Genomic DNA, 55,222 nt, shown 5'->3' on the forward strand with positions numbered 1-55,222 from the left:
TCAGGATCTTCCCGTTGCCGGACAGGATCTCCGTGGACGGCCCGATCACCAGCGCCGGGTCGACGCCGTCCATCGTGTCCGGGTTGCCCGCCTTGCCGATGCCGACGATCCGGCCGTCCCGCACGCCGACGTCGGCCTTGACGACACCCCAGTGGTCGAGGATCACCGCACCCGTGATGACCAGGTCGGGAGCACCCTCGGCGCGGGTCGCGACGCCCTGCCCCATCGACTCGCGGACGACCTTGCCGCCCCCGAAGATCACCTCGTCACCGGAACCCGCCCCGCGCGACCGGTCCTCGGTGACCTCGATGAACAGGTCGGTGTCGGCGAGCCGGATCCGGTCGCCGACCGTCGGCCCGAGCAGTTCGGCATAACGCTCACGATCGATCACCGCTGCAACCCCCGCACAATCCGCAGCCCTGCCAACGGAACCAGCGTGACCTCGCGTTCGACGCCGGGCTCGAACCGCACGGCCGTCCCGGCGGCGATGTCGAGCCGGTAGCCGAACGCGGCGTCCCGGTCGAACGACAGCCCCGTGTTCACCGAGGCGAAGTGGAAGTGCGAACCGACCTGCACAGGCCGGTCGGCGACGTTCGCCACGACCAGCGTCACCCGCGGCCGTCCGGGGTTGAGCTCGACCGGCTCCGGCCCGACGACCACCTCCCCCGGCGCGGGCCCGGCGGACGGCGCGATCGGGTGGTGCACGGTGACGAGCTTGGTGCCGTCCGGGAACGTCGCCTCGGCCTGCACCGAGTCGATCATCTCCGGCACACCCCGCATGACCTGCTCGGGAGCGAGCACGGCGCGGCCGCTCTCCATGAGTTCGCTGACCGTGCGGCCGTCCCGCGCGCCCTCCAGCACGTGGTCGGTGATCAACGCGACGGCCTCGGGGTAGTTGAGCAGCACCCCGCGTTCGAGGCGGCGACGTGCCACGTCGGCGGCGACGTGCACGAGGAGCTTGTCGCGTTCATGCGGCGTCAGATGCACCCCGCCGTTCTAACACGCGGAAGCGCGCTTTCCCGGAGTGGAAACACGGCCGAAACACGACCGCGTGTCCACCGACCGGTTGACAACCGGAGTCAGCGGTGCGGTCGTCCCGCGCGGACCCCTCGAAAACGCAGGATTCACGACATGAACGCGATCCGAGTGAGGGGCCTCGAGAAGGCCTACAAGGACCACCAGGCGGTGGCCGGGGTGGATCTCGACGTCGCCCGCGGGGAGGTCTTCGCGGTGCTCGGCCCGAACGGCGCCGGCAAGACCACCAGCGTCGAGATCATGGAGGGGCACCGCGACCGCGACGCCGGCGAGGTCAGCGTCCTCGGCGTCGACCCGGCCAAGGGCGGCCGCGAGTGGCGGTCGAAGCTCGGCATCGTCCTGCAGAGCGCGACCGACGCCGCGACGCTGTCCGTCCGCGAGGCCGTGCACCACTACGCGCGGTACTACGGCAACCCGCGCGACCCGGAGGAGGTCATCGACCTCGTCGGGCTCACCGAGAAGGCGAAGTCCCGCGCGGGCACGCTCTCCGGTGGTCAGCGGCGGCGCCTGGACGTGGCGCTCGGCATCATCGGACGCCCTGAGCTGGTGTTCCTGGACGAACCGACGACCGGATTCGACCCCGAGGCGCGGCGCCAGTTCTGGGGCCTCATCAAGCTGCTCGCCTCCGAGGGCACCACGATCCTGCTGACCACGCACTACCTCGACGAGGCCGAGGCGCTGGCCGACCGCGTCGCCGTGCTCGCCGGTGGCCGCGTCGTCGCCGAGGGCACGCCGCAGACGCTCGGGGGCCGTGCGCACGCCGAGGCCACCGTCCGCTGGCTGTCCGACACCGGCTACCGCGAGGTCCTGACCCACGAGCCCACCAAGGTGATCGCCGACCTCTCCCGGCACGGCGAACTGGCCGAGCTCACCGTCACCCGCCCGTCGCTGGAAGACATCTACCTGGAGCTGATCAAGTGACCACCCCTGTGTTTGCTACGGCGGCTCGATCCAAGACCGCCGCCCTGCCGTCCGCTCTGACCCTGGGGTTCGCCCGCGGCGGCACCGAACTGCGGGAGTTCTTCCGGCAGAAGGAAAATCTCATCTTCACGATCTCGTTGCCGGCGCTGTTAATGCTGCTGCTCGGCACCGTGTACGTGCAGGAACCCGCTGCCGCGCAGATGTTCGCGGCCAGCATGATCGGCGCCGGCATCATCTCGACGTCGTTCGTCGGACTCGGCATGAGCGTCGTCGCCGACCGCGAGGACGGCACGCTGAAGCGCCTGCGCGGCACACCGATGCCGTTCTCGTCCTACTTCCTCGGCAAGATCATCCTGGTCTTCGTGTCGAGCCTGTTCGAGGCCGTGCTGCTGCTGGCCGTGGGCATCCTGCGGTTCGACGTCGAACTGCCTTCGAGCGCGGAGAAGTGGCTCACGTTCGGCTGGGTGTTCGTGCTCGGCGTGATCTCGTGCTCGCTGATCGGCGTGGCATTGAGCTCGATCGCGAAGTCCACCCGCAACGCCGCCGGTGTGCTGAACCTGCCGTACATCGTGCTGCAGTTCCTCAGCGGTGTGTTCATCATGCAGTCGGTGCTGCCCGAGTCCCTGCGCACGGTGGGTTCGCTCTTCCCGCTCAAGTGGGTGTGCCAGGGTTTCCGCTCGGTGTTCGCACTGAACGACGACTACGCGGTCATGGAGGCGGCGGGATCATGGGAGCTCGGCAAGATCGCGCTGGTGCTGGGCGCTTGGACGATCGTGGGTCTGGTTCTCGTCAGCAGGACTTTCAAGTGGAGCAACACCAGTCGCTGATCACCTGGTACGTGCTCTTCGCGGTCACCCAGGTCACCGCGCTCGTGCTGATCCTGATCGACAACAACACCCTCGCCGACCGGCTCTCGGCGGCGGGGCTGTTGTGCTTGAACGCCCTGTGGTTCCTGTTCTACGGCATGAAGCTGGTGCGCCGCAGCCACGACGACTGGCAGGGCTTCGTCTACGCGGCGGGCTCGCTCCTGACGTTCGCGCCGGCGGTGTGGTTCAGCGGTAACGCGACCTTCGCCCTGTTCGGCCTGGTCCCGCAGATCTACATGGTGCTGCCGGTCGCGTGGGCGTTCGTGCCGATGGTGATCTTCGTGTTCACGCCGCAGGTGCTGACCTGGCTGGCGGGCGCCGTGCCCGCGCTGGAGTGGCCGGCCGCGATGCTGATCGCGGGCTTCTCGCAGGCGTTCGGCTGGGCCATCGGCCGCATGTCCGACCAGAGCAGGCAACGCGCCGAACTGCTCGACAAGATCGAGGCATTGACCCTGGAAGCCGAACGCGCCCGTTGGGCCGCCGAGATCCACGACACGCTCGCCCAGGGCTTCACGTCGATCATCACGTTGCTGCAGGGCGCGCAGCCGAACGTCGACCTGGCGTTGCAGACCGCCCGCGAGAACCTGCGCGAGGCCCGCGCGCTGGTCGCCGCGAACGCACCGTCGCCTTTGGACGGTTCGTCGTTGGAGGACGCGTTGCGGCGCTTGGTGTCCGGGGTCTCCCTGCCGTCGACGTTCCGGGTGATCGGGGACGTCGTGCCGCTGGCGACCTCGGTCGACGTGGTGCTGCTGCGGACCGCGCAGGAGGCTTTGCACAACGTGGCGCGGCACTCGGAGGCGACGCGCGTGGACGTGACGATGAGGTTCGACTCCGACGGCATCTCGCTGGAGGTGCGCGACGACGGCCGCGGCTTCGGCGACGCACCCGAAGGTTTCGGCCTGCGGGGCATGCGTGCGCGACTGGAACAGGTGGGTGGGACGCTCTCGTTGTCATCCGACGAGGGGGCGTCAGTGCTGGTGGAGGTACCGCTGTGATCAGGATTCTGCTGGTGGACGACCACCCCGTGGTGCGTCAGGGGCTGCGGGGGATGCTCGTCGGGGACGATCTCGAGGTCGTGGGGGACGCCGGGTCGGGGCAGGAGGGCATTGAGAAGGCCGCGCTGTTGAAGCCGGACGTCGTGCTGATGGACCTGCGAATGCCCGAAATGGACGGTGTGGCCGCTACCGCTCGGATCGTCGGGACCGGGCCTCGGGTGCTCGTGCTGACCACCTACGAGACCGATTCGGACATTCTTCGCGCTGTGGAGGCCGGGGCGTCGGGGTACCTGCTCAAGGACTCGACCACCGAGGACCTGATCGCGGCGATTCGGGCGGCGGCTCGCGGGGAGACGGTGCTGGCGCCGTCGATGGTCGCCAAGGTCGTGGGGCAGGTGCGGACGCCGCCGTTGTCGGCCCGGGAGGTGGAGGTCCTGAAACTGGTCGCCAAAGGGATGTCCAATGTTGAGATCGGGCGGAGTTTGTTCATTTCTGAGGCGACGGTGAAGACGCACTTGTTGCGGGTGTTCAACAAGCTCGGGGTGTCGGATCGCACAGCAGCGGTCACTACGGCGATGGATCGCGGCATGCTCCAGTAACTCTGCGGCGCGACGTGTACTGCACACAGGTGAAACACGCGCAGCCGTTCGAGCACCCCGAATAGATCGACCGAGGGTCGGCGCGACAATCTGCTCACTCGACGAGCAGCCGTCACCTCTGCTCGCGACATCGGCCGGAGGGCACGGATGCTGCGAGAGATGATTCTGTTCTTGGAGGAATTCCTCCGGGGCCATGGTCCACCTGCGGTCGCCAGGGCCGCCGTTGGCCTGATGACCTTCGCCGTCCTGCTCGGCGCGGTCCTCGGCAGCACCGCGGTCAAGGCAGGCGCCCTCGTCACCGCCATCCTCCTCATCGTCGTCACCGGCATCGCTCTGCTGACCCGCCGCAGGGCGGAGCGGCGCGAACTCGAAGATCACCGGGACCTGGTGTCCCAGTACTGCAAGTTCATCAACGACAGATGGCCCTCGTTCCAGGTCATCGACTGGGAGGAGACCGCCGTCATCGGCGAGCGGGGCGACACGCACAGCAAGTTGAAGATCAGGCTCAGGGCGATCCGCGACGACGTGCGCTTCATCCGGCTGCGGTTCAGTTGCGGATGGCCGCAGCCGTCGCGGTACCGGCGACGCGTCCGGATGACCGTGCGCAACCTGCTGGTCGACGGATCCCCGGGAACCACACTGCGCACGACGGTGTCGTGGCCGCGGGCGGGTTCAATGGCGGCGATCGTCCATTTCCACACGCCTCTGACCACGAACTCCGAAGTGTCTTTCACCATCGAGTTGACGTGGCCGAAGAAGTGCGCACCGCTGTTGGAAGGCGCACCGGATGAGTTCGGAATGATGTTCTGGGAGCGGGCCTGCCGAATCACGTACCGGGTTCAGCTGCCGAAAGGCGCAGAAGCGTACGTCGAACCGATCGGGAAGACGGAGGACTTCACCGGAGTCCGACTGCGCAGGAAAGTCGATGACGACGGCAGGGAAACGATCATCTGCCAGCTGTCCGATCTGCCGATCCGCCACCGCGCCGGCATGCGCTTGCAGCTCAAGGAAGCGCGTCGTGCTTAGCGCTTCTACGAGCAAGTCACCACTCGTCCTCGTCACAGGTGCCACCGTTGCCGCCTAGGGCCGCGCACAACCTCGTCACGAACGCCCTCCGCTCTCCTTGTGGGGTCGCGGAAAGGTAGTAGAAGGTCATGCCCGGCGCGACTCGGTTCACCGAGCGCTCCCAGTGACCCAGGACACCCGGCTGTCACCTCCGGTACACCGGCCTGCAACACTGTGAACTCCGGCAACGGCGCCGGTCAGGTCCCTGAAGCTCGTCAATCGCCCCGGAGGCGTGACCACATGACCCAGACCGCCGATCCGACCTCGTTGGTGCTTCCCGCCGAGCTCAAGCCGTCTGACGGCCGCTTCGGCTGTGGACCGTCCAAGGTGCGTCCCGAGGCCGTTGCGGCCCTCGCGTCCGAGGGTGCCGCGCTGCTCGGCACGTCGCACCGGCAGAAGCCCGTCAAGAACCTCGTCGGCCGCGTGCGGTCCGGTCTGCGCGACCTCTTCCAGTTGCCGGACGGGTACGAGGTCGTGCTCGGCAACGGTGGCACGACGGCGTTCTGGGACGCGGCCAGCTTCGGCCTCGTGCGCGAGACGGCCCAGCACTTCACGAACGGCGAGTTCTCGTCCAAGTTCGCGAAGGTCACGCAGACCGCGCCGTTCCTGAAGGACTCGCTGGTCACCAAGGCCGAGCCGGGCACCACTCCCGAGCTGTTCTACGCCGAGGGCGCCGACCTGGTCGGGTGGGCGCAGAACGAGACGTCGACCGGTGTGGCGATGCCCGTGACCCGCATCGAGGGTTCCGGTGACGCGCTGATCGCCATCGACGCCACGTCGGCCGCGGGTGGCCTGCCGGTCAAGGCCGAGGACTTCGACGTCTACTACTTCGCGCCGCAGAAGTCGTTCGCGTCCGACGGTGGCCTGTGGCTCGCGCTCATGTCGCCGGCCGCGCTGGCCCGCGTCGAGGAGCTCAAGGACCGCTGGGTACCGGAGTTCCTGTCGCTGCCGACCGCGCTCGACAACTCCACGAAGGACCAGACGTACAACACGCCGTCGGTCGCCACGCTCTTCCTGTTGGCGCACCAGATCGACTGGATCAACGGCAACGGTGGCCTCGACTGGTCGGTCGCGCGCACCAAGGACAGCAGCGACCGCCTGTACTCCTGGGCCGAGAAGACCGCGTACACCACGCCGTACGTCGAGAAGGCCGCTGACCGCTCGCAGGTCGTCGGCACGATCAACTTCTCCGACGACGTCGACGCGGCCGTGGTCGCGAAGGTGTTGCGCGCCAACGGCATCGTGGACGTCGAGCCGTACCGCAAGCTCGGCAAGAACCAGCTGCGCGTCGCGATGTTCCCGGCCATCGAGCCGAACGACGTCACGATCCTCACGCAGGCGATCGACTGGGTCGTCGGCCAGCTCTGACGCCACCCGCAGAACAGCAACCTGGGGCGCACCGACTTTCCGGTGCGCCCCAGGGCTTTTCAGGCAAGTGCTTCCGTGGGCGACTGCCGGGCCGCCCGCACCGCGGGATAGACGCCGGCGATGGCGCCGATGAGGATCGCCGAACCCACTCCCCCGAGCAGGGCCGGCCACGGCAGTGCCGCAGGCCATTGCTGGCTGATCGAATATCCGGCCGTGACCGCGATTCCCACGATCACGCCGACCAGCCCGCCCAGGCCTGACAGCAACACCGACTCGGTCAGGAACTGCCACCGGATCTGCCGGCGGGTCGCCCCGAGCGCCCGCCGCAGACCGATCTCCCTGCGGCGTTCCAGCACCGAGATCACCATCGTGTTCGCCACGCCGACGCCACCCACCAACAACGCGACTCCGCCCAAACCCAGGAACAGCGCGTTGTAGGAACTCTCGGCCAGCTGCTGCGCCTCCAGCGCCTCAGACGGCCGGGAAACCTTGACCTCGTTGGACTTCTGCGGGTTCAGCGTCGGGCCGAGCAGGTTGCGGACGTTGTCCACCTGGTCCGGCGACGTGCGCACGTAGACCGTGTTCGCGTGGCCCTCGAACCCGAACGCCTCCTTGGCCGCGTCCCAGCCGATCAGCGCCGACCTGTCGATCTCCGGCGAGAGCGGCAACGGCCCGAGGATGCCGACGACCGTGAACCACTGCCCGTCGATCCACAGCTGCACGCCGGGCTTGTCGATCCCCAGGCGCGACGCCGCGGTGCCCCCGAGCACCACCGACTTCTCGCCCTTCGACAGCCAGCGGCCCTCGCGGACCTCGGCGTTCAGCACCTTCAGCAGGTCCTGCTCGGCCGCCTGCACCTGCAACCCCAGCGTGTCGCTGGACGGCACGAGGTCGTTCTTGCGGACGCTCGCGCTCAGCTTGCCGGTGGCGCTCGCCGCCGACACCGCCCCGATCCGCTTGGCCATCGGCACCGCGGTCTCCGGCAGCTTCGCGTCCTGGCCGAAGAAGTCCTGACCGGGCGCGGCGGTGAGGAGGTTGGTGCCCAGCTTGGACATCTTCTCCTGCAACGCGGCCGCGCTCGACGCGGGAATGCCGACGACGGCGACCACGGCGGCGATGCCGATCGCGATGCCCAGGGCGGAGAGGATCGCGCGGATCGGCCGGGTCTTCATGCCGAAGAACCCGAGGCGTAGCAGGTCGATCACACGATCACCCCGTCGCGGACCTCGACCTTGCGAGGCGCCCACGCCGCGATGTCCCGGTCGTGGGTGATCATCACGATCGTCGTGCCGTCGGAGTTGAGGCTTTCCAGCAACTCCAGCACCCCGGCGCCGTTCTTCGTGTCCAGGTTCCCGGTCGGCTCGTCGGCCAGCAGGATGCCCGGCGTGTTCACCACGGCCCGCGCGATCGCGACCCGCTGGCGTTCACCACCGGACAGCTCGTGCGGCTTGTGCAGCGCCCGGTGGATCAGGCCCACTCTGTCCAAAGCGGACATCGCCATCGCGCGCCGCTTCGAGCGCGGCACACCGGCGTAGACGAGGCCCGAGGCCACGTTCTCGATCGCGGACAGTCCGTCGGTGAGGAAGAACTGCTGGAACACGAACCCGATCGTGCGCGCTCGCAGGGCCGACAGGGCGTTGTCCGACATCACCGAGACGTCGTTGCCGTCGATCTCGACCTTGCCGGCGGTCGGCTTGTCGAGCGTGCCCATCAGGTGCAGCAGCGTCGACTTCCCCGAGCCGGACGGTCCCACGATCGCGAGCATCTCCCCGCCCCCGACGGTCAGGGAGACGTCGCGCAACGCCTGCACACCGCCGGGATACGTCCGGCTCGCGTGGTCGACGGTGATCACTCGGTGGTCACCACCTTCATGCCTTCGCGCAGGCCCTCGCCCTGCACCTCGACCTGGCCCTTGGCGAAGATGCCGACGGTCACCGGGATGGTCTTGCCGTCGTCGGTGACGAGGCCGTAGCCGCCCTCGTTCAACGCGAGCAGCGCGCCGATCGGCACGGCCAGGACGTTCTGCTTCTTCGTCACGGTGAACAACGCGGTGACGTTGCCGGTCTCGACGCCCTCGGCGGCCTTGGGGTCGTCGACGGAGATCGTCAGCACGATCTTCGGCTTGGAGCCCTGGTTCGGGTCACCGGTGGTGCGGGTGATGCCGTTGATGGTGCCGGTGGCGGTCTTGCCGCCGGAGATCGACAGCTCGACCTTCTCACCCTGCTTGGCGAGGCGCTGCTTGGCCTGGTCGAGTTCGACGGTCACCGCTCGTTCGGTGCCGGTGACCTTCATCAGGTCGCCGCCGGCGGGTGCGCCGAGCTGGGCGGTCAGCGACGAGACGCGGATCGCTCCACTTTGGACGACCACGTCGCCGGCACCGAGCTTGCCGGTCTGCTCCAGGCCGTTCGCCTTCTGCCACTTCTTCAGCGCGGAGGCGGTGTACGAGGTGAACTTCTCGTCGGGGGCGCCGAAGTCCTTGAACCCCAGTGCGGCGAGGTTCTCCTCCACCACCTTGACGTCCGGTCCGTTCGACATGCCCGCTTCGAGGTCGCGGTAGAGCGGCATGTCGGCGTAGAACAGCGGCACCGGCTTGGCGTCCGAGTGGAACACCGGTTTGCCCCGCTCGATGACATCGCCCTGTTTCGGCAACGCGGTGACGGTGCCACTTTTCCGGCTGGCCAGCGCTCGTTCCGCGCCGTAGCCCAGCTGGCCCGTCACCGACTGCTGGTCGGCCAGGTTCACCTTCTTCACGGGGGCGGTCTTCGACGGGTCGTTCTGCAACGGGGCGGCGTTCGCCTGATTGGACGCGACTCTGGTGAGCACCACGACCCCGCCGGTGCCGAGCACCACGGCGGCCACGAGTGCGGCGATGAGGATCTTCCGGTTCACGTGGCGCTTCATCCGGCCGGCCTCACAGCGACCATGCCCTCGCCCATGCCGCAGTCCTTCATGTCCTGCTTGACCTTGTCGTCGGACATGTCGGGGAGTTCCTGGATCTGGCCCGATTCCACGCCACCGCCGTCGAAGTTCGGGTCGGGCCAGTCGTGTCCCTTGTCCCGCATGCACTTCGCCTGCTGACGCATCTTGTCCTGCTCCTCCGGTGACGGCGGCTTGAACTCGCCACCGTTGGGCAGGTGCTTCTTGCAGGTCTCGTGGGCCGCGTTCATCTTCTCCATGTCCGGGGCGCCGGCCTCGCCGCCGCCGTCGGCGGGCATGGCCTCGATCATCACGCCGCCGCTGCCGTCGTCCTTGGGATCCGGCATGTTCACGCCGTTGTCCCGCATGCACTTGGCGAACGCGAGCATGTCGCCTTTTTCGTCCTTCTTGCCGTTGTCGGCCGCCTGGTCCTTGGACCCGCAGGCGGTGAGCGCCAGCAGCAGGCCCAGCAGCACCGCGATGGTGGATTTCATGGCGACAGGTCTACGGAGGCGGCCATTCGGGTGCGTTAAGCGAAAGGCCTTATCCGGCGCTTATGCCCTTTGCGCGGAAAATAGGTGTCATGCGTGTGCTGGTGGTCGAGGACGAACAGCTGCTCGCGGACACGATCGCCGAGGGACTGCGCAGGTTCTCGATGGCGGTCGACGTCTGCTACGACGGCGAGGCGGCGCTGGAACGCGTCGGGGTGCACGCGTACGACGTCGTGGTGCTCGACCGCGACCTGCCGCTCGTGCACGGCGACGAGGTGTGCAAGGCGGTGCACGCGACCGGCGGCGAGGCTCGGGTGCTGATGCTGACGGCGGCCGCCGAGATCGACGACCGGGTGGCCGGGCTGGGGCTCGGCGCCGACGACTACCTGACCAAGCCGTTCGCGTTCGCCGAACTCGTGGCCCGCGTGCAGGCGCTGGGCCGGCGGGCCCGTCCCGCGTTGCCGCCGGTGCTCGAACGGGCAGGGGTCACGCTCGACCTGCCGCGGCACCAGGCGTCGCGGGACGGGACGTTCCTGCCGCTGTCCCCCAAGGAGTTCGCCGTGCTGGAGGTGCTGATGCGGGCGGAGGGCACCGTGGTGAGTCCCGAGGAACTGCTGGAGAAGGCCTGGGACGAGCACGCGGATCCGTTCACCAACGCCGTGCGGGTGGCGGTGATGACGCTGCGCCGCAAGCTGGGCGCGCCGCAGGTCATCCAGACCGTGCCCGGCGCAGGCTACCGGATCGGCTCGTGAAGCTCCGGACCAGGCTGACGGCCTGGTACGCCGGGGTGTTCCTGATCGCGGGCGTCGCGCTGATCGGCCTGAACTACTGGCTGCTGGAGAGGTTCGCGCCGGTGGACGCGGGCATCGCCGTCTCGCGCGCGATCCCCACCACGGAACTGGGCGAGGTGTACCCCACCTACTCGGACTTCACGGCGGTCGAGGCGGCCCAGCTGCCCGGCGACACGCTGGTGGTCTCCGGCGCGGAGGCCAAGGCCGAGGTGATGAGCACGGTCCTCTGGGGATCGGTCATCGCGTTGCTGGTGGCCGCCGTGTTCGCCGTCTGGCTCGGCTGGGTCGTGGCCGGGCGCGTGCTCGAGCCGTTGCACTCGATCACCTCGACCGCGCACCGGCTGGAGGCCGAACGCCTGGACCAGCGGATCGAGCTGGACGGCCCGCCGGACGAGCTCAAGGAGCTCGCGGACACCTTCGACGGCATGCTCGACCGGCTCGCGTCGTCGTTCGACAGCCAGAAGCGGTTCGTCGCGAACGCCTCGCACGAGCTGCGCACGCCGTTGGCCGTGCAGCGGACGCTGATCGAGGTGGCCGTCGGCGCGCCGGACGCGACCGAGGACATGCGCCGTCTCGGAGCGCACCTGCTCGACACGAACGAACGAAGCGAGAAGCTCATCGACGGGCTGTTGCTGCTCGCTCGCAGTGACCGGGGGCTCGCCACGCGTGAGCTCGTGTGGCTGGACGAGGTCGTCGAGGACGAAGTGGAGTCGTGTCGCGCGTTGGCCTCGGAGAAAAAGGTCACGTTTGAGGTTCGGACTCGCAGGTATCTGGTGGACGGTGATCCGGTCTTACTTGCCCAGCTCGTCGGCAACCTGTTGCGCAACGCTCTTCTGTACAACAAACCTGGCGGAACGGTGACCGTAGAACTTGATCAAGAACTGATCGTTTCCAACACCGGCCCCACCGTGCCTGCCCAGGCAGTACCCGGCTTGTTCGAACCCTTTCGACGTCTCCGCGATCGCACGGGAACCGCCGGATCGGGCCTCGGACTGTCGATCGTGCAGTCCGTCACGCGCGCTCATCAGGGCTCCGCGAAGGCTCGTCCGAACGGGGGAGGCGGGCTGGTGGTCCAGGTGAACCTTCCGGAAACGGGCGTGCGACAGGCCTCGTGAACTGGCAAGATCACGTAGAGATATCGGCGAGCCTCCCACTCGTGGACCGCTCGTTGTCCTAACGTTGTCTGCTGGCGAGGTGCGAATTCAGGGAGGCCACGATGCGAGCGCTGCGAGTCATCGGGCTCGACGAGGACGGTAAGTCCGTCATCCTCGAAGACCCCGAAAACCGCGGCGAGCGCTTCACGCTCCCCGCGGACGAGCGTCTTCGAGCGGCCCTGCGAGGTGACCTCGCGCGCCTCGGCCAGATGCAGATCGAGTCCGGCGAGGCCCAGATGCGGCCGCGCGAGATCCAGGCCCGCATCCGTGCCGGCGAGTCGATCGAACAGGTCGCCGCCGCGTCCGGGATGCAGACGCACCGCATCGAGCGCTTCGCCTACCCCGTTCTGCTGGAGCGTTCGCGCACCGCGGACCTCGCGCAGCGCGCACACCCGGTCCGTGAGGACGGCCCGGACGTGCAGACGCTCGGTGAGGTCGTCGCGCACTCGTTCGGCCTGCGCGGCCACGACCTGTCCGACACGAAGTGGGATTCGTGGAAGGGCGACGACGGCCGCTGGATCGTGCAGCTGCACTGGACGACCGGGCGTTCGGACAACCGGGCGCACTGGGCGTTCCACCCCGGTGTGCAGGGCGGCACGGTCACGGCGCTGGACGACGCGGCCGTCGACCTGATGGACCCGAACCCGAACCGCACGCTGCGCACGGTGCGGCCGGTGACGCAGCTGGCACGGCAGGCCCTGGAGGCGACTCCGGTCCTGCCCGCCATCCCCGTGGTCGAGGAGCCCATCCCGGTCCCGGCGCAGGCGCCCGCCCCCGTGGCGACGCCTGCTCCCGTGGTCGCGGAGAAGCCCGTCCAGGAGAAGCTGCCCGAACCCGAGCCCGCCCCTGCTCCGCCGCCGCCCCCGGTGAAGGAGCAGGAGCCCGCCGCGGAGAAGCCGGTCCGCAAGGACCCTCCTCCGAAGCGGGGGAAGAAGAACCACCCCATCGTGCCTTCGTGGGAAGACGTTTTACTGGGCGTGCGGTCGAACCGCTGAGTGAGAAGCTGACGCCGTGGGACGTCGTGTCGCGTTGGCTGCCGGAGTGGGTGCACTCCTCGGCCTGGCCTGGTGGGGACTGTTCGAGCTCCTCGCCTCGGGAGCGGTCTGCTCGAAGGACGAGTGGGGCTGTCTCGGGGCCTTCGTGACCTCGATACCGATCTTCGCCGTGGTGGGGTCGGTCGTGGGTGCGCTGGCATTGCGATCGTTGAAGGTGTCGCGGGCGTGGCTGATAGCCGTGCCCGCGACCCTCATGGCGGTGGTCGCGATGGTGTTGTTGATGGCTGTCACCTTCCTGGCGTTCGCGGTGTTCGCGGCGCTGTACGTGTTGATCGCGGTGCTGACCGGATCGGTCGAGGCCCGCCGTGACCAGTCGCTTTCGTGAGCTGACCGCCGCTGCGGCGGGGGCGTTGTGCGGTGCCGGGTGGTTCGCGTCGGTCGAACCCGCGGGCGACCTGCCCTGTTCGGAGAGCAGCCTCGGGTGCGCGCTCTTCGCCCTGTTCATCCTGCTGCCGGGGCTGGTGGTCGTCTGGGGTCTCGTGGGGTGGGGGCTGCTGCGGCTCGCGCGGTTCCCCTCCGCAGGACGGACCGCCGCGCTGGGAACGGCGGGGGCGGTGCTGCTGGTGATCGCCAGCTCGTTCGGGCTGAGGTTCGTGCAGGTCCAGCTGCCGGAGTGGAGCGGGATCCTGGTGGTGGCGATCGGGACCGCCTGCGGGTACGCCCTGGCTTCGATCGTGACCAGGCCGCGCGGTGAAGGTGCCGTGGAGGTTCCGTGAAGCCGGCTTCTCGTCGTCCTTGATCAGGTAGCTCTGGGCGCGTGGTGTGGTCGAGGACGTTGATCGGGGCGTTGGCGGGTGCCTTCGCCGGAGTCGCCGGATACCTGTGCTGGTGGTGGGTGTTACCGGAGGCGTGCGTCGGCGCAGTGGGCCGGACCTGCGACAGGTGGTCCCTTTCCGGACTGCTGTTCCTGCCTGCTCTCTGGGCCGTCGTCGGCGGACTGGTGCACCGCTGGGTGCTGCGGCTGCTGAAACTCCCCCGCACCGCGCTCGTTCCCTCGCTCGGGTGCGCGTTGTGGCCCGTCATCTGGCTCGCGGGCGGGTACGCCGGGTTGTGGTCGCACGGCGAGGTCGCGGTCATCTTCGTGCCGGTCGTGGCGTTCTCCTTGGCTGCCGCCGTGGGCGCTGGTTACGGTGGACGGCGTGACCGAGCAGAGCACCGCGGGCAGGACGGGTAGGGCAGGACGCCGGCTGTTGTTCCGGATCGTCCTGTCGATGGCCGTCGGGGCCGGGCTGGTGCTCGGGTGGACGTGGGCCTACGAGTCGGGCTTCCTGAAGTCGTGGCTCGACAACACGTCGATGTCGGAGTTCCTGCTGCTCGCGCTGATCGGGCTGCCGCTCGCGCTGGTGTCGTCGCTGGTGCTGGCCGGGCCGATCCTGTGGGTCTTCGGGGTGCGGCCGGTGTGGCCGATCATCCTGCTCGGGCCGATCGTGCTGGGCATCGGCCTCTACTTCAAGGTGCACGAGCCCTTGCTCGGGTGGTTCGCCAACAGGCACCACGCCGAGGCGTTGCTCGCGGCCGTCGCCTACGGGCTCGTCGGACTGGTCACGTTCAAGAGGTCGTAGGCACCTCGTCGAGCAGGTTCAGGTCCCAGCCCTCTCGTTCGCACCAGTCCTCGGCGTCCTCGCGGGACACGAGCATCGCGTGCCGGGGCCGCGGACCCGCCAGGTGGTCCCAGCCGTCGGGGGCGAGCACGAAGTTCGCCCCATCGCGTGACGCGATGAGCCGTCCGTGTGGAAACGCCATGGTCTGCTCGGTTCGCAGAAACCGCGTCATGGTGGTCATCGTGCCCTTGACCTCGACCTAAGTCGAGACAGGAGGCTCCGGTGGGGAGAAAACCGGATGCCGAGTGTCGGTCCTCCTTCGTACTTTGGAGAGGACCTGGAGGGGGCTCATCGCGTGAGCGATCAACGTAACTCGACAATTCAGACCTTGCGGAGGTTGTGGCCGTACGTGCGGCCGCACCGCGCACGGATGAGTGTCGTGCTGTCGGCGACGATGCTCGCGATGCTGTGCGGTCTTGGCATCCCGCTGCTCACGCAGCGCATCGTCGACGGTCCGATTCAACACAAGGAAACCGGTCCGCTGCCGTGGCTGATCCTGGGCGTGGCTGCGCTCGGGCTCGGCGAGGCTCTGCTGTTCTACATCCGGCGCAAGGTCGTGGCACGACCGGCCGCCGAGGTCGAGGCGCGCATGCGGTTCGACCTGTACAAACACCTGCAACGGCTCCCGGTCGCGTTCCACGACCGGTGGCAGTCGGGGCAGCTGCTCTCGCGCGCCACGAACGACCTCACCACGGTGCGGCGGTTCGTGGCGTTCGCCATCGTGTTCCTGATCGTCAACTCGCTGGTCGTCCTGATCGGCCTGGGCATCATCGCGTCGTTGTCGCCGTGGCTGCTCATCGTGTCGTTGTGCGGCGCCTTGCCGTTGATCGTCATCTCGTACTTCTTCGAGTCGAAGTTCAAGATCGTCGCGCGGAAGGCGCAGGACCAGGCGGGCGACCTGACCACGACGGTCGAGGAGTCGGTGCTCGGCATCCGGGTGCTCAAGGCGTTCGGGCGCGGGCCGGAGCTGTCGAAGCGGTTCCTGGCGCAGGCCCGTGAGCTGCGGTCGACGGAGCTGAACAAGATCTCGATCCTGGCGTCGCTGTGGTCGGTGCTGATCGTCCTGCCCGAGCTGTCGATCGCGGGCATGCTCGGCGTCGGCGCGATCGGCATCGTGCAGGGCTGGATGACGGTCGGCACGCTGGTCGCGGCCGTCGCGGTGAGCGCGTACCTGCGGTGGCCCATCGACTCCATCGGCTGGCTGCTGGCGGAGACGAACCAGACCGCCTCGGCGCTGGAACGCTACTGGGAGGTCATCGACTCCCCCGTGACGATCACCGGCCCCGCCACGCCCGCGCCGCTGCCCACGCCGCTGCGCGGGCACGTTCGGTTCGAGGGCGTGCGGTTCGCGTTCGAGGACGGCCGCGAGGTGCTGTCCGGCATCGACCTGGACCTGCGTCCCGGCGAGACGGTCGCGCTGGTCGGTGCGACGGGCTCGGGCAAGACGACGCTGACGGCGCTGGTGCCGCGGCTCGCGGACGTCACCGGCGGGCGGATCACGATCGACGGCGTCGACGTGCGGGACCTCTCGCTGGAGGACCTGCGGACCATCGTGGGCATGGCGTTCGAGGAACCGGTGCTGTTCTCGGCTTCCGTGACCGAGAACGTCGGCCTGGGCATACCGGACGTGACCGAGTCGCAGGTGCGCGAGGCGTTGCGGGTGGCGAAGGCCGAGGAGTTCGTGGACGCGCTCCCATGGGGTCTGGCGACCCGCATCGGCGAGCAGGGCCTGTCGCTGTCCGGCGGTCAGCGGCAACGGCTGGCGCTCGCCCGCGCGGTCGTCGGCAAGCCCGCCGTGCTGGTGCTGGACGACCCGCTGTCGGCGCTCGACGTCCACACCGAGGCCGAGGTGGAAGCCGCGCTGCGCCGCGTGCTGAGCGAGACCACGGCCCTGGTCGTGGCGCACCGCTCGTCGACGGTGCAGCTCGCGGACCGGGTGGCGTTGCTGGTGGACGGCAAGATCGCGGCCGTCGGCTCGCACCGGGAGTTGTTGGACACCAACGAGGAATACCGGCATCTGCTGTCCAGCATGGACGACGAACTGATCGAAGAGGAGGTGGCGTCGTGAGTGAAGTGACCGCACCCGTTGCGGCAGAAGAAGAATGGCGCGGCGTCGCCGCCGAGGAGATCGAGGAGATCTCGCACTCGACGGGCCTGCGCCTGCAAGCCCGGTCGCGCAGGCTGCTGGGCTCGTTGCTGCGCCCGCACATCGCCCTGACGTCGCTGGCGATCGCCGCCGTGGTCCTGGGCAACCTGGCCGCGCTGGCGGGCCCGCTGCTGATCGCCGTCGCGATCGACAACGGCATTCCGGCAGCGATCGGCGGCAGCGCGTCGATCCTGGTGTGGTGCGTCGTCGGCTACGCGGTCTCGGCCGGGCTGATGACGTTCCTGCGCTGGGCGTTCCTGCGGCTCTCGGGCCGGGTGGGCCAGGACATCCTGCTGGACCTGCGCGGCCGGATCTTCCGCCACTCGCAGGGCCTGTCCGTGGGCTTCCACGAGTCGTACACGTCGGGCAAGGTCATCTCCCGCCTGACGAGCGACGTGGACTCGTTGCAGGACCTCCTCGAAGAGGGCCTCGACAGCCTGTTCAACGCCGCCCTGTCGGTGACGGGCATCGCGATCATCCTGCTCTACCTGGACGCCCCGCTGGCCCTGGTCGTGATCGCCGGCTTCATCCCGATCTACTTCATCTGGCGCTGGTTCCGCCGCCGCTCGATGGACGCCTACCGAGGCACGCGCGGCGCCATCGCCAAGATCATCGTGCAGTTCGTCGAGTCGATGAACGGCATCCGCGCCGTCCAGACGTTCCGCCGCCAGCCCCGCAACGAACAGATCATGACGGGCTTCAACGGCAAGTTCCGCGACGCCAACACCGACGCCCTCGGCGTCATGGCGATGTTCGTCTCGACGGTCCGCGCCATCGGCAACGTGTCGCTGGCCGTGGTCCTGGCCTGGGGCGCCTACCGGGTGGCCGGCGGCTCCCTGGAACTCGGCGTCCTGACGGCGTTCACGGTCTACATCCGCCGCTTCTACGACCCGTTCGACGAACTGGCGATGTTCGCGAACTCCTACTCCTCGGCCACCGCGGCCCTGGAGAAGATCTCGGGCGTCCTGGAAGAGAAGCCCTCGGTCCCCGAGCCCACCACACCCGTGCCGCTGAACGAGCCGCGCGGCGCGGTCCGCTTCACCGACGTGGAGTTCCAGTACCCGGGCACCACCCGCCTGGTGCTGCCGCGCTTCACGCTGGACGTCCCAGCGGGCCAGACCGTGGCCCTGGTAGGCGCCACCGGCGCCGGCAAGACCACGGTCGCCAAGCTGGTGGCCCGCTTCTACGACCCGTCCACGGGTTCCGTCACGCTGGACGGCACCGACCTGCGTTCGGTGGCGGACACCGACCTACGTCGAGCAGTCGTCATGGTCACCCAGGAGAACTTCCTGTTCTCCGGCTCGGTGGCGGACAACATCGCCCTGGGCCGCCCCACCGCCACCCGCGAGGAGATCGAGGCGGCAGCCCGAGAGGTCGGCGCGCACGGCTTCATCAGCGCCCTCCCCGACGGCTACGACACGGACGTCCGCAAACGAGGCGGCCGCCTCTCCGCGGGCCAACGGCAAATGGTCGCATTCGCTCGCGCATTCCTCGCAGACCCAGCCGTACTGGTCCTCGATGAGGCAACATCGTCCTTGGACGTGCCCACAGAACGCGCCGTGCAGGCAGCGCTGGAAACGGTGCTGGCGGACCGGACCGCGTTCATCATCGCCCACCGCCTGTCGACGGTCCTGATCGCGGACCGCGTACTGGTGCTGGATGGTGGCATTGTGGTGGAAGACGGCTCCCCAGCGGAGCTGATCGGTGAGCGGGGCCGCTTCGCGGCCTTGCACACGGCCTGGCGCGACTCGCTCGCCTAGGCCGGCAGGTCGCGTTCGCGCCAATGGGGATCTGGCGCGAACGCGACCTCACGCTCACCCAGGGTGAGGCGGCAGAGCGCGTGGGCCTTGGGGAGGTGGCGGAGCTCGCCGGGTGTAGTGGCAGAGCTCTAGGTAGCCGAGAGCGAGGCCGAACGAGTCGCAAGCATCGCGATGGCGCAGCCGAGCCCACCCAAGGCACAAGCGCAATGCCGAAGACATCCCAGTTGCTGGGGTGTCAAGCGGCGGCGGTGTGGTGTGGCCAGGCGGTGGTTTCGTTGTAGTGGGTGCGGGTTTTGAGGCAGCCGTGCAGGATGCCGACCAGGCGGTTGGCGAGGTGGCGTAATGCGGCGTTGTGGCCGAGGCCGCGTGTGCGTTGTCGCTGGTAGTAGGCGCGGGCGCCAGGGCTGACGCGCATGGCGACGAAGGCTTGGGCGATCAGGGCGTCGATGAGCCGGTCGTTGTGGACGTGCCGGGCCGTGACGGTGCGTTTGCGGCCGGAGGCGATGGTGAGCGGGCTGGTGCCGGCGTAGTTCTTGCGGGCTTTCGCGCTGGCATAGCGGGCGGGGTCGTCTCCGAACTCGGCCAGCACCCGAGCACCGATCACCACGCCGATCCCTGGTTGGGACAGCACGATCTCAGCGTCCGGGTGCCGGCCAAAATGGGCCTCGACCTCGCCCTGCAGACCGGTGATCTGCTCGGCCAGCGTGGCGAGGATCGCGATGGTGGCGCGGGTGGTCGCCGCGTAGGCGGCGGTCACCACCGGCGGCTGGCCGAGGTGCTCTGTGCGCAGCGCGGCCTGGATCTCGGCGGCCTTGACGTCGGCGTCGCGACGACGGGCCCGATCGAGAGCGCCGCGGATCTGGTTGAACGACAGGCTTTTCGCGGTGTCCGGGTCCGGTGCCCGGCCCAGCAGCTCCAGCGTGTCCGGCGCGTCCAGATCGGTGAACGCGGCCAGCGCGGCCGGGAAGTACTCCCGCAACGAGTGCCGCAACCGCAGCGTGTGACGGGTGCGATCCCAGATCAGCGTCTTGTGCACCCTGGCGACGACCTTGATCCCCTCGACCCCGGCCGAGTCACCCGCGACCGGCCTGAGCTGGTGGGCGTCGGTGCGGACCATGTCCGCCAGCACATGCGCGTCCCCCGCGTCGCTTTTCGCACCCGAGACCGCGTGCCGGTCCCGGAACCGCGCCACCGACAACGGATTCACCGCGAACACCTCATAGCCCGCGGCAACCAGCGCGACCACCCACGGACCCCGATCGGTCTCGATCCCGACCCGCACCCGCACATCCTCGACCTCGGCATCACCGGCGTGCTCGGCGATCAACGCGTGTAACCGGGCCATCCCGGCCACACCCTCAGGCAACCGCGCCTTCGCGAGCCTGCGCCCGCCGGCGTCCATCAGCTCGACATCATGGTGATCCTCGGCCCAGTCATCGCCCACCAACAGCAGCATCGCGTCCTCCCGTCGACACCCGTTCCACAGCGGCGGGAGAACAATCAGCGACCTAATGAACAGTGCTCACACCCACCGGCGGGCACGACATCCCAGCAGCGATCACGTTCTCCCGACACCAGCGGGGGCACGATCTTCGGCAAGGACTCACACGTCCAGGCGAGACAAGTACTCACCCACCAGCGCCACCACACCGAGCCTGCCAGACGACCGGCCCACCACTCATTAGGCGAGGCGTCCTTAGCTCTTGGCTCAAAACACTCCGCCCGCCCCACGCAATGCCGAAGGCGAGCCGACACTCTTCTTGGCTCTGTCAAAGCGGTTTCGGTGACGTACCTGCTCAAACCCAGCCACCTACGTGTGGGATTGGGGCTTGACTTTGGGTGCGAGGTGCTACCACTCGTGGCTCGGCCGGGCGCTTTTCAGCCCGGCCTTTCCGGCCGACCAGCGCCTCGCAAGGGCCCCGAAGTCAAGCCCCAATCCCTATCGACGCGAAGCGGCGATGAAATGACCCGGCTCGTCCGCAGTTGTCTTTGCACCCGACGCGACCACGCTGGAACCGCAGCCCACCACCGTCCGATAGGTTCTGCGACGAACGCGACAAGACCCCAGGAGGGCCCAGTGGAGTTGCGAGTCCGGGACGGCCGCGCCGTGCTCGCCGGCGAAGACGAGTCCGGCGAACGCGAGGTCGACCCGCACAGCCTGCCCCTGGGCGCCGACCTGGCCGAAGCCCTCCACGAGTGGGCGAAGGTGGCCGAAGCGGTCACCCGCACCGAGACCCCGCAGGACGGCGTCGCGAACGCCCTGATCGCCCGCCGCGGCAAGCAACTCGCGATCCGCATCGCCACGGTGATGAACTCCCAGGTCAGCTACACCGACCCGGTGAGCGGCGAACTGGTGAGCGTCGACGCCCCGGAACAGCCCGAAGAACCGACCTACGACCAGGACCCCGCCCCGGAGCAGGAACCCGAACCGACCCCGTGGGGCACCGGCCTGACGGTCAGCCTCATCACCGCGGCCATCGTCACGGTGACGGTCGTGTCGCTCTCCCTGGGTCTCGGCGAGACGAGCCGCTGGCTGGCGCTCGTGGCGAACGTCCTCGTGGTCGGCGGCCTGGCCCCGAGCGTCTGGCTGGGCCGCAGGGTCCCGGTGTGGCGCTGGGTCGCGTACGGCGTCGTGACGGGAGTCCTGGTGGCCTGGCTCTCCCTGATCCTGACCCTGCTCTAGAACTCAGAGCAACGCGTAGAACGCCACGGCCCCGGCCGTGGCCACGTTCAGCGAATCCACCCCTGACGACATGGGAATCCGCACCGCCAGGTCAGCGCAAGAAATGGCCTCGTCGGTCAGCCCCGGCCCCTCGGACCCCAGCAGCACGGCGACCCGGCGTCCGCGCAAACCCGCATCTGCAAGATGCAGCGCGGACTCCCGGGGCGTCAGAGCGGCAACCGTGTAACCCTTTTGCCGCAACAGGTTCAGCGCCGCGGGCCACTCATCCGTGGTAGCGAACGGCACGCGCAGCACGTGCCCCATCGAGACGCGCACGCTGCGGCGGTAGAGCGGATCGCTGCACCCAGGCCCCAGCAGAACCCCGTCCACGCCCAGCGCGGCGGCGTTGCGGAAGATCGATCCGAGGTTCTCGTGATCCCCCACGCCCTCCAGCACCGCGAGCCGAGTAGCACCTGACACCAACTCGTCGAACGACACCGCCGGCGCCCGGTCTGCGGCTGCCAGTACACCCCGGTTCAAGTGGAAACCTACGACCGACGTCATAACCTCTGCTGACGTCACGTAGGCGGGAACGTCCAGGTCAGAAAGGTCGAGAGCCTCGATTCGGCGGCGCACCCCGAGCAGCCCGCGCACGGGGTAGGGCGACGCCAGCAGACGTTCCACGACTACCACGCCCTCGGCGATGACCAGGCCTCGTCCTCCCGGTCGGTCCGGCCTGCGGTCGGCCGTCGAGAGGTCGCGGAAGTCGTCCAGCCGGGGGTCGGCCGGGTCGTTGATCTCGATCACGTCTGCCACGCCGGAAGTTTCGCATCCTGGCCGGAGTGGAACAGGCGAGGTAGTCCGGAGGGCGGAACCGCGCACGCCCGACCAGCGGATGATCGCTGGTTGTTACCTCGACGTGACAGAGAGCACCGATTTGGGCGATGTAAAGGAGGTTTCCGCTGTGTCACGTTGGGCGTTCCGCCTGGCCCGCGCCCACCGGCGCCGAGCGAAGGGGTAGCGGCATGGGAAGTGAAGTGTCCAGCCGCACTTTCACCAGAGACGACCGCCAGCGTTATCGGGAGAAGATGCAGCGGAGTCTCGACGCACTGGCCACGATGCTGGCCGAAGACACGTTTTCCTTTCCCCGTCGGCAGATGGGGCTCGAAATCGAGTTGAACCTCGTCGACGACGCGATGCGGCCGGCGATGGCGAACTCGGAGGTGCTGGAGAAGATCGACGACCCGTCCTACACGCTGGAACTGGGTCAGCAGAACCTGGAGATCAACGTTCCCCCTCGTGAGCTCGCGGGGGGCGAGATGCTCGGCCTGGAGGAAGAACTCAGGCAGTCGCTCGACAACGCGGACTCCAAGGCGAACGACGTCGGCGCCAACCTCGCCATGATCGGGGTGCTGCCCACGTTGCGGGAGCGGCACTTCGACCGCAAGTGGCTCTCCGAGGCGCCGCGGTACGCGCTGCTCAACGACACCATCTTCAAGGCTCGTGGCGAGGAGATGGTGCTGCACATGGAAGGCCCGGCGATGCCGGGCAAGACGCCGGAGAAGCTGCTGAGCTACGCCGAGTCGATCCTGCCGGAGGCCGCGTGCACCTCGGTGCAGCTGCACCTGCAGGTCGAGCCGACGCACTTCGCCGCGCACTGGAACGCCGCCCAGTGCCTCGCCGGCGTGCAGGTCGCGATCGCCGCGAACTCGGCTTTCCTGCTGGGCAAGGCGCTCTGGCACGAGACCCGCATCCCGCTGTTCGAGCAGGCCACCGACACCCGCCCGGACGAGCTCAAGAACCAGGGTGTCCGGCCGCGCGTGTGGTTCGGTGAACGGTGGATCACGTCGATCTTCGACCTGTTCGAGGAGAACGTGCGCTACTTCCCCAGTCTGCTGCCGGAAACCGACGACGAAGACCCGTTGGAGGTCCTCGAAGCCGGTGGTGCGCCTCGACTTTCCGAGCTGCGGCTGCACAACGGCACGATCTGGCGCTGGAACCGGCCCGTCTACGACGTCGTCGACGGGGTGCCGCACCTGCGCGTCGAGAACCGGGTCCTGCCCGCCGGGCCCACGGTGCTCGACACGATGGCCAACGCCGCGTTCTTCTACGGCGCCCAGCGCGCGCTCACCTCGCAGGAACGTCCACTGTGGACGCAGATGTCGTTCCAGGCGGCGGAGGAGAACCTCTACACCGGCGCACGGCACGGCATGAACGCCCAGCTGTACTGGCCGGGCATCGGCTGGATCCCGCCGGACGAGCTGGTGCTGCGCCGCCTGCTGCCGATGGCGCACGACGGCCTGCGCGACTGCGGTGTCTCCGACGAGGCCCGCGAACGCTATCTCGGCGTGATCGAGCAGCGCTGCCTCGCGCGGCGCACGGGATCGTCGTGGCAGCGGGAAACCGTTGCACTGCTGGAGGAACGGGGCCTGTCGAGGGAGGCCGCCCTGTCCGGCATGCTCAAGCGGTACATGGAGCTGATGCACGCGGGCGAGCCCGTGCACACGTGGCACGTGGGCTGAGGCCCGCGGTCACCACGCCATCAGCTTCTCCTGGAAGGCCAGCAACACGTCGTTGGGCAGGCCCGTCCCCGTGACCGGCCTGCCCTGCACGTCGGGCCTGGACTCCCCGCCCACGAACACGACGACCGCGAGCCGCGGCGTGTAGCCGATCATCCAGGCGTGCCGGACCACGTCCCCGTCCTTCACCTCGACGGGAAGGCACGCCGCGTCCGGGGTGTTCCCGCACAGCGGATCGGCCCGCAGCTCCTCGTTCACCCGAGCCGCGAACTCCTTGCTGCGCCCGGGATCCGTACCCAGCGCGGGCTTGCCGCCGGTCGCCGCCCGGTACAGCGTGTTGCCACCCGCCTCCGTCACGTGCGTGACGAAGTGCGTGGCGTGGTGCACGCCGTCGGCTCCGACGGTCGCGTAGGCGGTCGCGACGTCCAACGGCCTCAGCAACGCCGCCTCGGTGCCGAGCAGCTCCGTGTCCCGGCCGTCGACCTGGGCGCGCTCCGGCACCCCGGCCGCTCGCATCAACACCACCGACCCGAACGGCCGCGCCGCCGCACCGGCCTCCCGCACGACGCCGCCCGCGTAGTCCGCGGCGGGATCAGTGCCCGGCACGTACGCCCGCACGCCGCCCGTCGACGGGTCGATCGCCGTGATCGACGCCGGACGTCCGGACGTCAGCTGCCGGACCACCTCCGTCGCACCGGTCTGCGCCTTGGCGTCGATCGTCGTGACCACCAGCGCGCCCCCGGCCTCCCGCAGGCGGTCGAGCGGTGTCCCGACGGCCACCAGCTCGCGCAGCACCTGCCCGACCAGCGGTGTCTCCGGCTGCCCTGACCGCCACAGCAGCGAGCCGTCCGCGTGCTGCACCACGACGTCCCCGGCGGCGATGGCCTCCGGGGACGAGTCAGGTCGTTGCCACACAACGGCTCCGACGATCGCGACGAGAAGGACCAGCGCGCCCAGCACGGGCAGGAACCGCTTCATCGAACCCCCAGCGTGAAACTCCCCCAGGGTTTCGAATCTAGCGGTGCCGTCCAGCCCTCAGGCCGTCGCGGCAAACGCTTGCCAGATGCTCTGGGGCAGACCGGCGGCCTCGATCGTCGCCTTCACCTCGGGCGCCGCGGGGGCCGGGGTGGTGACCAGCACGGTGATCGCCAGCCGGTCCGTGTACCCGGTGGCCCAGGCGTGCGACTTCAGCCCGGTCGCGTCCTGGTAGTGGGTGGCGTGGCACACCGCGCCGGGGCAGGCCGTGTTCTCCTTCAGCACACCGGTGATCCGGGACGAGATCTCCCGGCTCACGGCGATGTCCGGGTCGAACGCGGACGTCGTGCTCTCGGTGACCCGGTACAGCTGGTTGCCGGCGTCGTCGGACACCTCGGTGACGAAGTGGGTCCGGTGCTGCACGCCGCCCGCGGCGAACGTCGCGTACACCGTCGTCAGGTCCAACGGGCGCATGGCCGCCGGATCGGCGCCGAGTGCGATCTCCGCGTTCGGCAGCCCCCCCTTCCGGGCCGACGAACAGTTTCGTGTCGCCGTCGACGGGGACGGACTTCGGCACTCCGGCCTGGTGCGCCGCGGTCCTGACGCCCTGCACACCGGTCCGGTTGGCGACCACGTCGAACATGACGACACCGCTCGACTTGGCGAGGGCCTCGCGCACCGTGCAGCGTTCACCACACCTGCCACCGTCCGAGACGTGCACCCCGGCGATCTTGCGCTCCCGGCCGTCGAGCACGGTGTCGAGCTGCACACCCTCCTTCATCCCGGCGACGACGTCGAGGGGGAAGAAGGACGTCCCCGGCTGCTTGAGCACTCCGCCCGCGTAGTCGGTGCGGTCGGGTTCACCGTCGCGCTGCCCGCCGGGCACGTACGCGCGCACACCACCGGTGGCGGGATCGACGGCCGTGAGCGAGTACCGCAGCGACGGTGCCTGAGCCCGTGACGTCGCGTCGACCGCAGAGGTCGCGGCGAGCTGGACCTTCGGGTCGATCGTCGTGCGCACGACCCCGCCGACGCGGCGGAGCTGGTCGGGGTCGAGAGAAGCCTGCTGTCCCAACTCGGTCAGCACCTGGGTGACGAGCGAGGTCGGCTGGGCGTCCCCCTTGCTGCTCCACAACTTCGACCCGTCGGCGTACAGGATCGTCAGGTTCTCGGGCGAAGGCGGAGTCTCCGCCTCAGGCCGTTGCCACACCACCACCGCGACAACGGCACCTACCAACGCGAGCGCGCCTAAAACAGAAAGCAGACGTGTCATCGGAAAACTCCCCCCAGAGCATGATGTCCGGGGGTCAATCTAGCGGCGGCGGCCCGACTTCAGCGGGGCGACGTCCGCACCGTCGTGGGAGGTCCGGCACTCGTCCGGCGTGACGGCCTCGACCGCCAGCGTCAGCTCGCCCTTCACTCCCGTGTAGATCGACTCGCCGCGGGACGCCAGCGAGGCGTGCACGCGGTTGGAGTCCGTGAAGTCACGCTCGTCCTTGACCCGCTTCTTGCCCGTCTCCTCCGGCCGCGTCGCGCTGCGGAGGTTGACCTCCAGCCACGCGGCGACCTCGGCCGGCGACGTCAGGACTTCCTCAGGGGTGCGTTCGAGCCGAACCTGCCGAGGAGAGGCGTGATCGAGTGACGTGTGCTCCACATAGGCGTGCCAGTGGGTGTTGCGCATCGACCAGGTCTGTTCGACCGGCCAGTCCTCCTCGGTGGTCATGCGTCATATCTTCCACCCTTCACACGAGGAAACGTGAGAAGGTCGAGGACGTCCATCTCATGATCCACCCGCACGGCCGAAGCGAGCCGCCGGTCGTGCGTGACCAGCAGCAACGTTCCTTCGTAGGTTTCCAAGGCCTGTTCGAGCTGTTCGATGGCCGGCAGGTCGAGGTGGTTGGTCGGTTCGTCGAGCACCAAACAGGTCGTGCCGCGGGCTTGGAGCAACGCCAAGCCGGCGCGGGTGCGTTCGCCCGGTGAGAGGTCGCGGGCCGGTCGCAGCACCGCGTCGGCGCCGAGCCGGAACTTCGCCAGCAGCGTGCGCACCTCCACGTCCTGCAGACCCGTCGCGTCCGCCACGATCCGCAACGCGCTGGCGTCGCTCGCGAACTCGGCCCGCAGCTGATCCACCTCGCCGACGACGACACCCGGCCCGATGGACCTGTCGCCTTCCTGCAACGGGATCCGGCCGAGCAACGCGCCGAGCAACGTCGACTTGCCCGCGCCGTTCGGACCGGAGATCCGCCACCGCTCGCCCGCGCCGATCGTGAGGTCGATCGGCCCGAGCGTGACGTCGCCGCGGCTGACCACGGCCCCGCGCAACGTGAAAGCGATCGCGCTGCCCCGTCCGGCGGACGGCAGGGTGAGCCGGAGTTCCCAGGCCTCGCGCGGTTCCTCGACCTCGTCGAGCCGCGCGAGTTCACGCTCCACAACGGACGCTTTGGCGGTCAGGCTCTCGGCACCGCGCTTGTGGCCGGCGCGGACGTTGCGGTCGGGTTCGTCGTTGAGCATCTTGGCGCTCTTGGCCCGGCGGACGCCCTTGCGCGACCACTCCTTCACCTGGCGGCTGCGCTGGGTGAGTTCGGTGCGCTTGGTCTCGTACGCCTCGTACTCCTCGTGCGCGCGCCGGTCCGCGTTCGCCCTCTCCTCGACGTAGGCGTCCCAGCCGCCACCGAACACGGTGATCTTGTGGCTGAACTCGTCGAGTTCGGCGATCGCGGTCGTGGTGCGCGCGAGGAACTCCCGGTCGTGGCTGACCAGCACGATCGCGCCCTGGTAGCCGGTGACGTGGGACTCCAGCAGCGTGAGCCCGGCCGTGTCGAGGTCGTTGGTCGGTTCGTCCAGCAGCAGCACGTCGGCACGGGTGAGCAGCACGGCCGCCAGTCGCAGCCGTGCTTGCTGGCCACCGGACAACTCGTCCGGCGCCCTGCCGTCGAGCAGGTCGGCGGGCAGGCCGAGGCGCTGGCAGACGACCTCGGCGCGTTCGTCGAAGTCACCGGCACCGATGGCGGTCCAGTGGTCGAAGGCGTCGGAGTACCCGTCGCCGCCACCGTCCGCGAGGGCTTCGGCCTCGCGTTGCAGCCACTGCTCGGCCTCGGCGACGCCGGTGCGGCGGGCGAGGTGGTCGCGGAGCGACTCTCCACCAACGTGGAGGGTCTCCTGCGTCAGGTGCGCAACGGTTCCGGTGCTCGAGACAGATCCGGATTCCGGTTGCAGCTCACCGGAGAGCAGACGGAGCAACGTGGACTTGCCGACGCCGTTGGGCGCGATCAGGCCTACGCGGTCACCAGGCGAAACATCGAAATCAACCTCCGAGATCACGGTCCTCGGACCGAACGACAGCGAAATATTCCTGGCTGTCAGCACGGACACGCCTACGACGCTACGGACGCGCGCAACTGGTTTACTCACCCTTATTGCTAGTAAGTTGCAAGTACCAAGAGATTGCAGGAGTTGTCATGGGCCAGTACGTGCTGCCGGATCTCGACTACGACTACGGCGACCTCGAGCCGGCGATCATCGGTGAGATCAACGAGCTGCACCACGGCAAGCACCACGCCGCGTACGTCAAGGGCGCGAACGACACGATCGAGCAGATCGCGGAGGCTCGCGACAAGGAGTCCTTCGGTTCGATCGTCGGCCTGGAGACCACGCTGGCGTTCCACCTGGCAGGCCACGCGCTGCACCAGGTGTGGTGGAAGAACCTCTCGCCCAACGGCGGCGACAAGCCGGTCGGCGAGCTCGCGGCGGCCATCGACGAGCACTTCGGCTCGTTCGACAAGTTCCGCGGCCAGCTCAACGCCGCGGCGTCGTCGATCCAGGGTTCCGGCTGGGGCATCCTCGCCTGGGAGCCGATCGCGCAGAAGCTGATCACGCTGCAGCTGAAGGACCACCACTCGAACCTGTCGATCGCGGTCACGCCGCTGCTCGCGTTCGACATCTGGGAGCACGCGTACTACCTGCAGTACCGCAACCTGAAGGCCGACTACATCTCGGCGCTGTGGAACGTCGTCAACTGGGAGGACGTCTCGGCCCGCTTCGAGGCGGCGCGCGGCGGCCAGAACGGCCTGCTGCTGCCCTGATGTTCAGGCCTTGATGGTGCGGCACTGATGCTTCGGCGGTGGATGCTCCGACAAGCCCCCGCTGCCGAATACGACGAGGCCCCCCTCTGCCCAGAGGGGGGCCTCGTCCGTTCCCGAACTGACTGCCGCTCCCACCACGAAGCGACGAGACTTAGGTTAGCCTAACTTCGCTTCCTTGGGAAGTCCTCCTGATCAGGCGTCTCGCGACCAGCTCGACCACGGTCGCCACGGCGGCCGCTTCGACCGCCAGCAGGGCCAGGAGCACCACGATCTGGAGGGCACCGGCCTGCCACACCGGCGCACCGCCGAGCAGCATGCCGACGAAAGCACCCGGAAGGGTGACCAGCCCGACCGTCCTGGTCTGGTCGAGCGCCGGGATCAACGCCTCGGCGGCCGGCTTCCGGATGATCAGGCAGACCGCATCGCGTTCGTGGAAGCCCAACGCCCGTGCGGCCTCGTACTCGCCGTACCGCTCGTGCAACGAGTCGAGGGCCCTGCGGGCAGACAACGTGGTGGCGGTCATCGCACCGCCGATGAGGATGCCGCCGATCGGGATCAGCGCGATGCCCTGGACCGGCAGCAGGCCGATGGCGAGCAGCAGCCCGAGCGCCGGCACGGTGCCCACGAGGATCGCCGCGGCTACCCAGAAGCCCTTGCGGCCGGTGCCCGTCCGACTCGCGGATGTCGCCGTCGCGACCACGGCCATCACGACGAGGAACGCCCACGTGAGGCCCAGGTGGGTCAGCACGAACGTGATCACCGCCGAGACGGCCGCGAGCTGCAGGACGGCCCTGGCGGCGGCGCCGAGGAACGGTTTCGGGCTGGTGAGGCCGCTGTAGCGGGTGATCGCGGCCGCGGCGGCGACGAAGACTACGCAGACGATCAGCAGGCGGACCCAGTCGGCGACGAGGACCACGGGCGGCTACGCGTCTTCGAGGCCCTGCTGAGCCCCTCGTGACCCTCGCCTCGCTGCCCGGCGTTGCCAGTAGAAGACTCCGTACCCGATGATCCCGAGCAGACCGCCGGACAGGGTCGTCCAGAGCAGCGTGCTGTTCTCGCGGTCGAAGATCACCACGACCAGAAACCCGAGGAACCACAGCGCGGTACCACCCAGCACGACGGGCACGGGGTCTGCCAGCCTGTGCGGCAGCGCCGGCGGGTGCGGTGGAGTGGAGTCGCGTTCGGACACATCGTTAGGAGACCAGATGCTGGACGGGTTCTTCAAGATTTCCGAGCGCGGGTCGACCGTGGCGCGCGAGGTCCGCGGTGGCGTCGTGACCTTCTTCACGATGGCCTACATCGTCGTGCTGAACCCGCTGATCATCGGCAGCTTCGCGCCGACGGGCCCCGGTTCGCACCCCGACGTGCTCGGCAACATCCTTCCCGTCGGGCAGGTCGCGGCGGTGACGGCGCTGGTCGCCGGTGTCATGACCATCCTCTTCGGACTGATCGCCAACTACCCGTTCGCGCTGGCCACGGGCCTCGGCATCAACTCGTTCGTCGCCGTCAGCGTCGCCGCCAAGGTCACCTGGCCCGAGGCGATGGGCCTCATTCTGGTCAACGGTCTCGTGGTGTTGCTGCTGGTCGTCACGGGCGTGCGGACCGCCGTGTTCAACGCCGTGCCAAATGAGCTCAAGGCCGCGATCGCCGTCGGCATCGGTCTGTTCATCTGCTTCATCGGCCTCGTGGACGCCGGGTTCGTCCGCCGCCTGCCGGACGCCGCCAACACCACCGTGCCGGTCGGGCTCGGCATCAACGGGTCGATCGCGAGCTGGCCGACCCTGGTGTTCGTCGTCGGCCTGGTGCTGACGGGCGTGCTGTTCGCGCGCCGGGTCAAGGGCGCGATCCTCATCGGCATCGTCGCCACCGCGATCTTCGCGATCGTGCTCGAGGCGCTGGTCAAGGCCGGGCCGTCGGCGGGCGTCAACGCCAAGGGCTGGAACCTCGGCTACCCCGCGCTGCCCGACCAGGTCTTCGGAATTCCGGACCTCAGCCTGCTCGGCGAGGTGTCGTTCGGCGCGTGGACGCGGATCCCGGCACTGGCCGCGGCCCTCATCGTCTTCACCCTGGTCCTGACCGACTTCTTCGACACCGTCGGCACCATGACGGGCCTCGGCAAGGAAGGCGGCCTGATCGACAAGGACGGCCAGCTGCCGAACGTCAGCAAGGCGTTGTTCGTGGACGGCCTCGGCGCCGTCGCCGGTGGTGCCGCGTCGAGCTCGTCCAACACCGTCTACATCGAATCGGCGTCCGGCATCGCGGAGGGCGCGCGAACCGGCCTCGCCAACGTCGTGACCGGTGTGTTGTTCCTGCTGGCGATGTTCTTCACGCCGCTCTACGAGGTCGTGCCGATCGAAGCGGCCGCACCGGCGTTGGTCATCGTCGGCGCGTTGATGATGATGCAGGTCCGTGAGATCGACTTCACCGACTTCACCATCGCCCTGCCGGCGTTCCTCACGATCGTCGTCATGCCGTTCACGTACTCGATCGCCAACGGCATCGGCGCGGGCTTCGTCAGCTACGTGCTGCTCAAGGCCCTGACTGGCAAGGCCCGCGAAATTCACGTCCTGATGTGGATCGTGGCGGCCGCTTTCGTCGTCTACTTCTCGTTGGGACCGATCCAGGCCCTGCTGAGCTGACCTTTCGGCAGGAAACTATTTCGTGAGGTATGCTAACTACGTGGCGACCGATCAGCACGGACTGGCGAGCAGGCTGAGGCTTGCCGTCGTTCGCCTCAACCGTCGCCTGCGGGCACAGCGCACCAACTCGTCGGTGTCGCTCACGCAGGTGTCAGCGCTGTCCACTCTGCACAAGTGCGGACCGCTGACCCCAGGCGAACTGGCAGCCAAGGAAGGCGTGCAGCCGCCGTCGATGACGCGCGTGATAGCCGCCTTGGAGGAGTTCGGGTTCGCCACGCGCAGCCCGCACCCCACCGACGGCCGTCAAGCCATCGTCGAGCTCACGAGCGAAGGCTTGTCGTACCTGGAAGACGAGATCACGGCCCGCGAAGCGTGGCTGGACAAGCGGCTGGCCGAGCTGGACCCGGAGGAACGGGAACTGCTGACACGGGCCTCCGACATCATCGACAGGATGGCGGGTCAGTAAGAACGTGTCGGGTTACGCGGGTGGTGGAGCAGACAGTTCGCCACCTCGTCGTACCGGAATGTTCGGATCGTTAGGCATATACAACTATCGCCTGTACGCCTCCGGCCAGATCATCTCGCTGGTCGGCGTGTGGATGCAGCGCGTGGCCCAGGACTGGCTGGTCCTGGAGTTGTCCAACGGCTCCCCCATCGCTCTCGGCTTCGCCGCCTCCCTCCAGTTCCTCCCGGTCCTGCTGCTCTCGATGTGGGGCGGCGTCCTGGCCGACCGCATGGACAAGCGCAAACTCCTGCTCTGGCTGGAGTCCGCACTGGGCCTCTGCGCGCTGGCCCTGGGTCTGCTCGACGTCTTCGGGGTCGTCGAGCTGTGGCACGTCTACCTGTTGTGTTTGCTTTTGGGCGCCTTCTCCGCCGTCGAAACGCCCGTGCGGCAGTCCTTCGTCGTCGAGATGGTCGGCCGCGACCAGCTGACCAACGCCGTGGCGATCAACTCGATGATGTTCAACCTGGCCCGCATCATCGGCCCGGCCATCGCGGGCGTGACGATCGTGGCCATCGGCACGGGTTGGGTGTTCCTGGCCAACGCCATCAGCTTCGTGGGCGTGGTGGGCGGCATCTGGCTGATGAGGACAGCGCAACTGCTGCGCTCCGACCCCCTGCCCCGCGAGAAGGGCCAGCTTCTGTCCGGCCTGCGGTACGTCCGCGGCCGCCCGGACCTGATGACGGTCATGCTGCTGGTGTTCTTCATCGCCACGTTCGGCATGAACTTCTACATGACGCTGGCGATCATGGCCCGCAACGTCTTCGGCGGCGACGCCGACGCCTACGGCCTCCTGTCCACGCTGATTGCCGTGGGCACCTTGGCGGGCGCGACTTTGGCGGCCAAGCGGAAGACGCCCAAGATGACCGTGTTCATCGGCTCAGGCGTGGTGTTCGGCGTGCTGGAGATCATCTCCGGGATGATGCCGACGATGCTGCTCACCGGTCTGATGATGATCCCGGTGGGCGTCGCGATGATGACGTTCAACACCACCGCCAACGCCACCATCCAACTGGCCGTCGAGCCGGAGATGCGCGGCCGCGTGATGGGCATCTACATGCTGGTGTTCCTGGGCGGGAACCCCGTGGGCGGCCCGCTGATGGGGTGGCTGGGCGAGATCAACGGCCGAGCACCGATCATCATCGGCGGCGCCGTGTCGATGCTGGTGACGATCACCGCGTGGATCATCCTCGTAAGACGAGGCGACATCCCGAAGCCAAGCCTCAAGCGCAAGAAGCAGGACCCCCTGACGGCCAGCGAAGCCGAAGGCGAGCCGTCCCTCAGCCGCACTTAGCGCGAGGCTTCGGCGGTGGGGTCCCGTCACGAGTCGCGCCATAGCTCTTGCTGCACCTGCCTGGGTATGTCAAACGGACACGCTTTTCGTCCGTTTGACATACCCAGGCAGGTGTGGCCCGCTCTTGGTGCGGCTTGTGACGGGACCCCACCGCCAACGCAACCAAACTACGAAACCGGCAGCCGCCCTAAGCAACAGGCGTGCCATCAACCCGCGAGTGGCGCGGAGCCCCCCGATCAGATTGCCGGGGGTCTGGGGGCAGAGCCCCCAGGGAGAAGCACGCAACAGAAACCCGCCAACGCAACAGGGGAACGCACGCTAACGCAGGCGTCCCCCCGATCGCAGGACCCCTACAACTCAACTTACTCAGAGGGTCCGACAAGATCGGCCAGCAGAGCCGCAGCCACCAATCGGTGATCAGCCCAGCACAGTCATCCCAGCAAGGTCGCAGCCGTCGGATCGCTGATCAACGCGGCGAACGAGTGCCGGTCATCCCACCGCCCAGCAACCCAAGCCAGCGCCCGAGAAAGCCCCTCAGGCGTATCAGCGGCATGCGGCACCCCGTCCACCATCCACCACTCGACCCGCTGCCCATCCACGAACAGCGAGTCGTGCACCATGACCACCCCGTCCGGCAACTCGACCTCAAGCAGCTCGCAAGCCTTCCGAACAGCCCCGAGATCACGCCACGACACGACCTCGCCGACGTGATCGGGCAACCCGTCGAACTCCTCGGAGGCCAACGCCAGGTCCAACAGATCGGCCAGCTCGACAGACCCGTCCGCCAGCAGCACCCGGGAAGCCGGAACAACACCCATCAACCAGGGGTGATCCAGCACCACGACGTCCTCCGCCGCGGCCACCACCCCGGACAGCACCCGAACCCGTTCCGGCGGCGCGAAATCACCCTCGGGCAGAGCCGCATAGGCACGCAGCACCACGGCGTCCGCGATCACCCGGTCCGCATCCCCGAGCCGGTCCAGCACGAACTCGGCATCGTCGTCGTCCCAGATCTCCAACCGCGACCGAACCCCAGCCGCCCGCAACACGTGCTCAGCCAGCTCAAGATCCGGCACGGTGTCGAACAGCCCGTCCAGCAACGCGGCCTCGGCCAGCCGGTACTCACGAGGAGCCTTGCCGGCCAAGGAAGCGTGCCGAGCAATCCACCACCCCGTGTACCCGTCCGGCTCGGCAACGGCCCGCCAGGTGACCGGATCAGACGCCAGCAACCGCAACGCCGCAGGCCAGTCCGCGACCAGGTCCAGGTCGCGCACCGCCACGACGCGGCGGGGTTCGTCCGGCATCGACGACCACCACGCGGACTCGTCCGGCAGGTCGTGGTCAGGCCCCGCAGGCTCGTCGTCGACCACCAGCGAGAAGCCGTCGACGACGCCCACGGCCACGAGCGCGGCCCGCGGGTAGGTCTCGGCGATCTCCTTGGACAGCAACGGGAACGCGTCCGCCTCGACCACGCCCACCAGCGGCGAGTCCGGCAGCAGCAGTTCGTCGGCGCGGTGCCACTCGCCGCCCGAGTCGGGCAGGGCCAACGCGCCGAGCCACGGTTCCTCGTCGGCGCGCACGCCGGCGCGGTCCACCAGGCGGAGCACGGTTTCGATCAGGTCTTCGCCGTCGAGCCCTGCTTCGGCGTCTTCCAGCGAGCGCGCCACGTTCTCGCGCAACGAAGGGTCAGCGAGGAGTTCGGTGGCGCCCGCTTCGACGGCGCCCAGGCGGACCAGCAGCGGGTGCACGGCGTCCGGGTGGACGACGCGCAGGCCGGGGAGCGGTTCGTCGGCGATCAGGGTGGTGCGCGGGCCCGTGACGGTCCGGCCGTCGGCCAGCGGGACGGGCAGCGACTGGAGGGCTTCGCGGACGTCCGGGTCCACCTCGGCCAGCGGTGCGAAGGCGGCGTAGACGTCGCGCCACCAGCCCGGGTCGCCGGAGACGCCGGACAGGGCGGCGACGACCTCGGCGGTCGTCACGCGCGGGACTTCCAGCGCTGCCAACGCTTTCGCGTGCACGGGCGCGGACAGCTCGGCGTCCAGGAGGCCTGGCAGAGCGTCCTCGACGAGGTCGACCAGCTCCTCGGAGCCCACGTCGAGGACGCGGGCGCGGGACGGTTCGATCCACTCACCGGAGGCGAGTGGCAGCCAGGCCGAGGCACGCAACGAGCGCAGCAGCGCGGTGCGCAGTCGATCGTCCACTTCGGACAGCGGGAAGCCCGGCAGCGGCACCAGGGCGGTGCGTTCGATCGCCGGGACGCGTGCGATCAGGGCCGGGTAGGCCTCGGCGGCGGCGTCCAGGACCGACCACGCGGCGGGGCCCGGCAGGATGCGGCGGCGCGACGGCTCGACCGGCAGCGTGGCGATCAGGCGGGCGGGCAGCGACAGGCGTTCGTCGGTCGGGGTCGGCGCGTGCAGCACGTCCTCGCCCAGCGGCTCCTCCAGCGGGTATGCCCACGAGACGGTCCACTGCGGACGGTGTTCGACGCCCTGGACCAGTTCGGCGGGTAGCTCGCCGACCGTGCGCTCGACCAGCCAGCGCGCCGAGCCGACGGTGACCACGCCGTCCGCGGTGACGAAGCGTTCCCACGACTCGGAGCCGACCTCGATGCGACGCAGACCCGGTAGTGCCAGCAGCAGGTCCGGCACCTCCTCCGCCAGATCCTCCAACGCGAGGTCGACCTTGAGCGGCAGCCTGACCTCGGTGCTGAAACCGTCCGGCACGGTCTCCTCGACCGGCCACACCAGGCGCAGCACCGGCACGTCGCCGCCGCGTTCGGAGGCGAGTTCGGGGACCTCGGCGCGGGTGCGTTCGGCGGAGAACTCGACACCGCCGGACGTGGAGATCACGCGCGGGGCGTCGGACACGGCCAGCACGGCCGCGAAGCCGACACCGAACTGGCCGACGCCGGACTCCTTGGACGACGCCCGCAGCGACGCCAGCGCGGCGACACCGGCCTCGGTCAGCGCGGCACCGGTGTTCGCGGCGCGCAGCTCACCGTCGACCAACGTGATCCGCAACACACCGGGCTCGTCGCCCGCCGCGTCGGCCGCGTTCTGGGCGAGTTCGACCAGCAGGCGGTCGCGGTAGCCGCCGAGCCGCAGGTCCTCCTCGGCGTTGGCGTCCTCGCGGAACCGGGTGGGCGAACCACGCCACGCCGCGAGGACCGAGGTGCGCAGGACCTCGGTGCCGAACGGGTCGGTCACTCCGAGACGCTCGCTGCGTCGACGGCCTGAGCGCCTTCTGCGGGCTCAGCGGTCTCGACGGCCTCAGCGGTCTGCTCGGCGGCCTCAACGGGCTCAGCGGCGTCCACGGCCTCGGCGGTCTGCTCAGGCTCGACGACCTCCGCGGCCTGCTCGACCACGACGGCCTCGACCGTCTCGGCAGCGGGCGCGGCGGCAGGCTCCGGAACGACCACCGGAGCGCGCTCGGACTCCACGACCTCGAGCTGCGCGTCGTCGTAGACCAGGTCCGCGACGGGCACGATCGAGCCCATCTCGACCTCGACCTGCGAGTGCGCGCCGCAGCCGTACTCGACGTGCACGACGTGGCCGTCAGCCGGCGCGATCTCGTTCGCGCACACCCCGAAAGCCGAGCCGAACGCACCGGCGACCCGCGTGTAGAAACCGCAGGTGCCGCAGTGCGCGGGAGCGCTGCGGGCCATCTCGGAGCGCGGGCCGAAGTCGGAGGTCGCCCAGCGGTCGGCGGCGTCCAGGCGGCCCTCGCGGGACAGGACGCGGGTGCGGCCGAGGCCGATCTCCAGCGCCACCTCCTCGACCGCGGGGTCGTCGGACTGCACGTACGCCTCGACGAGGCGCGGGTCGTTCTCGCGGGGCGGCATCAGGTCGCCGACGCCCAGGTCACCGGCGCGGACCCGCTCACTCCACGGGACCCACTCCGGGGCGACCAGCGCGTCCTGGCCGGGCAGCAGCACGACCTCGCTGACCGACACCGGGGAGCCCTCGCCCGCGTAGGCGACGGTCACCGCCCAGGTCCAGCCGCGGTAGCCGGCGTGCTCGGCGTCGAAGAGGTGGGTGACGGAGTACTCGTCTTCGCCGAGCACCCCCACATGAGCACCGACGCGTTCCAAGCCGGCTTCGTCCTGCGCGGCGGTGCGAGCGAGGTCAACGGCGTCGGCGAGCAGTTGCGTGGCGTTCACGAGCTGAATTGTGCCGCAGGACTTCGCCGGGACGAAAACTCGTGCCACCCTCCGTTGGGTGCGCTCACCCGTCTGGCTGGTCCTCGTCGCGGTCCTGGCCGCCTGTTCTGCTCCCGAGGCCGCAAAACCGCAGGTAGAAGTCCTCCAGAAAATCCCGCACGACACGTCGGCGTTCACCCAGGGGTTGGAACTGGTCGACGGCGTCCTCTACGAGGGCACCGGCCTCGAGGGCGAGTCGACGATGCGCGCCCTCGATCCGGCGACCGGGAACGTCCAGAAGAAGGTCGACCTGCCGCCCGAGCTCTTCGGCGAGGGCATCACCGTCGTCGGCGACACCATCTGGCAGATCACGTGGCAGAACGGCGTCGCCATCGAACGCGACCGTCGCACGCTGAACGAGCTCCGCCGCGTCTCCTACCAGGGCGAGGGCTGGGGCATCTGCGACGACGGCCGGCGGCTGATCATGAGCGACGGCACGGCGAAGCTCACGTTCCGCGACCAGAGGACGTTCGCCGAGACCGGAAGCGTGCAGGTCACGCGGGACGGACAGCCGTTGACGCAGTTGAACGAGCTGGAGTGCGTCGGCGGCAAGGTCTGGTCGAACGTGTGGAAGACGGACGAGATCGTCCGCATCGACCCCGGCAACGGTCAGGTGCTGAACACCTACGACCTGTCGTCGTTGAAGCCCTCCGGCGACGTGGACGTGCTCAACGGCATCGCGCACGTCCCCGGCACCGACGAGTTCCTGGTCACAGGCAAGAACTGGCCGACCATCTTCCGAGTGAGGTTCAACGGGATGGGGCAGGATTGACGGTGTGACGGGCGACCGCGGGGAAGAGCCGCCGAAGCGCTACCCGTGGCAGGACGACGAGTACCAGCCGCGAGGTCGCCGAGGCGTGCCGTCCGAGCACGGTTTCCAGCCACCACCGCAGCAGACCCGTCCGCTGCCGAACCAGGACCAGCAGACGACCCCGACCCCCAAGCCGCCGCGCAAGCTGACCGTGACGCGCGTCGCGTGGTTCCGCAGCAAGCAGATCTCCGCCCAGGCCGTGGCGGCGTTCCGGCGGGCGGCGCGCGCGGACGGGGCCGGCAAGTCCGGCATGACGTCGGTCACCTACGCGGTGATGATGAACTACGCCGCCGACGCCGCGATGGCCGTGGCGCTGGCGAACACGCTGTTCTTCTCGGCGGCTTCGGCCGAGTCCAAGACCAAGGTCGCGTTGTACCTGCTGATCACCGTGGCTCCGTTCGCGTTGATCGCGCCGGTGATCGGGCCGCTGCTGGACAAGATCCAGCGCGGCCGACGGTTGGCCCTCGCCGCGTCGTGCGTGCTGCGGATCGGCCTGTCCGTCGTGATGGCGTTGAACTTCGACAACTGGCTGCTGTACCCGGCGGCGCTGGGCAGCATGGTGCTGTCGAAGTCGTTCACGGTGCTGAAGTCCGCGATCACTCCGCGCGTGCTGCCGCCGGAGATCACGCTGTCCAAGACCAACGCGCGCATGACCGTGTTCGGGCTCGCCGCGGGTGCGGTGTTCGGTGCCTTCGCCGCCGGGTTCGCGCATCTCTTCGGCTCGCCGGGCGCGTTGTGGTTCACCGCCGTGCTGTGCGGGGTGAACGCCTGGCTGTGCATGAAGATCCCGTCGTGGGTCGAGGTGACCGAGGGCGAGGTCCCGGCCACGCTGACGTCCCGCCCCGCTCGCCAACGCATCTCGCGGCACGTCGCGGTGTCGTTGTGGGGCAACGGTTCCATCCGCATGCTGACCGGGTTCCTGACCCTGTTCGCGGCCTTCGTGGTGCGCGAGCAGACCGAGGGTGACGCCGTGCGCCAGTTGCTGCTGCTCGGCGTGATCGCCGGCGCGGCCGGCATCGGCAGCTTCCTCGGCAACGCGATCGGCGCGCGTCAGCACTTCGGCAAGCCGGACGAGGTCGTGCTGGCCTGCGTCACCACCGCCCTGGCCGCCACGATCGTCGCGGCCGTCTTCCCCGGCCTCGTCACCGCGGCCATCGTCGGGTTGCTGGGCGCCACGGCTTCGTCGCTGGCCAAGATCAGCCTCGACGCGGTGATCCAGGACGACCTGCCGGAGGAGTCACGCGCGTCGGCGTTCGGCCGTTCCGAGACGATCCTGCAGCTCGCCTGGGTCTTCGGCGGCGCACTCGGCGTGCTGCTGCCCGCGACGTTCTGGGTCGGGTTCCTGGTGTTGTCCGTGCTGCTGGCCCTGGGGCTGACGCAGACCTGGATGTACCGCAACGGCACGTCACTGCACAAGCTGGTCGTGCGCAGGCCCGCGCCGGTGACCCCGTAGGCTGCCTGACGTGCGTCGACTTGCTTCTTTGATGGCTGCCAGCGTTCTCGTGCTGTCCGGCTGCTCGTTGCAGCAGCACGACCCGGAGGTCACGTTCTACGCGAACGGCAAGACCATCCGGATCGAGCCGACGATCTACTGCGCCGCCGACGGCTCCGACTGCGCCGAGAAGAACCAGCCCGGCTCGTTGAAGGTGCCCGCAGGCAAGGTCGTGCAGATCTCCGTCGACGGCCAGCTCGCGTCCGGCCTCTGGGAGGTCGTGTGCGTGTACGAGAACGCCGCGCGCGTCCAGGAGGGCTGCACGTCCCCGCTGCTCGGCAAGGGCGACGACTACTCCTACACCCTGGCCGTGCCGAACGACTCGGACCAGCTGATCCGCATCGAGGTGCACGAGGCGGCCGGCGCCGTGCTGGAAACCGGCCAGCCGCTGATGCGCGGGTCCTGGGTGGTCGACATCACGCGTTGATCAGCGCCTGCCGAACGCCTCCCACCACTCGGTGGGGGCGATGCGCTGGGCGGCCTCCATCAGGGCCTTGCCGGTGTCGGTGATCACCGATGCCTGCATGGTGTGGATGAAGCGGTCCATCTTGGCGATGCCGTTGGTCTGGTACTCCCTGGCCTGCAACAGGAGTTCCAGCTTGTCGGCGTCCCTCGAGCACCTCGCCTCCGGGGTGTGGTCGAGGTCCTTGGCCGCTTCGTGTTCGGCGATCAGCTGGACGATGTGGGTTGCCAGTTGCGGCGGCAGGTGTTGGACCTGGTCTTGTGCCACCGCTTCGGGGGCGACCTTCACGTCCAGGTAGAGCTTGCCCACGTACGGGATGTCGCCGATTCGGGTTTCCGGGACGTCGTGGAAGAGGCCCAGGGTCGCTGCCCGGTCCGGGTTCGCGCCCTCCTGGACGGCGATGGCGTAGGCCAGGACGCCCACCCGGAAGGAGTGGGCGGCCACCGTTTCCGGGGATTGGACACCGGCGAAGAGCCAGCCTGCTCTGGGGAGGCGCTTGAGCTGGCCGACCTCGTAGACGAACTCGACGATCCTGTCAGCGTCAGACATGCCGCTGATCCTTTTACGGATCGAGGTCCCGCGCCACCGCCCGGACGACCTCGGCCACCAGCTTCATGTTCTTCTTGTCGGACGGGTACCGCCCCCGCCGCAGATCAGGCTGCACCTTGTTCTCCAGCAGCTTGATCATGTCCTCGATCAGCCCGTGGAGCTCCTCCGCGGGACGCCGACGAGCCTCGGCAACGGACGGGGCCGGGTCGATCAGCCGCACGGACAGCGCCTGCGGGCCGCGGCGGCCTTCCGCCATGCCGAACTCGATGCGCTGGCCGGCCTTCAGACCGGTGACACCGGGGGGCAACGCCGCTTTGCGGACGTAGACGTCCTCGCCACCGTCCTGGGTGACGAATCCGAAGCCCTTCTCCGTGTCGTACCACTTGACCTTGCCGGTCGGCACCGCGCTCACCATTCCCTTACCTCTGCACAACGAACGCGCCCCAGGCGTACCCGAGACGCGTCCCACCAGAGTAGCCAGAAGACCAGGCGGAAGGCACCTCCGTTAGCGCGACTACAGTCCCGGTCATGACCGCTCCGAAGTTGATGCCGCTGGCCATCGGCCTGTTCGCCGTGGGCGTACTGGCGATCGTGGCGGTCTTCGTGCTCTTCGCCGCCGGCTACGGCGACCTGCCGGTGTGGCTGAACGTCGCCGCCACCTACCTGCCGGCCGTCGGGCTGGGGCTCGGGATCATCGCGGTGATCAGGAAAGCACGCCAGAAGAAGTCCTGAGCCAGGCCGGGAACTCGCGGAGGTCGGCGAGGACCACGGCCGCGCCCGCCTCGAGCAGTTCCGCGCGTGAGCACGGGCCCGTGACGACGCCGACGCCCAACGCTCCGGCAGCCGCGGCACCGTTCATGTCGCCGACGTGGTCGCCCACGTAGACGGCGGCGCCGTGCAGCTTCAGGGACTCCGCCTTGCCGGTCGACCAGAGCTCGCCGTAGAGGTGGTCGACCTCCCAGCCCAGCGCTTCCAGGTGCAGGGCAGCGTTCTTGCGGTACTTGCCGGTCACGATCATGGTCGAGCCGCCCAGGTCGCGAACGCTCTGCAGCGCATCGGCCGCACCCGGCAGGGCGACGGTCGCCGGGATCACGACCTCCGGGTAGAGCGAGCGGAACAACGCGACCAGGTCCGGGATCTCGGCCTCGGGCACGCCCATCTCGCGGTAGGTCATGTCGAGCGGCGGGCCGAGGTTCGACGCGAAGTGCTCGCCGTCGAGGTCGTAGCCGCTGCGGGCGCCCACCTCGTTCATCACGGCGGCCATGCCCGGTCGCGGGTCGATGAGGGTCATGTCCAGGTCGAAACCCACGGTGAACGGCACGGAACCTGACTCTACGTCTTTACATAAGCCGCAGATGTGTAAAGGTGAGGTGGTGAGCGACATCACTGAGCTCTTACTGGACGCGGCCGCCGACCTGTTGGCGGCCCGGGGATTCCACGGGCTGCGCATGATCGAGGTCGCCAGTCGCGCCGGGGTGAGCAGACAGACCGTCTACAACGAGTTCGGCAACAAGGAGGGCCTGGTCCAGGCCGTCGCCGTGCACAAGACGGAGGAGTACCTGTCCGGGATCATGACCCGGCTCCAGGACGACCCCGACCCGTGGGAGGCGATGCGGTCGGCGTTCCGCTTCACCTTCGAGCAGACCGAGAAGGACAGGCTGGTCTCGGCCGTGCTGACCGGCCAGAACGCCGAGGACCTCTTGCCGTTCATCACGATCCGCGGCCATCCGATCCTGTTCCACGCCACCGAGGTCGTCGAGCAGCACCTGAGCAGGCACTTCCCCGGTCGGCACGTGCGGTTCACGGCGGAGACGACGGTCCGGCTCGCGCTCAGCCACCTGATCATGCCGAGCGGTGATCTGGACGGCGCGATGGACGCCGTGGTCAAGGTCGCCAGAGCGACGATGGACACATGAGCCGAGCCCCGTTGTTGCCATAGGCTTGCAACAACGGGGAGGTGTCCTGGTGGTTGCTGTGTCGGCGCGGTTGCGCGCAGGTGCGGCGTTGCTCGGTCCGGCGTTCGTCGCCGCGATCGCGTACGTCGACCCCGGCAACGTGGCCACCAACACCGCGGCGGGCGCGACGTACGGGTACCTGCTGGTCTGGGTGCTCGTCGTCGCGAACGTCATGGCGGGGCTCGTGCAGTACCTGTCGGCCAAGCTCGGCCTGGTGACCGGGAAGTCGTTGCCGGAGGCGGTGCGCGACCACCTGCCGCGGCCGGTGCGGCTCGCCTACTGGGGGCAGGCCGAGGTCGTCGCGATGGCCACCGACCTCGCCGAGGTGCTCGGCGGAGCGATCGCGTTGCACCTGCTGTTCGACCTGCCGTTGCTGCTCGGCGGTGTGATCACCGGTGTCGTGTCGACGCTTTTGCTGCTGGTGCAGGACAAACGCGGGCAGAAGCCGTTCGAGCGGGTGATCACGACCATGCTCGTCGTCATCGCGGTCGGGTTCATGGCGGGACTTTTCGTTGCGCCGCCGTCGGTTTCCGGCGCCGCCTCCGGTCTGGTGCCGCGGTTCGACGGCGCGGACAGCGTGCTGCTCGCGGCGGGCATGCTCGGCGCGACGGTGATGCCGCACGCCGTCTACCTGCACTCGGCACTGGCGCGCGACCGGCACGGCCGGGACCCGTCGGTGCTCAGGGCCACCAAGGTCGATGTCGTCGTCGCGATGGTGCTGGCGGGTGCGGTGAACATGGCGATGCTGCTGCTCGCCGCGTCTTCGTTGCAGGGCAAGGAGAACGTCGACACGCTCGAAGGCGCGCACGCGGCGGTCGGCGCCACGCTGGGTGGCGGGATCGCGTTGCTGTTCGCGCTCGGGCTGCTGGCGTCCGGGTTCGCCTCGACGGCCGTCGGCTGTTACGCGGGCGCGGTGGTCATGGACGGCCTGCTGCGCGTCAGAATCCCTTTGCTGGCAAGGCGTCTGATCACGCTCGTGCCCGCTTTGGCGATCCTGGCGTTCGGGGTCGATCCGACGTTCGCGCTCGTGCTCTCGCAGGTCGTGCTGTCGTTCGGCATCCCGTTCGCGCTGGTGCCGCTGGTGTGGCTGACCGCGCGCCGGTCCGTGATGGCGTCGCACGCGAACCGGCGGCCCGTCACGATCGCCGCGTGGATCGTGACGGCCGCCGTTGTCTCGTTGAACGTGGTGCTGATCTACCTGGTGACGTCCGCGTAGGAGACGCCGAGCTGACCCAGCGCGGTCTCCATGATGCGGATGATCTCCAGCGAGTCGGTCCACGTCATGTCGCTGTGCTCGATGAACCCCATCACCCAGAAGGCTTCGACCGACTCGATCTGGTGCGTGTAGCCGCCGTCCTCGATCACGTGCTCGACGCCGTTGATGATCGCCCTGGTGGGGTTGAAGAACGACTCGGGGATGTCGATGCGTCCCTTGGTGCCGACGATCGTGGCACTCGCGCCGGTGTCGGCGGTGAGCGAGCAGCTGAGCAACGCCTGCGCACCGTCCTCGTAGCCCAGCAGGATGCCCGCGTCGGCGTCCACGCCCGTCGGCGCGAGGCTGCCGTGCGCGTGGATCTCGGTGGGAACGCCCAGGAGCAGGTGCGCGAGCGAGACCGGGTAGACGCCGAGGTCGAGGATCGAGCCGCCGCCCGCCTCCTTGGCCCACAGGCGGTCGTTCGCGTCGAAGTCGTGCCGGAAGCCGAAGTCGGCGCGGATCAGGCGGACCTCACCGATCTCGTCGTCCGCCACGGCCTGCGCGATCTTCTGGATCAACGGGTTGAAGCGCGTCCACATGGCCTCCATGAGGAACAGCTGCGTCGACCGTGCCCGTTCGATCATCTCCTCGACCTGCGCGACCGTCAGCGCGAGGGCCTTCTCGCACAGGACGTTCTTGCCGGCGTCGAGCGCGGCGAGCACGACCTCGTGGTGCTGGCCGTGCGGCGTGGCCACGTAGACGATCTTGATCTCGGGGTCCGCGAGCAGCTCGTGGTAGTCGCCGTACGCGCGTGGAATCCCGAACTTCTCCGCGAACTGCTGCGCCTTCGCGATGTCCCGCGACGACACGGCGCCGACCGAGACACCCGCCTTGAGCATGTCAGCGGTCACGGCATGCGCGATTCCGCCCGTTGCGATCACACCCCACGTCATGGGATCAGCTTAGATTGGAGGCATGCGCCTCATCCTGAACGTGATCTGGCTGGTGCTCGCCGGTTTCTGGATGGCCGTCGGCTACGCGGTCGCGGGCATCATCTGCTGCATCCTGATCATCACGATCCCGTGGGGCATCGCGTCGTTCCGGATCGCGAACTACGCCCTGTGGCCGTTCGGCCGCGAGGTCGTCGACAAGCCCGGCGCGGGTGCCGGATCGCTGCTGGGCAACATCATCTGGATCGTCGTGGCCGGCTTCTGGCTCGCCATCGGTCACATCGTCACCGGTATCGCCCTGTGCATCACGATCATCGGCATCCCGCTCGGCGTCGCGAACTTCAAGCTCGTGAAGGTCTCGCTCGTCCCGCTGGGCAAGGAGATCATCGAGCTGCCGTGACCTGTGCCGGTCAGCTCTCCACGAGTTCGTGCAGGCACAGGATGTTGCCCTCGGTGTCGTGGAACCAGGCGGCGCGCTCGTTGCCCATGACCGCGATGTGGTTCGTGGTCTTGAAGTCGGGCAGGTCGTAGTCCTCGAAGCGGACGCCCTTGCCTTCGAGCTCGCGGATCTCGCCTTCGAGGTCGGGCACCTCGAAGCTGAGCACCGTGTGGCCGGACTGCGCCCCCTTCCCGGCGGGCCTCAGGCCGAGCGCGTCGCCCTGGCCGAGCGCGAAGATCCGCGTGCCGTCCGGCTGTGTGGCGACGGGCTTGAGGCCGAGCTGGTCGGCGTAGAAGCCGGCGGCGCGGTCCGGGTCCTCCACGGGCAGCATCGTCGTGGTCCTGGTGGCGGTGAGCATGCTCGCCTCCTTCGACTGGGTGCACCGATGCTGCGCCTGCCGCACCTCGTTCGACCAGGGTCTTTACGCCTCATCGCCGGGTAGTCCGGCGGTCACGCTCAGGCGTGCTGTGCGGTGTCGTCGAGGCCGAGCAACTGCACGGACTTCGCCCGCATCTCCACCTTGCGGATCTTGCCGGTGACCGTCATCGGGAACTCGTCCACGACGTGCACGTACCGGGGGATCTTGTAGTGGGCGAGCTTGCCCGTGCAGAACTCGCGCACGGCCTCGGCGGTGAGTTCCGTCGTGCCCTCGCGCAGGCGCACCCACGCCATCAGCTCCTCGCCGTACCGCGCGTCCGGCACGCCGATCACCTGCGCGTCGAGCACGTCCGGGTGCGTGTAGAGGAACTCCTCGATCTCGCGCGGGTAGATGTTCTCGCCGCCGCGGATGACCATGTCCTTGATGCGGCCGGTGATGTTGACGTAGTCGTCGTCATCCATCACCGCGAGGTCACCGGTGTGCATCCAGCCCGCCCGGTCGACGGCCTCGGCGGTCTTCTCCGGCTCGTTCCAGTAGCCGAGCATCACGGAGTACCCGCGCGTGCACAGCTCCCCCGGCACGCCACGCGGCACCGTGAGGCCGGTCTCCGGGTCGACGATCTTCACCTCGAGGTGCGGGCCGACCCGTCCGACCGTCCCAACGCGACGGTCGAGCGAGTCGTCGACGCGCGTTTGCGTTGACACGGGCGAGGTTTCGGTCATGCCGTAGCAGATCGACACCTCGCGCATGCCCATCCGGTCGACGACCTGCTTCATCACCTCGACCGGGCACGGCGAGCCCGCCATGATGCCGGTGCGCAGGCTGCTCAGGTCGTAGCCATCGATCAGATCCAGCATCGCGATGAACATCGTCGGCACGCCGTAGAGGCTCGTGCAACGCTCTTCCTGAACGGCCGCAAGGGTTTTCGCCGGGTCGAACGCGGGCGCCGGGATCACCACGCACGCGCCGTGGCTGGTCGCCGCGAGGTTGCCCATCACCATGCCGAAGCAGTGGTAGAACGGCGGCACCACGCAGATGCGGTCGTGCTCGGTGTAGTTGATCAGCTCGCCGACGAAGTACCCGTTGTTGAGGATGTTGTGGTGCGAGAGCGTCGCGCCCTTGGGGAAACCCGTGGTGCCGGACGTGTACTGGATGTTGATCGGGTCGTCCCGGTCCAGTTCGACGTCCGGCAGCTCGCCGCTCTCCCATCGGGGATCATCGGTGAAGACGACGTGCTTCAGCTCGGGACAGCGCGACCGGACCTCGTCGATCATGCCCGCGTAGTCCGACGTCTTGAACGACCTCACGGACACCAGCGTGTGGATGCCCGCCTGGTTCAGCACGTACTCCAGCTCGTGCACGCGGTACGCCGGGTTGACGTTGACCAGGATCGCGCCGATCCGGGCCGTCGCGTACTGCACGAAGACCCACTCGGCGCAGTTCGGTGCCCAGATCCCGACCCGGTCGCCCTTGCGCACCCCGAGCGCGTGCAGCCCTGCCGCGGCCTTGTCGACCTCTTGGCTCAGCTCCGCGTACGTCCACCGTCGATCAGTGGCTTTGTCGACAAGTGCCTCGCGATCACCGAAGCGCGCGACCGTGGCCGCGAGGTTCGCGTGGATCGTGTCACCCAGCAGCGGGGCGGCGGACGTGCCCGAGGAGTAGCTGGCGGTCATCCCCCAGACGGTAGTCAGGCTCCGGCGTATGGCAAGGGCACCACGAGGCACGGACCACCGCTGTAGAGCCCCGCGTCGATCGCCAGCACCTTGTCGTCGGCGTACACGAGAGGCCCGTCGATCTGGTCCGGCGTCACCCCGAGCTGGTCCGCGATGACGCTGTGCCCGTGCACGATCCGGCTACCACCAAGGGTCGCGAGCAGCTCGTCCGCGATTTCGGGCCCCTGCGGCCCCCGGAACGCGTACCGGGTCGTCATCTTGCGCCAGCACTCCCACCAGTCGACGAGGTCGTCGCCCTTGAGCACCTGCCGGACCGACTCGTTGACTTCTTCGATCGAGGCCCCCCATTCGAGGTAGGCCACGGTGTCGGAGTGCATCAGCAGGTGGTCGTCGCGCAGCTTCAGCACGGGCCTGCTCGTCAGCCAGTCGACGTGGGCCTCGGTGAGGCGGTCCTGGTCGCTGCGCAGGCCGCCGTTGAGCAGCCAGCTGCGCGCGAACGACCGCGGCCCGAGGCTGTCCGGCACCTGCTCGTCCCCGAACCGGTACATGCCGAGCAACAGGACCTCGTGGTTGCCGATCAACGAGCTGACCGTGCCACCGGCCTCCGCCGCCTCGTCGCCGAGCCGCATGACCAGGTCGATCACGCCGACCCCGTCTGGCCCGCGGTCCACGAAGTCGCCGAGGAACCACAGCTCGCTCTCGCCGCCGATCCAGTGCCCTTCCTCGTCGCACAGCTCGGCGACGTGCAGGGCTCTGATCAGTTCCGAGAGGTGCCCGTGCACGTCACCCACGACGTACATCGGGCGTCGATCCGTGTCCACCTCCGCGACGATAGGTGATGAACCCTCGCGCGTCAGTCGGCCGCCCGAATCAACGGTCCCGCCAGGCGAGCGGGGACACGGTGAGTGCTGCCTCGGCGACCTTGCGTGCGGTTTCGGTCTTGACGCCCTTGAGCGCCGAATCGATCCACCCGTCGACCCGGTTGACGCCTGTGTCCCGGTACTCGACGGCTTGCAGGAGCATCTCCAGCTTGTCCGCGTCCTTTGCGCATCGCGCTTCTGCGGACTCCTGGTCCTCGTACTCGTCGACGGCCGCTCGGACCGCTTCGCGCGAGGCCTCGGGCAGGCGTGCGGTCTGGTCGGCGGTGATCTGCCGGGGATCGGGCTTGGTCAGGTAGCCGCTGACCGTGTGCGGCAGGTCACCCGTCCGCGTCTCCTGGGTGTCGTGCCACAACGCGAGGAACGCGGCGCGTGCGGGGTCCGCGCCCTCTTCGGCGGCGAGGAGGGCGGCGAGCTGCGCGACCCGCATGGTGTGCTCGGCGACGGACTCCGGGTCGCGCACGCCCGCGTGCCACCAGCCGGCGCGGCGGATGCGCTTGAGGATGCCCAGCTCGTAGCCGAAGGCGGCGAGTGCGCCTGCTGCCTGCTCTGACACGTCTGCTCCTTGACCATCGCGTCTATGACCTTGCGCTAGGTTCCTAGCGTGGCTCTCTCGCAGGACCAAGCGCGGCAACGGTTCGCCGGCTCACGAGTCGCCCGCCTCGCCACGGCCAGCGCGACTTCGGTGCCCCATCTCGTGCCAGTCACCTTCGCGATCCGCGACGACGTGATCGTGTTCGCCGTCGACCACAAGCCGAAGACCACGATGAGCTTGAAGCGACTGCGCAACATCGAGGAGAACCCTCAGGTGACGTTGCTCGTGGACGAGTACGACGACGACTGGGCGAACCTCTGGTGGGTTCGAGCGGACGGAGTCGCGCGGGTGGTGCACGAGGACGAAGAGCGACGACTACCGCTCGAGTGGTTGTGCGACAAGTACCCGCAGTACCGGGAGGTCGTTCCGGCAGGCCCGGTGGTCTGGGTCGAGGTGCGGACGTGGCGTGGCTGGTCGTTCACGCCCTGAGCTCCCAGCGGTGACCTACCCTGCCTGCATACGCAAGAGGGAGCCCGGAGCATGAACTCGACACCGCCGTTCCGCCGCATCGCCGAGACGCTTCGCCGTGACATCCTCTCCGGCAGGCTGGAACCCGGTGATCGACTGCCCTCGGAGAACGAACTCGCCGACCAGCAGGAGACGACCCGCGCCACGGTGCGCAAGGCGATCGCTCTGCTCCGATCCGAGGGTCTGGTCGCGTCGGAACAAGGCCGCGGCGCCTTCGTGCGCCCGCGACCGCACCTGAAGATGCTGCTGACAGGTTCCAATTGGCGAGCTCATCGCAGTAGCGGGCTGAGCAACTTCAACGCGGAGGCAGCGGACCAAGGCCGCACGGCGACCCAGCAACTCCTGGCGGTCGAGGAGACAGCAGCGCCGGACGAGATCGCCGAACGCCTTGGCGTGTCGCCGAACACTCCCGTCATCATCCGAAAGCGACTGTTCGTGATCGACGGCGAACCGATGCAGTTCTGCGACGGCTACTACCCGGCCGATCTGTTCCGCGGGACGGCCGTCGCAGAGGATCGCCGCATCCGGGGCGGCGTGCACAGCCTGATCGAGGATCCGGCAGGTCCGATCCGGCGCCGCGTGACGAGGTTCGTGGAGGACCTGGACGTTCGCCTGCCCGTTCCGGCAGAGGCCGAGGCACTCGCGATACCCGAGGGTGTCCCTGTCGTGCGGGTACTTCGAACGGCCTACGACTCGAACGACGAGGTCGTGGAAGTCCTCGACTCGCTCGTGCCCACCGATCGCTTCGCTTTCCGCTATGTGATCGACGTGCCCTGAGCTGTCTTGTTCGCCGCTTCGACAGCCATCGCCGATCACTTGCATATCCAAGTTGTCGTCGCTACGGCAACTTGCATATCCAAGCTGACCGCAGGAGGTCGACAGTGAGGTCACTTGAGTTCGCCCTCGCGGCCCTTTCACCGCAGGGACTCGCTCTCAAGCGGCACGTCCTCCGCAAACTTCTGGACGGCTTCCCGGCACGGCTGACGATCACCGAGGTTTCCGAAGGCGGACCGAATCGAACCGATGCATCCGTCCGGGGTGCCTTGAAGACGCTCCACCACATCGGGGCCGTGCGATTCCTGTCGGCCGACGAAACCGGCGACGTCGCCCGCTGCCACCTCGAAGCAGGCGCGGAAGACGCAGTCCGAGCGTTCTTGCGACACCAGGACCGCAGACAACGCCCGCTGTCGCCACTGCCTCCCCGCCGCGCGTACCAGCAGGTCCTGAGGGCCATGTACGAGAACCCGGAGCGAACCTTCACCCTCAAAGAGTTGCTGGGCAGGGTCTGGAGCGAACGCACCAGCGTGCGCACGCCGTTGACTGAGCTGTTCGAGGCGGGCTACCTGCTCAGAGACCTCACCGACGAGCCGGCACGGCCGTCCGGAGTACGTCTACCGCCTGAACCCCGCCACCAAGGACCACGCGGACGCGCTGCTCTGCGCGCCCACGTCGTCGCCCCACCGCAAGCGTTAGGCGGACCAGTCGCCGAACGGGTCCGCCGCGTGGCCGACCAACTCCGCGATCGACTTCAGCACGCGCGTCGGCCGGTACGGGTACATCTCGGCGGTCTCGGCGCTGAACACGCCGGACAGCACGAGGATGGTCGACAGACCGGCTTCCAGGCCGGAGCGGACGTCGGTGTCCATGCGGTCGCCGATCATCAGCGCCTGCTCGGAGTGCGAGCCCAACGCGCGCAGCGCGGACCGCATCATCAGCGGGTTGGGCTTGCCGACGTAGTAGGGCTCGCGGCCGGTGGCTCGTTCGATCAACGCCGCCACGGCACCGGTGGCGGGCAGCGAGCCTTCACGAGAGGGGCCCGTGGCGTCCGGGTTGGTCGCGATGAACTTCGCGCCCTCCTCGACCAGGCGGATGGCCTTGGTGATCGCGGTGAAGCTGTAGGTGCGGGTCTCGCCGAGCACGACGTAGTCCGGGTCGCGATCCGTCAGCACGTAGCCGATCTCGTGCAACGCGGTGGTGAGGCCCGCCTCGCCGATGACGAACGCGCTGCCGTTGGGGCGTTGCGAGTCGAGGAACTTGGCGGTGGCGAGGGCGGAGGTCCAGATGGACTGCTCCGGGATGTCGAGGCCGGTGCGCTGCAGGCGTGCGCGCAGGTCCCGTGGCGTGTAGATGGAGTTGTTCGTGAGCACGAGGAACGGGGTCTCCGACGCCCGCAGCTCCGCCACGAACTCGTCCGCTCCGGGGATCAGGTGCTCCTCGTGCACGAGGACGCCGTCCATGTCCATCAAGTAGTGCCACATGGGCCTAAGTATCGATGACGCGCCTGCGAAACGTCTCGATCTGGAGCTTGAGATAACGCTCGATCACTTCGAGTTCGGCGGGGGTGAACTGGTCCAGGACCTCGATCATGCTCTGCCGCGCGACCTCGAAGACCGCGCCCAGTTTTTCCAGGTCACCCGGTGTGACCTCGACCAGCACCTTTCGGCGGTCGTGCGGGTCGCGGACACGGCGGACATATCCGGCACGTTCGAGGCGGTCGATGACGCCCGTGACGGCTCCGGTGGAGAGGCCGGACAGCTCGGCGATGCGGCCCGCGGTGACGGGGCCCTCCGCCCGCATGGCGAGATCGAGGCACTTCTCGTCGGTCGCGGACAGGCCCATCTTCTCGGCCACCCGCGCGTGGAACATGACGGTGAGCGCGCTCTGCTCCCTCATGTACAGGGTGAACCTCTCCAGGACCTCAGGTTCCATGTCGAACATCTTAGCGACTAAGACAATTCCTCGTCAGGGTGCTCCAAACGGGCGGAACGTGAGAAACCTCGTTTGTGGAGTCACCTACAACGGGTTGTTCATTAAGCTAAATAAGGTGACAGCAGTGGAGTTGGGACTACCGGTCGTGCGCGGCACGCCTGACGCGTCCGCACGTCCGGACACGCCGCTGCTCCTCGACAGCTTCGGGCGGGTGGCGAAGGACCTCCGGGTCTCCCTCACGGACCGGTGCAACCTGAGGTGCACCTACTGCATGCCGGCCGAGGGCCTCGACTGGCTCAAGAAGGACGAGCTGCTCACCGACGCCGAGCTGGTCAGGCTCATGCGCATCGCCGTGGTCGACCTGGGTGTCACGGACATCAGGTTCACCGGCGGCGAGCCGTTGCTGCGGCGCGGGCTGGAGCAGGTCATCGCCGCGACGGCCGAGTTGGAGCCGCGGCCGCGCATGTCGATGACGTCGAACGGGATCGGGCTCTCCCGCCGCGCGCAGTCGCTCAAGGACGCCGGACTGGACCGCATCAACGTCTCGCTCGACACCCTCGACCCCGCCAGGTTCGCCACGCTGACCAGGCGCGACCGCATCACGGACGTGCTGGACGGCCTCGACGCCGCCCGCGCGGCCGGGCTGGAGCCGGTGAAGGTCAACTCGGTGCTGATGCGCGGCATGAACGACGACGAGGCCGTCCCGCTGCTGCGGTTCTGCGTCGAGAACGGCTACCAGCTGCGGTTCATCGAGCAGATGCCGCTGGACGCGCAGCACGGCTGGACGCGCACCAACATGGTCACGGCCGACGACATCCTGACGATGCTCTCGACCGCGTTCACGCTGACGCCGTCGGAGACCCCGCGCGGCGGTGCGCCCGCCGAGAAGTGGCTGGTCGACGGCGGTCCTGCGGTCGTCGGCGTGATCGCGTCGGTGACCAGGCCGTTCTGCGCCGCCTGCGACCGCACCCGGCTCACCTCGGACGGCCAGATCCGCAACTGCCTGTTCAGCCAGGGCGAGACCGACCTGCGCGCACTGCTGCGCGACGGCTCCCCCGACGCCGCGATCGCCGACGCCTGGCGCGCCACGATGTGGGCGAAGAAGGCCGGGCACGGCATCAACGAGGCGGGCTTCGAACAGCCCGACCGTCCCATGAGCGCCATCGGAGGATGACAGTGAGCACGCCAGTCAGCACGGCGGTGAACGTCCGCTACTTCGCGGGCGCGCGCGCCGCGGCCGGGGTGGCCGACGAGGACCTCCTGCTGGACGCCCCCGAGCCCACCGTGGCCCTCGTGGTGAGCGCCATCAGAACGAAGCACGGCGACAAGCTCGGCAAGGTGCTCGCCGCCTCCAGCTTCCTGCTGGACGGTGTCGCGGTGCGCGACACGTCCGTGCGCGTGCCCGCCGGGGCTCAGCTGGACGTGCTGCCGCCGTTCGCGGGCGGCTGAGCGGACGGAGCGGCTGGAGCAGCCGATCCAGCCAGGAACTCCTCCGCCCTCCGCACCACCACGCCCTGTTCGCGCGCCCGCGCGAGCTCCAGCGCCTCCAGGGCGAGACCGTGGTCGCCGCTCGCCAGTGCCAGCGCCAGCACGGCCTTGGCCTCCAGCAGGCGGTCACCGCTCGCCCGGACGTCCGCCAGCACCTCCGCGGCGAGCGCGCGGTCGTGCACCGCGATCTCCAGCAGGGCCTTGCGCCTGCCCACCGGGTAGTCGATCCGGTCGGCCAGCTCGGCCGCCTCGCGCGCCTCCCCCAGCCTGATCAGCGCCTCGACCTCGACCCGGACGTCGCCGAACCGGCGCGCGAGCTCCAGGCCCTCGGTGGCGAACGCGCGCGCCTGGTCGTGCTCACCCGCTTGATCCGCCACGTCCGCCAGGTTGGCCAGCAGATTTGGCTTGTTCGAATCGGCCATGCCGTACCTCTCGTAGCCGGCCATGGCGCTCTCCAGGTGCGGGCGGGCCTCGTCGTACTCGCCGAGTTCGATGTGAGCAACGGCGATGTTCTCGTGGCAGACCGCGGCCCGTACCCAGGCCCCGGCCTCCTCGTGGCGGCGCAGGGCCTTCGTCAGGTGGGCCACCGCCTGGCGGAGCTCGGCGCGGGCACCGTGGATCGTGCCGAGGTTCATCAGCACGTTCGCGTGCAGCGCCGACTCCTCGGGCACCGTCCGCCGGGCCTCTTCCATGTCCGCCAGCGCGCCGTCCAGGTCACCCAGGTCGCGCCTCACCAGGCCCAGGTTGTTGAACAGCGTCGCGCGCACGACCGGCGACTCGGTCAGTTCCAGCGCCTCGCCGTAGGACTCGAGCGCTTTCGGGTATGCACCCAGCACCCAGTGGAGATGGCCGAATCCGTTGTGCATGGCCGCTTGCCCCGGCCTGTCCCCCGCCGCGCGCGCCGACGCGAGCCCCGACTCCAGCGCCACGCCCAGCTCCGGCCGGTGGCCGGCGTAGTTGAGGTAGCCGCGCATCGCGTCCGTGAGGCGGTGCGCGAACGGGTGCGGCGCGACCTGCACCGCCGCCACGAGAGTCCCGCGTTTCCCGTCGAGCCACGCGCCGGCCTCGTCCGCGGTCGCGAACTCGCGGCCCTCCACCTCGAGCGGAATCGGGTCGAGCCTGGTGAGCCCGGGGCTGACGACGCCGGCGGCGTTGCTCGCGGTCGCCAGGTAGAAGGACAGCAACCGGCGCAGGGCGGGCGGGCCGTCCGTGCCCGCCTGTTCCGAGGCGAAGAGCCGGATCAGGTCGTGCAGCGCGAACCGTTCTCCCGACTGCTGGACGAGTCCGGCGCGCGCCAGCACGCCGAGCAGGCGCGCACCCTCCTCTGTGGACGTTTCGCCGAGCACGGCGGCGGACGCCGGACCGAAGTCGGCGCCGGGGTGCACGCTGAGAAGCCCGAAGAGGCGGCGCGCGTCGTCGGGCAAAGCCTGATAGGACAAGGCGAACGCCGCGCGCACGGCCGCGTCGCCCTCGATCTCCAGTGCGTCCAGCCGGTCGTCGCCGCGCAGGTCCGCGAGGTAGTCGGGCAGGTGCCGGTCGGCCAA

At 68.7% G+C, this 55,222-nt stretch carries 63 protein-coding genes (2 of these 63 running past the window's edge); 33 read left to right on the plus strand and 30 right to left on the minus strand.

The window, feature by feature from the left end; translation table 11 throughout:
• A protein-coding gene (locus JNUCC0626_RS29940; RefSeq protein WP_394622129.1) for an urease subunit alpha crosses the window boundary here: on the minus strand, positions 1-388 show its start. Its footprint begins 1,292 nt before the window's first position; 388 of the gene's 1,680 nt are visible here — the first part of the coding sequence; it begins with the start codon at positions 386-388; its stop codon lies off the left edge, out of view.
• Positions 388-987, minus strand: coding sequence for an urease subunit gamma (locus JNUCC0626_RS29945; protein WP_394614083.1), 600 nt, complete (start codon positions 985-987; stop codon positions 388-390). Before JNUCC0626_RS29945 ends, JNUCC0626_RS29940 begins: the two co-directional genes overlap by 1 nt.
• Positions 988-1,131: 144 nt before the next feature.
• Here JNUCC0626_RS29945 and JNUCC0626_RS29950 point away from each other — a divergent pair, with 144 nt between their 5' ends.
• From JNUCC0626_RS29950 to JNUCC0626_RS29970, 5 genes are all read left to right on the plus strand, one after another.
• Positions 1,132-1,956 carry an ABC transporter ATP-binding protein gene (locus JNUCC0626_RS29950; RefSeq protein WP_394614084.1) on the plus strand — a complete coding sequence of 275 codons (825 nt, stop codon included), beginning with the start codon at positions 1,132-1,134 and terminating at the stop codon, positions 1,954-1,956.
• Positions 1,953-2,783, plus strand: coding sequence for an ABC transporter permease (locus tag JNUCC0626_RS29955; RefSeq protein WP_394614085.1), 831 nt, complete (start codon positions 1,953-1,955; stop codon positions 2,781-2,783). The genes JNUCC0626_RS29950 and JNUCC0626_RS29955 overlap by 4 nt, the downstream gene beginning before the upstream one ends.
• Positions 2,762-3,817: a sensor histidine kinase gene (locus tag JNUCC0626_RS29960; RefSeq protein WP_394614086.1), complete on the plus strand. Its 1,056-nt coding sequence runs from the start codon at positions 2,762-2,764 to the stop codon at positions 3,815-3,817. Before JNUCC0626_RS29955 ends, JNUCC0626_RS29960 begins: the two co-directional genes overlap by 22 nt.
• The gene (locus tag JNUCC0626_RS29965) at positions 3,814-4,416 is read left to right on the plus strand and encodes a response regulator (protein ID WP_394614087.1); all 603 of its coding nucleotides are present in this window, start codon (positions 3,814-3,816) and stop codon (positions 4,414-4,416) included. The genes JNUCC0626_RS29960 and JNUCC0626_RS29965 overlap by 4 nt, the downstream gene beginning before the upstream one ends.
• A gap of 231 nt (positions 4,417-4,647) precedes the next feature.
• The gene (locus tag JNUCC0626_RS29970; protein ID WP_394614088.1) at positions 4,648-5,442 is read left to right on the plus strand and encodes a hypothetical protein; all 795 of its coding nucleotides are present in this window, start codon (positions 4,648-4,650) and stop codon (positions 5,440-5,442) included.
• Positions 5,443-5,458: 16 nt separating this feature from the next.
• On the opposite strand, the gene JNUCC0626_RS29975 is transcribed toward JNUCC0626_RS29970, so the two are convergent.
• Complete coding sequence (locus tag JNUCC0626_RS29975) at positions 5,459-5,593, minus strand: hypothetical protein (RefSeq protein ID WP_394614089.1); 135 nt, start codon at positions 5,591-5,593, stop codon at positions 5,459-5,461.
• Positions 5,594-5,721: 128 nt separating this feature from the next.
• Here JNUCC0626_RS29975 and serC point away from each other — a divergent pair, with 128 nt between their 5' ends.
• Positions 5,722-6,849 carry a phosphoserine transaminase gene (gene serC, locus JNUCC0626_RS29980; protein ID WP_394614090.1) on the plus strand — a complete coding sequence of 376 codons (1,128 nt, stop codon included), beginning with the start codon at positions 5,722-5,724 and terminating at the stop codon, positions 6,847-6,849.
• A 59-nt stretch (positions 6,850-6,908) separates the two neighbouring features.
• Here the strand turns inward: serC and JNUCC0626_RS29985 are convergent, their stop codons facing one another.
• The 4 genes from JNUCC0626_RS29985 to JNUCC0626_RS30000 are packed head-to-tail and all read right to left on the minus strand — an operon-like array spanning position 6,909 to position 10,259.
• The gene (locus JNUCC0626_RS29985) at positions 6,909-8,021 is read right to left on the minus strand and encodes an ABC transporter permease (protein WP_394622130.1); all 1,113 of its coding nucleotides are present in this window, start codon (positions 8,019-8,021) and stop codon (positions 6,909-6,911) included.
• Between the two features lie 29 nt (positions 8,022-8,050).
• Positions 8,051-8,701, minus strand: a complete 651-nt coding sequence (locus tag JNUCC0626_RS29990) for an ABC transporter ATP-binding protein (protein ID WP_394614091.1) — start codon at positions 8,699-8,701, stop codon at positions 8,051-8,053.
• The gene (locus JNUCC0626_RS29995) at positions 8,698-9,738 is read right to left on the minus strand and encodes a peptidoglycan-binding protein (RefSeq protein WP_394614092.1); all 1,041 of its coding nucleotides are present in this window, start codon (positions 9,736-9,738) and stop codon (positions 8,698-8,700) included. Before JNUCC0626_RS29995 ends, JNUCC0626_RS29990 begins: the two co-directional genes overlap by 4 nt.
• An 8-nt stretch (positions 9,739-9,746) precedes the next feature.
• A complete protein-coding gene (locus tag JNUCC0626_RS30000) occupies positions 9,747-10,259 on the minus strand; it encodes a hypothetical protein (protein ID WP_394614093.1) in 513 nt (170 codons plus the stop codon).
• 89 nt (positions 10,260-10,348) lie between these two features.
• Here JNUCC0626_RS30000 and JNUCC0626_RS30005 point away from each other — a divergent pair, with 89 nt between their 5' ends.
• From JNUCC0626_RS30005 to JNUCC0626_RS30035, 7 genes are all read left to right on the plus strand, one after another.
• A complete protein-coding gene (locus JNUCC0626_RS30005; RefSeq protein ID WP_394614094.1) occupies positions 10,349-11,008 on the plus strand; it encodes a response regulator transcription factor in 660 nt (219 codons plus the stop codon).
• Positions 11,005-12,162: a sensor histidine kinase gene (locus tag JNUCC0626_RS30010; RefSeq protein ID WP_394614095.1), complete on the plus strand. Its 1,158-nt coding sequence runs from the start codon at positions 11,005-11,007 to the stop codon at positions 12,160-12,162. Before JNUCC0626_RS30005 ends, JNUCC0626_RS30010 begins: the two co-directional genes overlap by 4 nt.
• 101 nt (positions 12,163-12,263) lie before the next feature.
• On the plus strand, positions 12,264-13,196 hold the full coding sequence (sepH, locus tag JNUCC0626_RS30015) for a septation protein SepH (RefSeq protein WP_394614096.1): 933 nt from the start codon (positions 12,264-12,266) through the stop codon (positions 13,194-13,196).
• A gap of 16 nt (positions 13,197-13,212) precedes the next feature.
• Complete coding sequence (locus JNUCC0626_RS30020; protein WP_394614097.1) at positions 13,213-13,581, plus strand: hypothetical protein; 369 nt, start codon at positions 13,213-13,215, stop codon at positions 13,579-13,581.
• Entirely contained in the window at positions 13,562-13,972 is a 411-nt protein-coding gene (locus tag JNUCC0626_RS30025; protein ID WP_394614098.1) for a hypothetical protein, read from the plus strand. Before JNUCC0626_RS30020 ends, JNUCC0626_RS30025 begins: the two co-directional genes overlap by 20 nt.
• A gap of 41 nt (positions 13,973-14,013) precedes the next feature.
• Entirely contained in the window at positions 14,014-14,430 is a 417-nt protein-coding gene (locus JNUCC0626_RS30030) for a hypothetical protein (RefSeq protein WP_394614100.1), read from the plus strand.
• Entirely contained in the window at positions 14,396-14,818 is a 423-nt protein-coding gene (locus JNUCC0626_RS30035; RefSeq protein ID WP_394614101.1) for a hypothetical protein, read from the plus strand. Before JNUCC0626_RS30030 ends, JNUCC0626_RS30035 begins: the two co-directional genes overlap by 35 nt.
• On the opposite strand, the gene JNUCC0626_RS30040 is transcribed toward JNUCC0626_RS30035, so the two are convergent.
• Positions 14,805-15,029: a hypothetical protein gene (locus JNUCC0626_RS30040; protein WP_382442508.1), complete on the minus strand. Its 225-nt coding sequence runs from the start codon at positions 15,027-15,029 to the stop codon at positions 14,805-14,807. The genes JNUCC0626_RS30035 and JNUCC0626_RS30040 overlap by 14 nt on opposite strands.
• 156 nt (positions 15,030-15,185) lie before the next feature.
• On the opposite strand from JNUCC0626_RS30040, the gene JNUCC0626_RS30045 reads away from it, so the two are divergent.
• Together JNUCC0626_RS30045 and JNUCC0626_RS30050 are read left to right on the plus strand one after the other, a co-directional pair.
• Entirely contained in the window at positions 15,186-16,925 is a 1,740-nt protein-coding gene (locus tag JNUCC0626_RS30045; protein ID WP_394614102.1) for an ABC transporter ATP-binding protein, read from the plus strand.
• Positions 16,922-18,763: an ABC transporter ATP-binding protein gene (locus JNUCC0626_RS30050; protein ID WP_394614103.1), complete on the plus strand. Its 1,842-nt coding sequence runs from the start codon at positions 16,922-16,924 to the stop codon at positions 18,761-18,763. Before JNUCC0626_RS30045 ends, JNUCC0626_RS30050 begins: the two co-directional genes overlap by 4 nt.
• 235 nt (positions 18,764-18,998) lie before the next feature.
• Here the strand turns inward: JNUCC0626_RS30050 and JNUCC0626_RS30055 are convergent, their stop codons facing one another.
• Positions 18,999-20,216, minus strand: a complete 1,218-nt coding sequence (locus JNUCC0626_RS30055) for an IS110 family transposase (RefSeq protein WP_394621944.1) — start codon at positions 20,214-20,216, stop codon at positions 18,999-19,001.
• Between the two features lie 624 nt (positions 20,217-20,840).
• On the opposite strand from JNUCC0626_RS30055, the gene JNUCC0626_RS30060 reads away from it, so the two are divergent.
• The gene (locus JNUCC0626_RS30060; protein ID WP_394614104.1) at positions 20,841-21,446 is read left to right on the plus strand and encodes a DUF2537 domain-containing protein; all 606 of its coding nucleotides are present in this window, start codon (positions 20,841-20,843) and stop codon (positions 21,444-21,446) included.
• A 3-nt stretch (positions 21,447-21,449) separates the two neighbouring features.
• Here JNUCC0626_RS30060 and JNUCC0626_RS30065 read toward each other — a convergent pair whose 3' ends face one another.
• Complete coding sequence (locus JNUCC0626_RS30065; protein WP_394614105.1) at positions 21,450-22,241, minus strand: TrmH family RNA methyltransferase; 792 nt, start codon at positions 22,239-22,241, stop codon at positions 21,450-21,452.
• Positions 22,242-22,450: 209 nt separating this feature from the next.
• Here JNUCC0626_RS30065 and JNUCC0626_RS30070 point away from each other — a divergent pair, with 209 nt between their 5' ends.
• On the plus strand, positions 22,451-23,947 hold the full coding sequence (locus JNUCC0626_RS30070; protein WP_394614106.1) for a glutamate--cysteine ligase: 1,497 nt from the start codon (positions 22,451-22,453) through the stop codon (positions 23,945-23,947).
• A gap of 9 nt (positions 23,948-23,956) precedes the next feature.
• On the opposite strand, the gene JNUCC0626_RS30075 is transcribed toward JNUCC0626_RS30070, so the two are convergent.
• Positions 23,957-24,922 carry a hypothetical protein gene (locus JNUCC0626_RS30075; protein ID WP_394614107.1) on the minus strand — a complete coding sequence of 322 codons (966 nt, stop codon included), beginning with the start codon at positions 24,920-24,922 and terminating at the stop codon, positions 23,957-23,959.
• Between the two features lie 57 nt (positions 24,923-24,979).
• A complete protein-coding gene (locus tag JNUCC0626_RS30080; protein WP_394614108.1) occupies positions 24,980-25,393 on the minus strand; it encodes a hypothetical protein in 414 nt (137 codons plus the stop codon).
• 241 nt (positions 25,394-25,634) lie between these two features.
• Between JNUCC0626_RS30080 and JNUCC0626_RS30085 the strand changes: the two genes are divergently transcribed.
• The gene (locus tag JNUCC0626_RS30085; RefSeq protein WP_394614109.1) at positions 25,635-25,880 is read left to right on the plus strand and encodes a hypothetical protein; all 246 of its coding nucleotides are present in this window, start codon (positions 25,635-25,637) and stop codon (positions 25,878-25,880) included.
• Positions 25,881-26,231: 351 nt separating this feature from the next.
• Here the strand turns inward: JNUCC0626_RS30085 and JNUCC0626_RS30090 are convergent, their stop codons facing one another.
• Both JNUCC0626_RS30090 and JNUCC0626_RS30095 read right to left on the minus strand, forming a co-directional pair.
• Positions 26,232-26,642 carry a hypothetical protein gene (locus JNUCC0626_RS30090; protein WP_045312902.1) on the minus strand — a complete coding sequence of 137 codons (411 nt, stop codon included), beginning with the start codon at positions 26,640-26,642 and terminating at the stop codon, positions 26,232-26,234.
• Complete coding sequence (locus JNUCC0626_RS30095) at positions 26,639-28,291, minus strand: ABC-F family ATP-binding cassette domain-containing protein (RefSeq protein ID WP_394614110.1); 1,653 nt, start codon at positions 28,289-28,291, stop codon at positions 26,639-26,641. The genes JNUCC0626_RS30090 and JNUCC0626_RS30095 overlap by 4 nt, the downstream gene beginning before the upstream one ends.
• Before the next feature lie 86 nt (positions 28,292-28,377).
• Between JNUCC0626_RS30095 and JNUCC0626_RS30100 the strand changes: the two genes are divergently transcribed.
• Positions 28,378-29,001, plus strand: coding sequence for a superoxide dismutase (locus JNUCC0626_RS30100; protein ID WP_382442737.1), 624 nt, complete (start codon positions 28,378-28,380; stop codon positions 28,999-29,001).
• A gap of 151 nt (positions 29,002-29,152) precedes the next feature.
• On the opposite strand, the gene JNUCC0626_RS30105 is transcribed toward JNUCC0626_RS30100, so the two are convergent.
• A complete protein-coding gene (locus tag JNUCC0626_RS30105; RefSeq protein WP_394614111.1) occupies positions 29,153-29,917 on the minus strand; it encodes an ABC transporter permease in 765 nt (254 codons plus the stop codon).
• 6 nt (positions 29,918-29,923) lie between these two features.
• Positions 29,924-30,190, minus strand: coding sequence for a DUF2530 domain-containing protein (locus JNUCC0626_RS30110; RefSeq protein WP_394614112.1), 267 nt, complete (start codon positions 30,188-30,190; stop codon positions 29,924-29,926).
• 16 nt (positions 30,191-30,206) lie between these two features.
• Between JNUCC0626_RS30110 and JNUCC0626_RS30115 the strand changes: the two genes are divergently transcribed.
• From JNUCC0626_RS30115 to JNUCC0626_RS30125, 3 genes are read left to right on the plus strand one after another with little or no spacing between them, the layout of a single operon-like run.
• A complete protein-coding gene (locus tag JNUCC0626_RS30115) occupies positions 30,207-31,640 on the plus strand; it encodes an NCS2 family permease (RefSeq protein WP_394614113.1) in 1,434 nt (477 codons plus the stop codon).
• 40 nt (positions 31,641-31,680) lie between these two features.
• Positions 31,681-32,106 carry a MarR family winged helix-turn-helix transcriptional regulator gene (locus JNUCC0626_RS30120; protein WP_394614114.1) on the plus strand — a complete coding sequence of 142 codons (426 nt, stop codon included), beginning with the start codon at positions 31,681-31,683 and terminating at the stop codon, positions 32,104-32,106.
• A 58-nt stretch (positions 32,107-32,164) separates the two neighbouring features.
• Positions 32,165-33,436 carry an MFS transporter gene (locus JNUCC0626_RS30125; RefSeq protein WP_394614115.1) on the plus strand — a complete coding sequence of 424 codons (1,272 nt, stop codon included), beginning with the start codon at positions 32,165-32,167 and terminating at the stop codon, positions 33,434-33,436.
• A gap of 431 nt (positions 33,437-33,867) precedes the next feature.
• Here JNUCC0626_RS30125 and JNUCC0626_RS30130 read toward each other — a convergent pair whose 3' ends face one another.
• On the minus strand, positions 33,868-36,642 hold the full coding sequence (locus JNUCC0626_RS30130) for a sacsin N-terminal ATP-binding-like domain-containing protein (RefSeq protein WP_394614116.1): 2,775 nt from the start codon (positions 36,640-36,642) through the stop codon (positions 33,868-33,870).
• Complete coding sequence (locus tag JNUCC0626_RS30135; RefSeq protein ID WP_394614117.1) at positions 36,639-37,595, minus strand: DUF3027 domain-containing protein; 957 nt, start codon at positions 37,593-37,595, stop codon at positions 36,639-36,641. The genes JNUCC0626_RS30130 and JNUCC0626_RS30135 overlap by 4 nt, the downstream gene beginning before the upstream one ends.
• 58 nt (positions 37,596-37,653) lie before the next feature.
• Between JNUCC0626_RS30135 and JNUCC0626_RS30140 the strand changes: the two genes are divergently transcribed.
• The 3 genes from JNUCC0626_RS30140 to JNUCC0626_RS30150 are packed head-to-tail and all read left to right on the plus strand — an operon-like array spanning position 37,654 to position 40,364.
• A complete protein-coding gene (locus JNUCC0626_RS30140; RefSeq protein ID WP_394614118.1) occupies positions 37,654-38,406 on the plus strand; it encodes a glutaminyl-peptide cyclotransferase in 753 nt (250 codons plus the stop codon).
• A gap of 4 nt (positions 38,407-38,410) precedes the next feature.
• Complete coding sequence (locus tag JNUCC0626_RS30145) at positions 38,411-39,898, plus strand: MFS transporter (RefSeq protein WP_394614119.1); 1,488 nt, start codon at positions 38,411-38,413, stop codon at positions 39,896-39,898.
• A gap of 31 nt (positions 39,899-39,929) precedes the next feature.
• On the plus strand, positions 39,930-40,364 hold the full coding sequence (locus JNUCC0626_RS30150) for a DUF2771 family protein (RefSeq protein WP_394614120.1): 435 nt from the start codon (positions 39,930-39,932) through the stop codon (positions 40,362-40,364).
• Here JNUCC0626_RS30150 and JNUCC0626_RS30155 read toward each other — a convergent pair whose 3' ends face one another.
• Both JNUCC0626_RS30155 and JNUCC0626_RS30160 read right to left on the minus strand, forming a co-directional pair.
• Positions 40,365-40,949, minus strand: coding sequence for an HD domain-containing protein (locus JNUCC0626_RS30155; RefSeq protein ID WP_394614121.1), 585 nt, complete (start codon positions 40,947-40,949; stop codon positions 40,365-40,367).
• Positions 40,950-40,962: 13 nt separating this feature from the next.
• Positions 40,963-41,352: a cold-shock protein gene (locus JNUCC0626_RS30160; RefSeq protein WP_394622131.1), complete on the minus strand. Its 390-nt coding sequence runs from the start codon at positions 41,350-41,352 to the stop codon at positions 40,963-40,965.
• 125 nt (positions 41,353-41,477) lie between these two features.
• Here JNUCC0626_RS30160 and JNUCC0626_RS30165 point away from each other — a divergent pair, with 125 nt between their 5' ends.
• Positions 41,478-41,681: a hypothetical protein gene (locus tag JNUCC0626_RS30165; RefSeq protein ID WP_394614122.1), complete on the plus strand. Its 204-nt coding sequence runs from the start codon at positions 41,478-41,480 to the stop codon at positions 41,679-41,681.
• Here the strand turns inward: JNUCC0626_RS30165 and JNUCC0626_RS30170 are convergent.
• Positions 41,653-42,270, minus strand: a complete 618-nt coding sequence (locus JNUCC0626_RS30170) for an HAD family hydrolase (RefSeq protein ID WP_394614123.1) — start codon at positions 42,268-42,270, stop codon at positions 41,653-41,655. The genes JNUCC0626_RS30165 and JNUCC0626_RS30170 overlap by 29 nt on opposite strands.
• Before the next feature lie 52 nt (positions 42,271-42,322).
• Here JNUCC0626_RS30170 and JNUCC0626_RS30175 point away from each other — a divergent pair, with 52 nt between their 5' ends.
• Both JNUCC0626_RS30175 and JNUCC0626_RS30180 read left to right on the plus strand, forming a co-directional pair.
• Positions 42,323-42,865: a TetR/AcrR family transcriptional regulator gene (locus JNUCC0626_RS30175; protein ID WP_394614124.1), complete on the plus strand. Its 543-nt coding sequence runs from the start codon at positions 42,323-42,325 to the stop codon at positions 42,863-42,865.
• 49 nt (positions 42,866-42,914) lie between these two features.
• Positions 42,915-44,120, plus strand: a complete 1,206-nt coding sequence (locus JNUCC0626_RS30180) for an Nramp family divalent metal transporter (protein ID WP_394614125.1) — start codon at positions 42,915-42,917, stop codon at positions 44,118-44,120.
• Here the strand turns inward: JNUCC0626_RS30180 and JNUCC0626_RS30185 are convergent.
• The gene (locus tag JNUCC0626_RS30185) at positions 44,099-45,052 is read right to left on the minus strand and encodes a Gfo/Idh/MocA family protein (protein ID WP_394614126.1); all 954 of its coding nucleotides are present in this window, start codon (positions 45,050-45,052) and stop codon (positions 44,099-44,101) included. The genes JNUCC0626_RS30180 and JNUCC0626_RS30185 overlap by 22 nt on opposite strands.
• 22 nt (positions 45,053-45,074) lie before the next feature.
• Here JNUCC0626_RS30185 and JNUCC0626_RS30190 point away from each other — a divergent pair, with 22 nt between their 5' ends.
• Positions 45,075-45,449, plus strand: coding sequence for a YccF domain-containing protein (locus JNUCC0626_RS30190; RefSeq protein ID WP_394614127.1), 375 nt, complete (start codon positions 45,075-45,077; stop codon positions 45,447-45,449).
• Between the two features lie 10 nt (positions 45,450-45,459).
• Here JNUCC0626_RS30190 and JNUCC0626_RS30195 read toward each other — a convergent pair whose 3' ends face one another.
• From JNUCC0626_RS30195 to JNUCC0626_RS30210, 4 genes are all read right to left on the minus strand, one after another.
• Positions 45,460-45,846, minus strand: a complete 387-nt coding sequence (locus JNUCC0626_RS30195) for a VOC family protein (RefSeq protein ID WP_394614128.1) — start codon at positions 45,844-45,846, stop codon at positions 45,460-45,462.
• A 98-nt stretch (positions 45,847-45,944) separates the two neighbouring features.
• Entirely contained in the window at positions 45,945-47,540 is a 1,596-nt protein-coding gene (locus JNUCC0626_RS30200; RefSeq protein ID WP_394614129.1) for an AMP-binding protein, read from the minus strand.
• 14 nt (positions 47,541-47,554) lie between these two features.
• Positions 47,555-48,340, minus strand: a complete 786-nt coding sequence (locus JNUCC0626_RS30205) for a metallophosphoesterase (RefSeq protein ID WP_394622132.1) — start codon at positions 48,338-48,340, stop codon at positions 47,555-47,557.
• A gap of 70 nt (positions 48,341-48,410) precedes the next feature.
• Positions 48,411-48,974 (minus strand): HD domain-containing protein, encoded by a 564-nt coding sequence (locus JNUCC0626_RS30210; RefSeq protein WP_394614131.1) that lies wholly within the window; start codon positions 48,972-48,974, stop codon positions 48,411-48,413.
• Positions 48,975-49,022: 48 nt separating this feature from the next.
• Here JNUCC0626_RS30210 and JNUCC0626_RS30215 point away from each other — a divergent pair, with 48 nt between their 5' ends.
• Entirely contained in the window at positions 49,023-49,442 is a 420-nt protein-coding gene (locus tag JNUCC0626_RS30215; RefSeq protein WP_394614132.1) for a TIGR03668 family PPOX class F420-dependent oxidoreductase, read from the plus strand.
• A 51-nt stretch (positions 49,443-49,493) separates the two neighbouring features.
• On the plus strand, positions 49,494-50,258 hold the full coding sequence (locus tag JNUCC0626_RS30220) for a GntR family transcriptional regulator (protein WP_394614133.1): 765 nt from the start codon (positions 49,494-49,496) through the stop codon (positions 50,256-50,258).
• Positions 50,259-50,395: 137 nt separating this feature from the next.
• On the opposite strand, the gene JNUCC0626_RS30225 is transcribed toward JNUCC0626_RS30220, so the two are convergent.
• The 3 genes from JNUCC0626_RS30225 to JNUCC0626_RS30235 form a co-directional block, all read right to left on the minus strand.
• Entirely contained in the window at positions 50,396-50,644 is a 249-nt protein-coding gene (locus JNUCC0626_RS30225; RefSeq protein WP_394614134.1) for a hypothetical protein, read from the minus strand.
• Positions 50,645-50,950: 306 nt separating this feature from the next.
• The gene (locus JNUCC0626_RS30230; protein WP_394614135.1) at positions 50,951-51,739 is read right to left on the minus strand and encodes an HAD-IIA family hydrolase; all 789 of its coding nucleotides are present in this window, start codon (positions 51,737-51,739) and stop codon (positions 50,951-50,953) included.
• Positions 51,740-51,743: 4 nt separating this feature from the next.
• Positions 51,744-52,190, minus strand: a complete 447-nt coding sequence (locus JNUCC0626_RS30235) for a MarR family winged helix-turn-helix transcriptional regulator (RefSeq protein ID WP_394614136.1) — start codon at positions 52,188-52,190, stop codon at positions 51,744-51,746.
• Between the two features lie 115 nt (positions 52,191-52,305).
• Between JNUCC0626_RS30235 and moaA the strand changes: the two genes are divergently transcribed.
• Both moaA and JNUCC0626_RS30245 read left to right on the plus strand, forming a co-directional pair.
• On the plus strand, positions 52,306-53,364 hold the full coding sequence (gene moaA / locus JNUCC0626_RS30240) for a GTP 3',8-cyclase MoaA (RefSeq protein ID WP_394614137.1): 1,059 nt from the start codon (positions 52,306-52,308) through the stop codon (positions 53,362-53,364).
• A gap of 2 nt (positions 53,365-53,366) precedes the next feature.
• Positions 53,367-53,639: a MoaD/ThiS family protein gene (locus JNUCC0626_RS30245; RefSeq protein ID WP_394614138.1), complete on the plus strand. Its 273-nt coding sequence runs from the start codon at positions 53,367-53,369 to the stop codon at positions 53,637-53,639.
• Here JNUCC0626_RS30245 and JNUCC0626_RS30250 read toward each other — a convergent pair.
• Positions 53,603-55,222, minus strand: partial view of an ATP-binding protein gene (locus JNUCC0626_RS30250; protein WP_394614139.1) — the 3' portion only. It continues 798 nt past the right edge of the window; 1,620 of the gene's 2,418 nt are visible here — the last part of the coding sequence; the start codon falls outside the window, past its right edge; it ends in the stop codon at positions 53,603-53,605. The two genes, JNUCC0626_RS30245 and JNUCC0626_RS30250, sit on opposite strands and share 37 nt — an antisense overlap.

The sequence above is a fragment of the Lentzea sp. JNUCC 0626 genome, assembly GCF_043632865.1.
In the GTDB taxonomy this organism is placed as follows: Bacteria; Actinomycetota; Actinomycetes; order Mycobacteriales; family Pseudonocardiaceae; genus Lentzea.

Coding starts and splice junctions, on each gene's coding strand:
- JNUCC0626_RS30165 (WP_394614122.1), top strand. CDS start 41,478: ATGACCGCTCCGAAGTTGATGCCGCTGGCCATCGGCCTGTTCGCCGTG.
- JNUCC0626_RS29970 (WP_394614088.1), top strand. CDS start 4,648: ATGACCTTCGCCGTCCTGCTCGGCGCGGTCCTCGGCAGCACCGCGGTC.
- JNUCC0626_RS30230 (WP_394614135.1), bottom strand. CDS start 51,739: ATGTGGCACTACTTGATGGACATGGACGGCGTCCTCGTGCACGAGGAG.
- JNUCC0626_RS30235 (WP_394614136.1), bottom strand. CDS start 52,190: ATGGAACCTGAGGTCCTGGAGAGGTTCACCCTGTACATGAGGGAGCAG.
- JNUCC0626_RS30100 (WP_382442737.1), top strand. CDS start 28,378: ATGGGCCAGTACGTGCTGCCGGATCTCGACTACGACTACGGCGACCTC.
- JNUCC0626_RS30075 (WP_394614107.1), bottom strand. CDS start 24,922: ATGAAGCGGTTCCTGCCCGTGCTGGGCGCGCTGGTCCTTCTCGTCGCG.
- JNUCC0626_RS30185 (WP_394614126.1), bottom strand. CDS start 45,052: ATGACGTGGGGTGTGATCGCAACGGGCGGAATCGCGCATGCCGTGACC.
- sepH (WP_394614096.1), top strand. CDS start 12,264: ATGCGAGCGCTGCGAGTCATCGGGCTCGACGAGGACGGTAAGTCCGTC.
- JNUCC0626_RS30000 (WP_394614093.1), bottom strand. CDS start 10,259: ATGAAATCCACCATCGCGGTGCTGCTGGGCCTGCTGCTGGCGCTCACC.
- JNUCC0626_RS29950 (WP_394614084.1), top strand. CDS start 1,132: ATGAACGCGATCCGAGTGAGGGGCCTCGAGAAGGCCTACAAGGACCAC.
- JNUCC0626_RS30155 (WP_394614121.1), bottom strand. CDS start 40,949: ATGTCTGACGCTGACAGGATCGTCGAGTTCGTCTACGAGGTCGGCCAG.
- JNUCC0626_RS30200 (WP_394614129.1), bottom strand. CDS start 47,540: ATGACCGCCAGCTACTCCTCGGGCACGTCCGCCGCCCCGCTGCTGGGT.
- JNUCC0626_RS30115 (WP_394614113.1), top strand. CDS start 30,207: ATGCTGGACGGGTTCTTCAAGATTTCCGAGCGCGGGTCGACCGTGGCG.
- JNUCC0626_RS30125 (WP_394614115.1), top strand. CDS start 32,165: ATGTTCGGATCGTTAGGCATATACAACTATCGCCTGTACGCCTCCGGC.
- JNUCC0626_RS30080 (WP_394614108.1), bottom strand. CDS start 25,393: ATGCGCCCGTTGGACCTGACGACGGTGTACGCGACGTTCGCCGCGGGC.
- JNUCC0626_RS30040 (WP_382442508.1), bottom strand. CDS start 15,029: ATGACGCGGTTTCTGCGAACCGAGCAGACCATGGCGTTTCCACACGGA.
- JNUCC0626_RS30005 (WP_394614094.1), top strand. CDS start 10,349: ATGCGTGTGCTGGTGGTCGAGGACGAACAGCTGCTCGCGGACACGATC.
- JNUCC0626_RS30090 (WP_045312902.1), bottom strand. CDS start 26,642: ATGACCACCGAGGAGGACTGGCCGGTCGAACAGACCTGGTCGATGCGC.
- JNUCC0626_RS30070 (WP_394614106.1), top strand. CDS start 22,451: ATGGGAAGTGAAGTGTCCAGCCGCACTTTCACCAGAGACGACCGCCAG.
- JNUCC0626_RS30205 (WP_394622132.1), bottom strand. CDS start 48,340: ATGTACGTCGTGGGTGACGTGCACGGGCACCTCTCGGAACTGATCAGA.
- serC (WP_394614090.1), top strand. CDS start 5,722: ATGACCCAGACCGCCGATCCGACCTCGTTGGTGCTTCCCGCCGAGCTC.
- JNUCC0626_RS30150 (WP_394614120.1), top strand. CDS start 39,930: ATGGCTGCCAGCGTTCTCGTGCTGTCCGGCTGCTCGTTGCAGCAGCAC.
- JNUCC0626_RS30195 (WP_394614128.1), bottom strand. CDS start 45,846: ATGCTCACCGCCACCAGGACCACGACGATGCTGCCCGTGGAGGACCCG.
- JNUCC0626_RS30190 (WP_394614127.1), top strand. CDS start 45,075: ATGCGCCTCATCCTGAACGTGATCTGGCTGGTGCTCGCCGGTTTCTGG.
- JNUCC0626_RS29985 (WP_394622130.1), bottom strand. CDS start 8,021: ATGAAGACCCGGCCGATCCGCGCGATCCTCTCCGCCCTGGGCATCGCG.
- JNUCC0626_RS30220 (WP_394614133.1), top strand. CDS start 49,494: ATGAACTCGACACCGCCGTTCCGCCGCATCGCCGAGACGCTTCGCCGT.